Source organism: Micromonospora xinjiangensis (assembly GCF_056150165.1).
This window is the reverse complement of record NZ_JAXCFO010000004.1, coordinates 1-57,671: the sequence shown is the minus strand read 5'-3', so window position 1 is coordinate 57,671 and position 57,671 is coordinate 1. Positions and strand designations below refer to the sequence as shown.

The following is a 57,671-nucleotide window of genomic DNA, read 5'->3' as shown; positions in this document are numbered from 1 at the left end:
GCCGTGGCGCCACGGTGGCGTACCGGAAGATGTGGCTCGGTGGCGACGAGGGCCGCCGGTTCACCGCGGGCGACCGGCCGGCCGTGCTGGACGTCGACGGCTGGCGGCTCGGCCTCGCGGTGTGCCGGGACACGGGTGTGCCGGAGCACGCCGCCCGGACGGTGGCGTTGGGCGTGGACGCCTACCTGGCGGGGATGGTGGAGGCCGCGTCGGACGCGGAGGTGCCCGCGCAGCGGGCGCGGCGCATCGCCACGACGCACCGCGTCTGGGTGGCGGTGGCGAGCTTCGCCGGGTCGACCGGCGGGGGCTACGCCCGGGCGGCGGGCGGCTCCGGGATCTGGGCGCCGGGCGGTACGCCGGCCGTCCGGGCGGGCGCGGGGGTCGGCGAGATCGTCCGGGCGGTCCTGACCGACGAAAGGGACTGATCACGTCTCGGCGACGTGAGCCGCTGGCGGCGGGTGGTGGGTGGGTCAGGTCGGGTTGCTCTTCGCCTTCTGCCGGGCGTAGTAGGCGCGGGCGCGGTTGCGGTCGCCGCAGTCCTTCGTGTTGCACCAGCGGCGGTTGCGTCGCGGTGACGTGTCGAGGTAGACCCAGCCGCACCTGGCGTCCTCGCACTGGTGGAGCCGGTCGAGGTCGTCGCGCTGGGCGAGGGCCACGAGCCCGCGGACGATGCGGTTTCGGGGCAGGGCGAGGTCCGTCTCCCGGTCTCGCCACTGCCAGCGGTCGCCGGTGCGGACGAGGTCGGCCGCGGCGATCGCCGCCCGGTACATGGCGGCGAGGTCCGCGGCGGCGTGGCGGTCGTGCTCGAAGAGCGCCGCGTAGGCCCTCTCGCGCGCCTCGACGACCTGGTGCCGCTCCCGCTCCGCCCGGGCGCCGTCGCGGTCGGCGAGCGCGCGCAGGGCCAGCGCCTCGTCCGCGCTGATCAGGTCGGACTCCAGGCACCAGTGGACGACGTCGGTGAAGGTCCTGAGGTGCTCCGTGCGTTCGCTTCCGCCGAGGCGCCAGGCAACGGTGTTCACCAGGTCGAGCATGCGGTCGCCCGCGATGTGGCCGAACCTCACCGCCCCTCCTCTCATGGGTGAACGCATTGTTGCATGTGAGACGACCCGCTGGCATGCTCATGCCCGATCGACCAATGACCCATGAGAAAACCGCCGGGAGACTGATCGTGCCTGCCGCCACCCCACGGAGGTCGTTCGCCGCGCTGTGGGCGTCCCAGGCGTCCTCGAATCTGGCCGACGGGCTGCTGCAGGCCGCGGCGCCGCTGCTCGTCGCCACGCTGACCCGTGACCCGCTCGTGGTGGCGGGCATGACGGTGGTGCAGTTCCTGCCCTGGCTGGTCGCCACCCTCCCCGCCGGCGCGATGGCCGACCGGGTCGACAGGCGCCGGATCCTCACCGCCGGCAACTGGCTGCGCGCGGCCGCGTTCGCGCTGCTCGCCGTGGCCCTGTCGAGCGGATGGCACCACGTCGCGCTCCTCTACGCCGCGGTGTTCCTGGCCGGTTGCGCCGAGACGATGGTCGACAACGCCGCCCTGGCGATCCCGCCCCGGCTCCTCCCCCGCGAGCGGCTCGAACGGGCGAACGGCCGGCTGTTCGCGACCCAGTCCGTCATCAACACCTTCGTGGGGCCGCCCGCCGGGGCGGCGTTGTTCGCGCTGGCCGCGTCCGCGGCCTTCTACACGGGCGCGGCCGCGTTCGCCCTCGCCGGCCTGGCCGCGCTGCTGCTGCCCGCCCTGCGCCCCACCGGCGGCGAGCAGGAGCACCGCCGTACGACCCCGACCACCCTCACCCAGGACATCCGCTCGGGGTGGGCGCACTTCTGGCGCCACGACCTGTTGCGCCGGGTCGCGTTCATCTCGGCGGCGATCAACTTCTTCGGCGCGGCCACCGGCGGGGTGCTGGTTCTCCTGGTCACCGGTCCGTACCACGTGCCCCTGTCCCTCTACGGCCTGTTCGTCGCCGTTCCCGCCGCCGGTGCCATCGCCGGCTCACTGCTCGCCGAACACGTCGTGCCCCGCATCGGCGGCGGCCCCACCACCTGGCTCGCCGCTCTCACGCCGGCCGCCAGCTACGCCGTCCTCGGCCTCGGTGACCACACGCCCCTCGCCCTGGCGAGCATGTTCTGCGCCGCCGTCGCCACCGCGCTCAACCAGATCGTCGTCAGCACCCTGCGCCAGGCCGCGGTCCCCGACGACCTCCTCGGCCGGGTCACCGCCGCCTACCGTCTGGTGGTCCTGGGTGTCATCCCCCTCGGAGCCCTCGCCGGCGGCCTGCTCGCCCGCGGCCTGGGGATCCGCGCTCCCTTCATCGCCGCGGCCCTCGGCCTCGTGCTCGCCGCGCTCCCACTCGCCTCCCGGGTCACCACCCGGGCCCTGCGTGACGCCGAGACCGGCCATCATCCCTGACGGCCGCCACGCCCGACCCCGCCGCCCGGTGCGAGCCGCACGCCCACCGTCGCGGCACTCGCCGCCGCGTTCCCCGACCACCGCTTCGGACGGCGCCGCTAGGGTGTGGGCGTGTCGACGGACGGTACGAGCGGCCGGGTCTCGCAGCTCTGGCGCTACCCGGTGAAGTCGATGCTCGGCGAAGAGCTCACGACGGGGCTGGTCGGTCCGGCGGGTGTCGCGGGTGACCGGGCGCTCGCCCTGCTGCACCGCGAGACCGGCCGGGTGGTCAGCGCGAAGGACCCGCGGCGGTGGCGGAACACGCTCACCCTCGGCGCGGCCGGCGGTGCCCCGGAGCCGATCCGGATCACCCTGCCGGACGGACGGGTGGTGTCCACCGAGGACGCCGAGGTGGACGCCCTGCTCTCCACGCTCCTCGGCGCCCCGGTGACGCTCGTGGACACCCCGCCCGACGGCGCCACGCTCGACCGAGCCGTTCCCGAGGCCGTCCTCGCCGCCGGTGTCACCGCGACCGTGCCGGTGGACGCGAGTCCGCTCGCCGCCGCCGCGCCCGGCACCTTCTTCGACTTCGCGCCGATCCACCTGGTGACCACGGCCACGCTCGACCGGCTCCGCGCGGAGCTGCCGGACGTCGTGGTGCGAGCCGAGCGCTACCGGCCCAACCTGGTCGTCGCGATGCCCGGTTCCGGCTTCGTGGAGAACGGGTGGGTGGGTCGCCACCTGCGGGTCGGCGCCGAGCTGGTGCTGCGGGTGCTCGCGCCGACGCCCCGCTGCGCGGTGCCGACCCTGGCGCACGGGCGGCTGCCCCGGCAGCCCGACGCGCTGCGGGTGCCGGCCCGGCTGAACCGGGTCGAGCCGCTGCCCGGCCTCGGCCCGCAGCCGTGCGTCGGCGCGTACGCGCAGGTCGTGACGCCGGGGCGGGTCAGCGTCGGCGACCCGGTAGAGCTGGACTGACCGGCGGTCAGCTGTCGTCGCCCCGGCCGACCCGCACGTCGACCCGGTCGAGCAGGTCATCGAGCCGGTCCCCGACGCTGGCCGGGAGCCGTTCGTCCGCCACCGCCTCGCTGATCCGCTCGTGCAACCGTTCGACCCGCTTGGCGCGGTCCTTCGGCTTGCTCCGGATCAGGTCGGTCAGGTCGTCACGCAGGTCCTCGGCGGTCCGCCGGTCGATCTGGTCCAGGGCCTGGGCCTGGACGAGCAGCGCGGCGAACTCGGTGGCGAGCTGCCGCAGGTCGAGCTGGGGTGGCGCCTCGGTGCTCGGCGCCGGCGCGGTCGTCGGCGGCGGGGGCTCCGGCGTGGGCGAGGCCGACGGTGAGCCGGGTGTGGTGTTCGCCGGCCCGGCCACCGACGGGGTCCCCCGGTCGTCGTCCAGGGCGAGCAGCGCCCCCATAGCGAACACGAGGACGAGGCCGGCCGCCAGGATCGCGGCGAGCGGGCTGCGAGACCGCCGACGCGGCACGGGAGCGGGCGGTCGCGACGGGAGGGGTCGGTGCTCGACCAGGGTCGGGGCCTGCGCGGAGGCGACGCTGGCCCGCCCGGCGGGACGGGGGCGCAGGTGGGCGGCGCCCGGGTCGGCCGACCGGGACGGGAGGACCTCGGTGGGCGGATCGGCCGGTACGGCATTGAACCGGGTGGCGAGCTGCGCGGCGGTCGGCCGCCGGGCCGGGTCGGCGGCGAGGCACGCGAGGACGAGGGCGGCGATGTCGCCGGGCAGGCCCGGGACCTCCGGCGGCGGCACGGGACTGTGCCGCCGGTGCACCTCGACCGCGTCCTCCCAGGTCTGCACGGGCAGCGGCGCACGCCCGGTGAGGGTGCGGTAGAGCAGCGCGCCGAGGGCGTACACGTCGCTGGCCGGGTCGGGCGGGCCCGGGGCGAGCCGCTCCGGGGCGAAGTAGGCCGGGGTGCCCATGAGCACCTCGCCGGTCTGGGCGGCGAGCGGATGGTGCGGGCCGGCGAGCGCCGCGATGCCGAAGTCGAGCACCTTGGCGCCGGTCTCGGTGAGCATCACGTTGCCCGGCTTGACGTCGCGGTGCACGACGCCGATCCGGTGGGCGGCGGCGAGTGCGCCCGCGACCTGCCCGGCCATCCGGACGGCGTCACGCCACGGCATCGGGCCGCCGGCGAGCCGGTCGGCCAGGTTGCGGCCGTCGACCAGCTCCATGACGAGGTACGGAACGACCTCACCGTCGGGCAGGGTCGCCTCGCCGTAGTCGTACACCTGGGTCACGGCCGGGTGGGTCAGCCGGGCGGCCGCCCGGGCCTCGCGCCGGATGACGGCGCGCAGCTGCGGGTCGGCGGCGAGCTCCGCGGCGAGCGCCTTCACGGCGACGGAACGGCCGAGGATCTCGTCGTCGGCACGCCACACCTCGGACATCCCGCCGAGGCCGATGCGCTCGCGCAGGACGTACCGATCGTGCAGGCGGAGTGTGGGCGTGAACGGCGACATGGGCGTCCAGTGTGCCTGGGCCGCGCCGCCGCCCACCACTTCCCACGCCCGATTCCGCACCGGGCGGCGCGAGCGTGCCCGGATGGCCGGTTGCGGAAGGCTCCCGATGCGAGCGGGCGGGAGAAACGCCCGGTGGGTACGACTCAGGAGCAGCGGGGCGCGGACGGCACGGGCGTGGGCTGGATCCGGTCGGCGAGCCGGCGCAGCGCCGCGGCGGTCGCCAGCCGGGTGGGCGTGAGGCGGGGCGTCCGGTGGCGGTCCGGCCGGACGGGGGCGTCGGGGCGGGCCGAGTTGACGTGACGGGTCACGGCGCCGACGGCGGTGACGAAGCCGGTGGGCTGTTCCATGGTCAGCTCCTCGGGACGGGTCCGGTGGAGGTCCGGACGACGAGCGTGGTGGGTAGCAGCACCCGCCCGGCGGCCGGGTCGGCGGGCGGGTCGAGCAGGAGTTCGGCGGCGATGCGGCCCTTCTCCTCGGCGGGTTGCCGCACGGTGGTGAGGCCGACGGCGGCGGCCTCGGCGATGTCGTCGAAGCCGGTCACCGAGACCAGGCCGGCCTCCGGCCGCCCGGCCAGAGCGTCGAGCACGCCGAGGGCGAGCACGTCGGAGCAGGCCAGCACGGCGGTCGGCCGGTCGGGCCGGTCGAAGAGGCCGGCGACCGCCGCGGCGGCCGCCGCCCGGTTGTTGCCCCTTGCGGTGAGCAGGGTCAGGTCGGGCCAGGGGACACCGACCTCGGCGAACGCGTCGGCGAAGCCGCGGAGACGACCGCGGGTGGCGTCCTGCGGCACCTCGTCCACGGTGGACAGGCGGAGCGGGCCGGTCGGCGCGTCCGGCAACACGGTGTCGCCGAGCAGGGCCACCCGCCGGTGACCGAGGCTCGCGACGTGTGCCGCGACGGCTCGGGCCGCGGCCCGCTCGTCGATGCCCACGAAGCGGTCGGTGGGGCCGGCGTCGTCGCGCGGAGCGGTCGTGACGAAGGGCAGCCCCCGGTCACGGATCGCCTCCAGCGCCCAGGTCTCGTTGCCCACGCAGTAGACGCAGAAACCGTCGACCGCCGCGTTCTCGATCGCCCGGCGGGCGTCGGCGGCCACGGCCGGCATCGGCACGAGCAGCAGGCTGGTGCCGTGCCGCTCGGCCGCCGCGCCGACCCCGGCGAGGAAGCGCACCGCGAAGGGGTCGGTGAAGGCGTACGACAGCTGCGAGGTGAAGAGCACCCCGATCGCGCCGACGTAGCCCCGCCGCAGCGAGCGCGCCGTCGGGTCGGGGCCGGGGTACCCCATCTCCTTCGCGGTCTCCAGGATCCGCTGCCGCAGCGCGGCGGAGAGCTGGTCGGGCCGGGCGTAGGCGTTGGACACCGTGCTGCGGGAGACGCCGACCGCCTCGGCCACGGCCTGGAGGGTGGGCTTCACGGGTCCCCCTCTGGATCGATTTAGTAGCTGGATCGATTCAGAGGCTAGCCGAGACCTCGACGCCGGTCAACATGAAGGGCGGAAGCCGCGCTCCCGTCGGGCGACGGGCGCCGCGGGTCAGCGCGGGTAGAGCTCGTCGCGCAGCCGCGTGAGCAGCTCCGGAGTGCGCTCCGGCGGCTCCGCCTCGATACAGAGCCGCTCCATGGCCAGCGCGTAGTGGTCCAGGTCGTCCCGCTTGTCGAGATATATCGCGCTGGTCAGCTGTTCGATGTAGACGATGTCGGGCAGGTCCTGGTCGCCGAAGCGCAGGATGCTGAACGCGCCGCCCGCGGCCGCGTGCCCGCCAGCGGTGAACGGAATGATCTGCAGCCGGATGTGCGGCGAGCGGGTCGCCTCGATGAGCGCGGTCACCTGGTCACGCATCACGTCCGCGCCACCGATCGGGCGGCGCAGCACCGCCTCGTCCACCACGGCCCACAGCTGCGGCGGGTCGGCCCGGCGGAGCAGCTCCTGCCGCCGCATCCGCAGCCCCACCCGCCGGTCGATCTCGTCGGGCGCGGCCGCGCCGTGCCCGAGCAGCACCACCGCCCGGGCGTACGCGGGAGTCTGCAGCAGCCCGGGGACGAACTGCACCTCGTAGGTGCGGATCAGCGCGGCCGCGGCTTCCAGGCCCAGATAGGACTGGAACCAGCTGGGCAGCACGTCGCCGTAGCGGTGCCACCACCCGGGGCTGTTCGCGTCCCGGGCCAGTTTGAGCAGCGTCTCCCGCTCCTCGGCGTCGGTAACGCCGTAGAGGGTGAGCAGATCGGCGACGTCGCGTTCCTTGAAGCCGACGCGACCCAGCTCCATCCGACTGATCTTCGACTCGGAGGCCCGGATCTCCCACCCGGCGCCCTCGCGGGTGACGCCGCTGGACTCCCGCAGCCGGCGCAGCTGGGCACCGAGCAGCATGCGCAGCACGGTCGGCCCCGTTGTCGGGCCACCGTCGGCGGGAACCATCGTCACGTGCCGACCTCCACGTACCACGCACGGCCGGGCACCGGCCCGACCGACGAGTAAGCATGCCACGGACCCGTGCGCGAGCGCACTCCTGCGACCACCCAGCGTGTTCCGCCGCGCGGCGGCGGCGCCCCGACTCAGGCGATGAGATGGTCGAAGTCGCCGTCCCGCGCGCCGAGCACGAAGGCGGCGATCTCGTCGACGGTGTAGATCAGAGCGGGCCCGTCCGGGAAGCGGGAGTTGCGCACGGCGATGCCGGCCCCACCGGGCAGCTCGGCCAGCTCGACGCAGTTGCCGCTCGGGTTGCTCCGACGGCTCTTCTGCCAGGTCAGCGAGGGAAGCTGGTGGACGGGAACACCGTTCGTCGGCTGCTGCATGAGGGGTCTTTCTGCTCAGGAACCGGCCGATGCCGTGGGGAGGAGCGGTGGCGGCGCGGGGACAGGTGTCGACATCGGACGCTGCTGCACGTGCATCTGCTATTGCATCTGCATCGGACGGCGAGCATGATAACGCACGTGAACGGTACTTATCTGTTCACGTTGAGTTACCTAATCTCGGCCGTAACCAGGGACAACAGGGGGCCGTCCGGGCATCTCGCCCGCGCCGGCGCCCGCGATGTGGCGTGACGGGAGGGCTCGCGTGCCGGATCCGATGAGTGTGGCCTCCGGCATCTGCGCCGCCGGCGCGCTCCTCTCCTCCTGGCAGCTGCGACGCCGGGCCCTGCGAGCCGAGGCCGAGATCGAGCACCTCCAGGCGGAACTCGCCGCCGAGCGGCACGCCGCCAGCCACGACCCGCTGACCGGGTTGCCCAACCGACGCGCCTTCTACCGCCTCGCGGCCACGCTGCTCACCGACGCCGCCGGCCGCCCGCTGATCGCCGTCATCCTCGACCTGGACGACTTCAAGCAGGTCAACGACCGCTACGGGCACGCCGCCGGCGATCAGGTGCTGGTCAGCGTGGCCGAGCGGCTGTCCGCCTTCGCCGGCGACAACCTGGTCGCCCGGCTGGGCGGCGACGAGTTCGCCGGACTGCTGGTGACCCCCACGGTGGACCGGCGGTGGATCGACCACGCCACCCGACGGCTCTGCGAGATGCTCGCCGCACCCATCCCGCTGGGCGGGCTGAGCCTGCAGGTGACCGCCTCGGTGGGGCTCGCGCCGGTCACCGGCCCGGCCCAGCTCACCGAGGCGCTGCGGCAGGCGGACGCCGCCATGTACCGGGCGAAGAGCCTCGGCGCCGGCCGGCAGGCCCGTCAACTCGTCGACACCGCCCACCTGGCCGACTGACCCCCACGGCCCGCCTGCCGCCCGGCACGCTCAGGTGAGCGTGGCCAGGTGCCGCTCGAGAGCGGCGTACGACTCGGCCGCGCCCTGCGTCATGCCGGTGTCGAGCATCCCGTCCCGCTCCTGCTTCGAGGAGAACCGGCTGGTGCCGGTGACGACGGTCCGGCCGCCCTGCTCGGTGAAGACGAGCGTCTCCTCCACCACGTGCCCGGGCATGCCCTCGAACTCGAAGGTCTGCACGATGCGCTCCGGGGGCACGATCTCCCGGAACTCGCCCCGGAACGCGTAGGCGTTGCCGTCCTGGGCGTGCTCGACGAACCGGTACCGGCCGCCCACCCGGAAATCGATCTGGACGTCGAGCGGGTTGCCCCGGCCCCACCAGCTCCGCAGGTGCTCCTCCCGCGCGTGCGCGGCGAAGACCAGGTCGCGCGGCGCGTCGAAGGCGCGGGTGAGGGTGATCTCCTGGTCCGACGGCAGGTCGATCGCGATGTCACTGCGCTGGCTCATCGCCGGTCTCCTTCAGCTCGCGTGCTAACCGTTCCCGTGTCGTAACGGTCGTGCGGGAGGTTTCGGTACTGGTCGGCCACCTCCCACTCCCCCGCCCGCACCCCAAACCGGGCACGCTGCCGACCGGGCGGGGACGGTTGGCAGGTGTTCCGGGCGGCCGGGCGGGTAACCCCCGAACGGACACGGCACCGGCGGAGAGGAACGACCGTGGCGAAACTCCGAGCCCTGGTCCTCAACTGCACCCTGAAGCGGTCACCGGCCCGGTCGAGTTCCGAGGCGCTCGGACGCGAGGTGCTCGACGCGCTCGCCGAGCAGGGCGTCGACGGCGAGCTGATCCGGGTCGTCGACCACGACGTACGTTTCGGCGTCTCCGTGGACGAGGGCGACGGCGACGGCTGGCCGGCGATCCGGGCGAAGCTCCTCGACGCGCAGATCCTCATCATCGCCACGCCGATCTGGCTCGGCCAGCCCGCGTCGGTGACGAAGATGGTGCTGGAGCGCCTCGACGCGGAGCTCTCCGAGACCGACGCGGAGGGTCGCCTGCTCACCTACGGGAAGGTGGGCGGGGTGGCGGTCGTCGGAAACGAGGACGGTGCCCACCACACCATCGCCGAGGTGCAGCAGGCGCTGAACGAGGTCGGCTTCACCTGCCCGGCGGCCGGCGCCACCTACTGGGTGGGCGAGGCCCTGCACAAGGTCGACTACGTCGACGCCGGCCCGAAACCGGACACCACCGGGCGGACCACCAAGGCCCTGGCGCTCAACAGCGCCCACCTGGCCCGGCTGCTGGCCGAGCAGCCCTACCCGCCCCCGGACGCCCGGGCCGCCGGGGTCGGTCCGAGCCGCGAGCCCGCCTGACCGGGGCCGCCACCGGCCGGCGGGCAACGCCCGCTCGACCGGCGGGCACCGCCGGCCGAGGTCCGACGAGCGCCGGTCAGCGCCAGCCGTAGCCCGCGCGCAGCGCGCGGCCGACCCGGTCGAAACGGGCGCGGTCCAGGATCGCGCCCTCCCGGCGGATGCTGTCCTCCCGCATCGTCAGCACCCGGTCGAGACGGATCCAGCTCGGCCGGTTGTCCCGGTCCCAGCTGCCGGGGCCGAGGGCGAGCCAGTGCCGCTGCCCGTCCCGCTCGCTCTGGCTGGAGAGCATCAACCCGAACAGCGTGCGGCTGCGCCGGCCGACCACCAGCACCGGACGGTCCTTGCCCTGCCGGGGGTCGTCCTCGTACGGCACCCACGTCCACACGATCTCGCCCGGGTCGGCCTGCCCGTCGAGCTCCGGGGCGTACATCAGCTCCCGGCGCTGCAGCGCGGCGACCTGGCGCCGCCGGGCGACCTGCGCCGCCGTGGGGGCGGCGCCGCGCGGACGGGGAACGACCGCCCCGCCGACGCGGCCGATACGAGCCGCCACGTTCCTCAACAGACCTGCCACGGCGGGCAGACTATCCCCGCCGGGTGCGCGCGCCACGCGCGGCCCGGGGTGTCGGGAAGGTGGCTACGGACGACCCGCTCCGCGTGCTTCACTGGGCGCGTCCGCGCCAGCACCGCCGAAGGGGGCAACGGATGACCATCGAGGTACGCACCCGGACCGTCGCCGGGCAGGCGGCGGCCATCGGGTCGGCCGGGCCGTACACCCTGGTCGTCGACCGCCCCGCCGACGCGGGCGGCGACGGGTTGGGGTTCAACGGCGGCCAGCTGCTCTACCTGGCGGTGGCCGGCTGCGTCTCCAACGACCTGTTCCGGGAGGCCGCGGCGCTCGGCATCGACCTGCAACGGGTCGAGGGACCGTGCGCGGCGACTTCACCGGCGACCCCGCCGTGTCCAGCGAGGTCGTCTACGACGTGCGCGTCGAGGGTGACGCGCCGACGGACGACCTCCGCGAGCTCGTCGACCGGGTGGACGCCATCGCCGAGATCCCCAACTCGCTGCGCGCGGGCACACCGGTGCGGCTGCGGCGGGCGGAGGTGACCGGCACCGACCGGGCCGGCCCCGGAGTCTGAACCACCGCCGCCGGGCGGCACGGCGGAATCCGGTGGACCGCGTCGGCGACGACCCGCAGGATCGAGGCATGTCCGTCCCCGCCCGCCAGATCCGCGCTCACTACGACGCCGACACCGTCACCGTGTACCAGGCGTACCCGCCGCAGATCGCGGAGCCGGCGCTGGCCGCGGGACGGTTCGTCCCACCATTCCGGCGCGAACGCATGACGTGGATCAAGCCGTCGTTCCTCTGGATGATGTACCGCTGCGGCTGGGCGTCGAAGCCCGGCCAGGAGCGGGTCCTGGCCGTTCGGATCAGCCGGCGTGGGTTCGAGTGGGCACTCGCCCAGGCGTGCCCGACCAGCTTCGAGCGCGATCGCTACGCCGACCGGCAGGCCTGGTCACTTCACCTGCGCTCCAGCCCGGTACGGGTGCAGTGGGACCCGGAGCGGTCGCTGCGGCTCGCTCCCCTGCCGTACCGGTCCCTGCAGGTCGGGCTCTCCGGCGAAGCTGTCCGGCGGTACGTCGACGAGTGGCTGGTCTCCCTCACCGACGCGACGCCCACCGCCCGGGCCGTCCGGGAACGCCTCGACGCACGCGATGACGCCGCCGCGGCGGCACTGCTGCCGGTGGAACGCCCGTACCCGCTGTCCGCCGAGGTGGCCGGGGCCATCGACGCGCACACGGTATGACGGCCGGCCCGGACGCGGGGCGGGGCTGACGCCGGCGCGGTCAGCGGGCACAGTGGAGCGGTGACTGCTCTGACCGGGCCGGTGGCCCGATACGCGGAACGTTTGCACTCCCTCGTGGGCGACGGGCACCACGTCGCGTCCCCGCTGGGCGCGTGGCTGCTGCTCGCGCTGATCGGCCCGGCCACGACCGGCGCGACGCGTACCGACCTGGCGGAGGTGCTCGGCTGCGACGTGGACCGGGCCGCCGCGACGGCCCGCGCCCTGCTGGACGCGCCGCACCCGCTGGTGGCCTCGGCGAGCGGCCTGTGGGAGCGGGTGGCCTCCGACGCCCTGGCCGGGTGGCGGGGCACCCTGCCGGCGAGCACGCAGACCGGGCCGCTGCCCGACCAGGCCGCACTCGACGCGTGGGCGCGCGAGCGCACCCTGGGGCTGATCGAGAGGTTCCCGCTCACCCTCTCCCCGGACACGTTCCTGGTCATGGCCACCGCGCTGGCCACCCGGATCTCCTGGGCCGACCCGTTCCAGGTGTCGTCCGCGGACGCGCTGGGCGCGGGCAGCGTCTGGGCCGGGCGGCTGCGGCGGGTGCTGCGTACGCCGTGGCACGGCCACCACTGCTGGATCACCGGCACCGCACGGGCCGGCGAGGTGGCCGTGCACGCGGCCCCGGCCCGACCGGAGGGCACCGGCGACCGCGCCGCCGGCCTCCTGGTCGTCTCGGTCGCCGCCGCGCCGGACGTCCCGGCGGTCGACGTGCTCGCCGCCGCCCACGAGGTGGCGACGAACGCCGTCCGGGTCGGTGCCGGCACCGGCCGGCGCTCCCTCTACGACCTGCCGCTGGGCGACACGCCCCTGTGGACGCTGCGGGAGGAGCAGACCCGGGCGTACGGCCGGGAGGAGCGGGTCAGCGCGGTGCTCCCCTGCTGGTCGGCGGAGAGCCGGCACGACCTGACGGCGGCCGGGCTCGGCTTCGACACCGCGGCACGCGCCCTCGGCGCGCTGACGGGCGACGCGGACCTGCGCTACGACGCCGCGCAGGCCGCCATGGCCCGGTACGGGCGGTACGGCTTCGAGGCGGCCGCGGTGACCGCGTTCGCCATGGCGACCGGGCTGCCGCCGGAGAACGTCGTGCGCGTCGCCGAGCTGCGGTTCGGTCACCCGTACGCCGTCGTGGCGGTCGCCACCGACACGCACGGCGGCCAGGCGGCCGGGCCGTGGCACGGCCTGCCGGTGTTCTCGGCCTGGGTGGCGCAGCCGGCGGAGGTGCCGGAGGCGGACCTCGGCGAGCAGCCCCCGACGCCGTGACGGGCGGGGCCTCCGGTCGTCCCGGAGGCCCCGATCCGGTCACACCCCGACCGGCACCTTCTCCGTTTCCCGCTCGGCCGCCCGGGCGGCGAGGCGCCGCTCCCGCTCCTGCGCGCCGATCAGGTCGTCCGGCAGCGAGTCCGCCACCTCGATGTCGAAGCGGCGCAGCAACCGGATGGCGAATCCGCCGAGCGTGATCAGGACCAACGCCAGGCCGAAGCAGACGTACGCGAACCCGATCCCACGGCCCGGCCCGGTGCCGATCACCGCGCCCACCGAGCCGGCGAGCGCCCCACCGGGGGCGAACATCGGCTCGAACAGGCCGGTGGCGGCCGGGGCGAGCAGCGCGAACCCGATCGGCAGGGTCGACCAGGAGATGGTCTGGTTGAGGCTGAACACCCGGCCGTGGAAGCGCTGCGGCACCTTGACCTGCACGATGGTGGCGTAGATGGACTGGGCCGTGGTCATCGCCATGGCCAGCCAGAACACCCCGACGCAGATCATCGCCACCGAGGCGTCCAGGCCGATGAGCATGCATCCGATCGCGGTGCCGAGGTTGCCGACCAGCACGCCGATCATCCGCCGGTGCCGGGGGCCACCCCAGATTGACATCAGCACGCCGCCGGCCACCGCGCCGAGCGCCTCGGCGAGCGCCACCTGGGCGACCTGGGTCGCGGTGCCGAACGACAGCACCAGCGGCGTGATGAGCACCAGGGCGGGGGCGAGGAAGATGTTGCCCAGGGCGAAGTAGCCGAGCATCAACCGGAACCCGCGGTGCTGCCACGAGTAGCGCAGCCCGTTGGCGATCGCCACCAGCAGCCGCTCCCTCGGCCGCCACCCCAGCGCGTTCGGGAAGCGGACCACGGCCAGGGTGAGCACCGCCACGACGTAGCTCGCCACGTCGATCAGCACGATGCCCTTCAGCTCGATGGCGGCCAGCAGGCCGGCGGCGAACACCGGCATGAGCAGCATGGCGAAGCCGTTGGAGAGCTGGGTGATGCCCATCGCGTGCCCGAGGTAGCGCTTCGGCACGAGTTGCGGCACGGCCGACTGGAACGCGATCCGCTGGAACGACCCGGCCACCTGGCTCAACGCCACGAGGCCGTAGATGTGCCACAGTGCCAGGTTGTCCGTCCAGAGCAGCGCGGCGAGCACCACCTGGACCGAGCCGGCGCTGCTGCTGGCGATCATCATGATCTTCCGCCGGCTCACCCGGTCGGTGATCGCCCCGGCGATCGGCAGCATCAGCACGCCGCAGATCAGGGCCAGCGCCCACAGCAGGCCCAGGTTGGTCACCGACCCGGTCCGGTTGAACAGCCAGATCGGCAGCGCGAACGCGGTCAGCGCCGACCCGGTGGTGGAGACGAGCTGCCCGGCGGTGACCGCGACGAAGCGGGTCATGCTCGGCTTGACGCTCTCGCGCCGCGGCCCGTCGTCGACGCCGACGCGCAGGGTGTCGTGCACCGCCCACGCGGCGTCCTCCCCGCGCGCCTCCCGGGTGAGGTCGGTGACGTCCTCGGCGGCGACGGCCGGGTGCGTGCGGGTGACGATCTCGGCCAGCTCGTCGGCCCGGTACTTGAGGAAGAAGTGCCCGGCCTGGTCGAGCACCACGAGCGCCAGCCGGTCGCTGAGGAACTGCCACTCGGCGTACCGCTCGGTGTAGTAGTCGGTGACAGGGTCCTCGGAGCCGACCACGGAGATGATCGGGGCGCGCAGCTTCGCCGCCCGCCGGTCGAGCAGGCCGGTGAAGTACTCCTCCGAGGCGCGGGAGTCGGCCCGCATGTTGCTGATGATCCGGTCGGCCTGCTCCGGGTCCAGCTCGTCGGTGTCCACGCCCATCGACTTGAGCCAGCTCGCGTAGTGCCGGTTGGAGCGCAGCGCCTCCAGCCGGGTGCGCACCGCCGCGAACAGTCCCTTGGGGCGGGCGAACGGGAACATCGCGCCGATGTAGAGCGCCTCCAGCTCGCGGCCGGCGGCCTCCACCTTGCGCGCCACCTCGGTGACGATCGCGCTGCCGACGCCGCAGTGGCCGTAGAGCACGAGCGGGCCCTCGACGCGCTCCAGGATCTCCTCGGCGACCCGGGTGGTCAGCTCGTCGAAGGGCAGCGCGTCCTCGGTGAGCCCGACGTCGTGACCAGGAATGGCCAGCGACCAGAGCGTGTGCCCGGCCGGCAGCACATCCGCGAGGGGCTGGTAGACGATGGCGCTGCCGCCGCCGTACGGCACGCAGACGTACGAGACGACCCGCTGCGCCGCCGGGACCGGCCTGGTCAGCTCGTAGAGCAGCCGTCGCGGCCCCTCCTCACCGGCCGCGCCGGACATGAACGCCGCGAGCTCCCGGATCGTGCGCTGCTGGAACAGGTCCATGACGCCGACCGGGCGGCCGCCGTGCTCGGCCTTGCGGATCTTCGCCACGACCTGGGTGGCGAGCATCGAGTGGCCGCCGAGGTCGAAGAAGTCGTCGTCGATGCCGAGCGTCGGTACGCCCAACACCTGCGACCAGATCCCGGCCAGCAGCCGCTCGGTGTCGTCGCGCGGCTCGACGAGCGCCACCGACGCCTCGCGGGTGACCACGGGCGCGGGCAGGGCCTTGCGGTCCAGCTTGCCGTTCGGGCTCAGCGGCAGCGCGTCGAGGGTGACGAAGGCGGCCGGCACCATGTACTCCGGCAGCGTCTCCTTCAGCGCCGCCTTCGCCTCGGCGTGCTCGGCCGCCCCCACCAGGTACGCGGTCAGCCGCTTGTCGCCGGGGGTGTCCTCCCGGACGATCACCGCGGCCTCGGTCACCCCGGGCTGCTCACGCAGCGCGCTCTCGATCTCGCCCAGCTCGATGCGCAGGCCGCGGAGCTTGACCTGGTGGTCGATGCGACCGAGGAACTCGATGACCCCGCCCGGGCGGCCGGCCCCGGTGGCGTCGTCGTCGCCGGGGGCGGTCCGCCAGCGCGCCAGGTCGCCCGTGCGGTAGAGCCGGGCGCCCGGCTCGCCGGAGAACGGGTCCGGCACGAACCGCTCGGCGGTCAGCGCCGGGCGGCGGTGGTAGCCCCGGGCCAGCCCCACCCCGCCGATGTGCAGCTCACCGGCGACGCCGACGGGGCACTCGTTGCCGGCCGCGTCGAGCACGTGCAGCCGCAGGTTGGCGATGGGCGCGCCGATCGGCACGCTGGTCAGCCCGGCCAGCAGCGCCGGGTCGCAGTGCCACGAGCTGACGTCGATGGCCGCCTCGGTCGGGCCGTACAGGTTGTGCAGCCCGCACCACGGCAGTCGGGCGGTGAACTCCGTGGCGGTCGCCAGGGGCAGCTCCTCGCCGGAGCAGACCACCCGGCGCAGCGCGGTGGCCGCCTCGATCCCGTCCTCGGCGAGGAAGACGGTCAGCATCGACGGGACGAAGTGGGCGGTGGTCACCGCCTCGGCGACCAGCAGGTCCCGCAGGTAGCCGGCGTCCTTGTGCCCGCCGGGCTTCGCCAGCACCAACCGGGCGCCCTCGCGCAGCGGCCAGAAGAACTCCCACACCGACACGTCGAAGCTCGCGGGCGTCTTCTGGAGCACCGCGTCGTCGGGGCCGATCCGGTAGGTCTTCTGCATCCAGTCGAGCCGGTTGACGATGCCCCGGTGGGTGTTCGGCACCCCCTTCGGGCGGCCGGTGGAGCCGGAGGTGTAGATGACGTACGCGAGGTGTTCGGGGCCGGCCGTCGGCGTGGGGTCGCTCGTCGGCTGGTCGGCCCAGACCCGTTCGTCGTCGAGGGCCAGCACGGTGGCGCCGGTCTCCGGCAGCACGTCGCGCAGGTGCTCCTGCACCAGCACCACCGGCGCGGCCGCGTCGGTGACCATGAACGCGAGCCGGTCGGCGGGGTACTCCGGGTCCAGCGGCAGGTAGGCCCCGCCGGCCTTCACCACGCCGAGCAGGCCGGCGACCAACTCGACGGAGCGCTCCGCGCAGACCCCGACCAGGGTCTCCGGGCCGACGCCGGCCGCGCGCAGCCGGTGCGCGACGCGGTTCGCGGCGGCGTTCAGCTCGGCGTACGTCACCGAGCGCCCCTCGAAGCGCAGCGCGACCGCGTCCGGGGTGCGGGCGGCCCGCTCCTCGATCGGGGCGTGCAGGGTCTGCGTACGGGGGAAGTCGGCGGCCGTGTCGTTCCAGGCCCCCAGCAGGTCCCGCTCGGCCGGGGCGAGCAGGTCCAGCGCCGAGACCGGCGTCTCCGGGGCGGCCACCACGGCCCGCAGCAGGGCGCCGAGCCGGTCGGCCATCCGCGCGACGGTGCTCCGGGTGAACAGGTCCGTGTTGAAGACCAGCTTGCCCCAGAGCCCGTCGACGGTCTCCACGGCGTGCAGCTCGAAGTCGAACCGGGTGGCCCGCAGCTCCATCGGCGTCCAGTCGAACGCCACGTCGCTGTCGCCGGGGACCTCGGCGTACCGGCCCATGTCGTAGTTCTGCAGCACGAACATGGCCTGGAACACCGGGGACCGGCTGACGTCGCGGGGCAACCCCAGCTCGTGCACCACCTTCGCGAACGGCACCTCGCCGTGCTCCAGCGCGTCGAGCACACTGCGCCGGGTGCGCTCCAGCAGCTCGGCGAAGGTGGGGTCGCCGGCGAGTTCGGCGCGCAGCGGCAGCATGTTGATGAACATGCCGACCACGTTCTCCAGCTCGGGCGCCGAGCGGCCGGCGACCGAGGCGCCCACCGCGAAGTCGTCCTGACCGGCGTGCCGGGCGAGGAAGACCTGGTACGCGGCGAGCAGTGTCATGAACAGCGTCCCGCCGTAGGAGCGGGTGAGGGCGTTCAGCCCGTCCGTGGTCGCCTTGTCGAGGGTGAACTCGACGAAGTCGCCCCGGTAGGTCTGGGTGGCCGGGCGGGGCAGGTCCAGCGGCAGCTCCAGCGGGGTGATCCCGGCGAGGCGCTGCTTCCACCACTCCAGGTGCCCCTGGGCGGCCGGACCGGCCAGCTCCCGCGCCTCCCAGACGGCGAAGTCGCCGTACTGGACGGGCAGCGCGGGTGGCTCGCCGCCGCGGTAGAGCGTGATGAGGTCGCGCAGCAGCAGGTCCACCGACCAGCCGTCACCGACGATGTGGTGCTTGCCGAGGAAGAGCACGTGCTCCTCCGGCGCCAGCCGGATCAGCAGGGCGCGCAGCAGCGGCCCGTGCGCCAGGTCGAACGGCTCGGCCGCCGCCGCCTCGACCAGCGCCTGCGCGGCCGCCTCGTCGGCGGCGTCCACGATGGTCAGCGGCACCTCGACGGTCTCCTCGACGACCACGGTCGGCCGGCCGTCGGCGTCCGCCGGGAAGCGGGTGCGCAGCGACTCGTGCCGCCGGGTCAGGCCGCCGAGCGCCGCACGCAGCGTCGGCACGTCCAACGGGCCGCGTACCCGCATGGGCACCGCGATGTGGTACGCCGCCTCGCCCGGGGCGAGCTGGTCCATGAACCAGACCCGCTCCTGGGCGTACGAGAGCGGCACCTCGGCGTCGGGCGGACGCGCGGTGATCCGCGCCGCGGGGGCGGCGGCCTGCCGCCGCCGCAGCCGCTGCGCGATGAGCGCCTGCCGGGCGGCCTCCCGCGCCGGGTCCTTCAGGTCGGTCATGAGGGCTTGTCCTTCTCCGCCGCGAGCAGCGCGGCGACCTCGGTCTCGGAGAGCCCGTCGAGCTCGGCGGCGATCCGCTGCTCGATCTGGGCGGCCAGGTCGGCCACCACCGGGCTGGTGAACAGGGCTCGCATGGGCAGCTCCACCTCCACCTCGGCGCGGATGCGGGCCATCGCCCGCATGCCGCGCAGGGAGTTGCCGCCGAGGGCGAAGAAGTCGTCCAGCGCGCCGACCTTCTCCACCTGGAGGATCTCGGCGTAGACCTCGGCGACCAGCGCCTCGGCCTCGGTGCGCGGGGCGACGAAGTCGTCGGCCGTGGCGGTGGCCTCCGGTGCGGGCAGCGCCGCGACGTCGAGCTTGCCGTTGGGGGTGAGCGGCAGCGCGTCCACCCCGACGAAGGCGGCCGGCACCAGGTGCGCGGGCAGCTCCCGGGCCAGGTCGGTGGCGAGGGTCGCCGGGTCGGCGGTGCCGACCAGGTAGGCCACCAGCGCGGGTTCGCCGGAGTCGACACGCACCACCACCGCCGCCTCCCGCACGTCCGGGCGGGCGAGCAGCGTCGCCTCGATCTCGCCCAGCTCGACGCGCATGCCCCGGATCTTCACCTGGTTGTCGCGGCGGCCGAGGTACTCCAGCGTCCCGTCCGGACGCCAGCGGGCCAGGTCCCCGGTGCGGTACATCCGCTGCCCCGGCGCCCCGTACGGGCAGGGCAGGAAGCGCTCCGCGGTGAGACCCGGGCGGCGCAGGTAGCCGCGGGCCAGCTGGTCACCGGCGACGTAGAGCTCGCCCACGACACCCGGCGGCACCGGGTTGAGCGCCGCGTCCAGCAGGTACGCGCGGGTGTTCCAGGTGGGACGGCCGATCGGCACCGGGCCGGTGGGCACCGGCTCCCCCGGCGCGATCCGGGCCGCCACGCAGCCGACGGTCGCCTCGGTCGGGCCGTACTCGTTGACCACCGCGACATCCTCGTGGCCGGCCCGCCAGGCGGCCAGCTGCTCGCCGGTGAGCGCCTCGCCGCCGATGACCAGGTCGGTGCTGGGCGACAGCTCCGGCTCCAGCAGCGGCAGATGGCTCGGGGTGACCTTGAGGAACGTCGGGCGGCCACCCGCCCGGGCGGCGGCGTCGTCGAACGCGGCCAGCCGCACCGTGCCGCCGGCGGTGAGGGTGCCGAGCAGACCCGTGACGGTCAGGTCGAAGGAGACCGGCGAGTGCAGCAGTGCGGTGCCGGCCAGCCCCGGGTAGGTGGCCCGGGCCCAGGCCAGGTAGGCGGCGACCGCGCGGTGCTCGACCACCACGCCCTTCGGTCGTCCGGTCGACCCGGAGGTGTAGAGCACGTAGGCCGGGTGCCCGGGGCGCAGCGGGGCGCGCCGGTCGGCGTCGGTGAGGTCCCCGTCGGCCAGGCCGGCACCGGTGCCGGCGTCGAGGACCAGCGCCCCGGCCGGCACGAGGCCCGCGGTGTCCGCGGTGGCCAGCACCAGGGCCGGCTCGGCGTCCTCGAGGAGGTACGCGATCCGGCCGGCCGGGTAGGCGGTGTCCACCGGCACGTAGGCGGCGCCGGACTTGAGCACCGCGAGGATCGCCACCACCAGCTCCGGCGAGCGGGGAAGGGCGAGCGCCACCCGGGTCTCCGGGCCGGCGCCACGGCTCACCAGCAGCCGGGCGAGCCGGTTGGCCCGGGTGTTCAGCTCGGTGTACGACAGCGCCACGCCCTCGTGGACGAGGGCCGTGGCGTCCGGGGTGGCCGCCGCCCACCGCTGCACCTCGTCGACCACCGTGGTCGCCGCCGCCTCGTGCGCGGTGTCGTTCCAGGTGCTCAGCACCGCCTCCCGCTCGGCGTCGTCGAGCAGCGGCAGCGCGGAGACCCGCTGAGCCGGGTCGGCCACGGCGGCGTCGAGCAGCCGGACGTAGCGGGCGGTCAGCGACTCCGCGGTGGCCCGGTCGAACAGCGCCGTACGGTAGACCAGCCGGCTGGTCGTGGTGGTGATGTCGAAGGCCAGGTCGTCCTTCGTGGTGCCCAGCGCCACGGGGTCGAGACCGGAGTCGGGGATGTAGTTCAGCGCGGTCTGGAAGATCGGCTGCACCGACGGGTCCCGCTGCGGCGCGACCGCCTCGACGAGCCGCTGGAACGGGGTCTGCCCGTGCTCCATGGCGTCGACGAGACCGCCGCGCACCCGGGCGAGCAGGTCGCTGAAGGTGGGGTCGCCGGCCAGGTCGCAGCGCAGCGCCACCGGGTTGACGAACATGCCGATCAGCGGGGCCAGCTCCGGGTTGTCCCGGCCCGCGGTGGAGACGCCGACCACCACGTCCTCGTCGCCGGAGATCCGGGACAGCAGCGCGGCGAACGCGGCCAGCAGCACCATGTACGGGGTGGCCGCCGCGCCGGCGGCGAGCGCGGTCACCCGGTCGAGCAGCCCGTCGGGCAGCTCGAAGTGGACCTCGTCGCCGGCGAAGCCGAGCTGAGCCGGGCGGGGGCGGTCCAGCGGTAACGCGGTCGCGGCGGGTGCTCCGGCCAGGCGTTCCCGCCAGAAGGTGAGCTGCCGCTCCAGCTCCGCACCGGCGAGCTGCTCGCGCTGCCAGACGGCGAAGTCGGCGTACTGGACGGGCAGCTCGGGCACGTCGGCGGGCGCGCCGGTGAGCGCGGCCCGGCTGAACGCGGCCAGCTCGGCGGCGAGGAGCACCGCCGAGTGGCTGTCGAACACCGCGTGGTGCACCACGAACAGCAGGCCCACCTGGTCGTCGGCGAGGCGCAGCAGCCGGGCCCGCCACAGCGGCGGCGCGTCCAACGGGATCGGCGTGCGGCCGAGTTCGGTCAGTTCGGCGTCGTAGCGCCGCGCCTGCTCGGCGCCGCCGAGGCCGCGCAGGTCGACCTGGGGCAGCTCGACGCGCTCCGCGGCGCGGACCACCTGCACCAGCGCGCCGTCGTCGACCCGCAGGTAGGTGCGCAGCGCCTCGTGCCGGGCCACGACCTGGTTGACCACGTCGTTGGCCTGCTCCGGGGTGACGCCGACGGGGAACCGCCACGGGTTGGAGACGTTGTAGACCGGCGAGGTCGCGTCGAGCTGGTTGGCGATCCAGATGCGCTCCTGCGCGAACGACGCGGGGAAGGTCCACTCCCGGGTCATGACACGGCCTCCCGTACGCTGCGCGGGCGCATGTCGGTCCACACGCTGTCGATGTGTGCCAGGCACTCCTCGCGGGTGCCGGTGAACCCGGCCTCGTGCCAGCCCGCGGGCAGTTCCCGGTCCGTCGACCAGATCGAGTACTGCTCCTCGTCGTTGCGGACGACCAGGAATCGGGGTTCGGCCATCAGTTCGCTCCGTTGCTCTCGGGGGTGTGCGGCTCGGCCATCGCGACGGCGATCTTGCGTGGCCCGGTGAACGGCTCGCGACCGTGCGCGGCGGTCATGTTGTCCACCACCAGCACGTCGTCGCGCTGGTAGTCGAAGCGGACGCTCGCGGCCCGGTACGCGGCCCGCAGGTGGTCCATGACGTCGGCGGGGATCTCACCGCCGTCGCCGTAGTAGGTGTTCGACGGCAGGTCGTCGGCGCCGAACATGGCGAGCAGCCCCTCCTGGTAGTCCTTGGGGAGGGTGCTGACGTGGAAGAACGTCGCGTGGTTGAACCAGCGCGGGGTGTCCGAGCCGGGGCGCAGGTGCACCACGTCGCGTACGGCCCGGGTCCGCAACCCGTCCGTGCCGCGCCACTCCAGCTCGATCCCGTTGGCCGCCGCGTACGCCTCCACCTCGGCCCGGTCGTCGGTGTTGAACACGTGCTGCCACGGGGTGCCGAAGTCGGGGTGGAAGTTGCGCACGAGCATCCACCGGCGTCGGATGAACTCCTCCCGCACCTGCGGGTCGATCTCCCGGTACACCCGCCGCACGTCGGCAAGCGGCGTCGCGCCCTGGGTCTCGGGAGCGGTGATGCAGTAGAAGAAGAGCGTCAACGGCCACCGGGCCTGGTACGAGTTCTCGTTGTGCAGGAAGATCTCCTCGTCCGGCGGGTAGTCGGTCGAGGTGTAGACCCGGCCCTTGATGGCGTGCCGGGGCGACGAGCGTTCGGTGTAGGTCAGCGGCTCGCCGGACAGCGCCCGGACCACCCGGTCGAAGCCGTCCACCCCGCCCACCTCGAAGCCGCGGAACAGCAGCCCGCCGTGCTCGACCAGGGCGGCGCGCAGCTCCACCCGCCGGTCGGCGATGAGGTCGGTGAGGGCGCGGCCGTCGTTCTCGACGACCACCGGCAGTGTGGCGATCGTGTCGCTCATGGGGTTCTCCAAACTCCTGTTCTCGGTCTCAGGCGCGCGGCAGTCGGGGGATGGCGGGCACGGCGGCGGGAGCCTGCGGTTCGTCGGTGGCGGGGGCGGTGGCCCGCAGCTCCTCGATCCGGGCGGCGAGCCCGGCCACGGTCGGCGTCTCGAAGAGGCTGCGCATCGGCAGCCGGACACCGGTGGCCTTGCGCATCGCCGCGATGAGCTGCACCGCCACCAGCGAGTTGCCGCCGAGGGAGAAGAAGTCGTCGTCGACCCCCACCTCGGCCACGCCGAGGGCGTCCCGCCACACCTGGGCGATGGCGATCTCCAGCTCGGTGCTCGGCGCGGCGGAGCCGCCACCGTACGTCGCCGGCGCGGCCGCGGTCTCCGGCTCGCTCTCGAGACTCTCCGTGGTGACCCGGCCGGCGCGGTCGCGGATGTCGGCCACCGTCCGGGTGGCGATGACGACCTGCGCCCCGAGCCCGGCGGTGAGGCTGCGGCGGAAGGCCTCCGCGCCGTCCACCGGCCGGATGTCCTCGCTCGGGCCGGCCGGCGTCTGCTCGGCGGGGACGGTCGCGGCCAGGCCGCCGGTCACGGCGCCCTGGTCGACCCGGCGCAGCACGAAGTCGCTGATCGCGACCAGCTCGTGGCCCGCCTCGTCGCGCAGGGTCAGGTCGGCGGCGACCACCTCGTCGGTGGCGCTTGGCCGGTGCCGCAGGTGGCTGGTGAAGCGCGCCGGCAGCGGCCCGCGCACCACGATCCGGCCGTAGGACAGCGGCAGGTAGGTGCCGGAGCCCTGGCCACGGCCGAACGCCGTGGCCACGTCGAGCAGGGCCGGGTGCAGGCCCCACGAGGGCAGGTCGCCGGCCGCCTCGGCGGGTGCCTCGACGCGCGCCAGCTCCTCCCCGTCGCCGAGGTGGTGCTCCCGCAGCGCGTTCCACCGTGGACCGAAGGCCAGCATGCTGGTGCGGCCGCGGCCGAAGGACGCGTCGTCGTCGACGCGGCGACCCGTGACGGTCACCGGCCCGGCGGGCGGGGCCGGCTCGGTCGTCCAGCCGGCGGAACCGCGCACGTGCGTGCGCAGGACGCCGCCGGCCAGGCTGCGCACCGTGAAGTCCACGCTGTCGTCGGCGGGGGCCAGCTCGACCCGGTACTGGGCGATCGTGCCGTCCGGCACCGCGAACGGCTCCAGGAAGGCCACGTCGCGCAGCTCCACCACCGCGTCGGCGGCGGGGGCGGGCACGGCCGCGGCCACCGCCGCGCGCACCGACTCCAGGTGTGCGGTGCCCGGCACCACCGGCGCGCCGCCGATGCGGTGCTCGTCGAGCAGCCAGTGGGTGGTGGCGGAGACCAGCCCGTGCAGCACGGTGCCCTCCGGCCCGCTCACGAGCGTGGTGAGCACCGGGTGGTCGACCGCGCTGGTGACCGTGTCCCGCCCGGCGGCCCGGAAGCCCGCCGGGACGTCGGTCTCCACGGCCATGCCGACCTCGGCCCAGCCGCCCCAGTTCTGCGACAGCACCGGGGCCTGCCAGCCGCGCCCGGCGCGGGCGTGCGCGTCGAGGAAGGCGTTGGCGGCGCAGTAGTCGACCTGCCCGAACCCGCCGATCACCGCGGTGATCGACGAGCAGAGCACCACGAAGTCGAGCGGGAGGTCGCCGAAGACCTGCGCGAGCGCGAGGGTGCCGGCGAGCTTCGGCGCGAGCACCCGCTGCGCCTCGTCCCGCTCCTTGACCTCGGCCATGCCGCCGCCGGGCAGGCCGGCCGCGTGCACGATGCCGTCGATCCCGCCGTACGCCTGCTCGGCGGCGGCCCGGACGTCGCGCAGGGCGGCCGGGTCGGTGACGTCGGCGGCGAGCACCAGCACCTGGGCGCCGGCCGTCTCCATCCGGCGGATCGCGGCGATCGCCCGGCCGGTCCGGTCGGCGCTGCCGTGCACGGCGAGGTGGGCGTCCCACTGCGCGCGCGGGGGCAGCCCGGAGCGGGCGAGCAGCACGAGCCGCGCCCGCGCCCGGCGGGCGAAGTCCTCGGCCAGGGTGATGCCGATGCCGCCCAGACCGCCGGTGATCAGGTACCGGCCGCCGTCGCGCAGCGCACCCGGCTCGCCCTCGGCGTCGAGGGTGACCTGCTCGTGGTCGGCCACCCAGCGGCGACCGCCGCGCAGCGCCAGCTCGCCGCGGGCCGAGTCGCGGGGGCGGCGCAGCTCGGCCACCAGGGGGCGGGCGTCGCCGTCGGTCGGGTCGGCGTCGATCAGGCGGACGGCGAGCCCGGGCAGCTCGGCGGGGAGCACCCGGGCCAGCCCCGCGAGGGTGGCGTGCTCGGGGCGGACCAGGTCGTCGCCGCGTACGTCGCCGACACCGGCGGTGACGAGGTCGAGCGTGCGGGTGTCCTCGGTGGCGGTCAGGCCGGCGCCGGCGAGCGCCTGCACGAGGTGCAGCGCGCTGAAGAAGCCCCGCTCCTGCGCCGCCCAGGTCGCGGTGATGTCCGTGCCGGTCGGCTCGCCGTCCAGCGTGAACGCGTGCACGATCCGGGCCGGCACGCCGTCGGCGGCGAGTGCGGCGACCAGCGCGTCGTGGTCCTCGCGGGCGCCGGGGCGCAGCCGGTAACCGGTCGGCGTCGCGGCGAAGGAGTCGCCGGCGCGTACCTCGACGGGTTCGGCTCCGGCGGCCCGCAGTCCGGCCAGCAGCGCCTCGCCGCGCGGGCCGTCGACGAGGACGAGGCAGCGGCCCAGCGGCTCGGTACCCGGCTGCGGGGCGGCCTGCCGCCAGACCGGTACGGCGAACCACTGCGCGAGTGGCCGTGGCCCGGTCTCCACCGGCGCGGCCACCTGCTGCTCCGGGTCCGGGTCGACCCAGTGGCGACGCCGCTCGAACGGGTAGGTGGGCAGGGGCACGCGCCGCGCGTGCGGGTCGGCGCCCAGCCGCACCGGGGCGCCGGCGCACCAGAGCACGGCGGCGGCGCCGAGGAGGGTGGCCACGTCGCCGGTGGACTCGCCGGGGCCGGGGAGGCTGCCCAGCGGGGTGAGTCTGCGCTGCTCGGACGACGCCTTGGCGACCTGCATGCGGGCCAGGTTCGCCAGTTGCCTGCCGGGGCCGCACTCGACGAGCTGCCAGGTGCCCTCGCGCAGCAGGGTGGCCACGCAGTCGCCGAAGCGCACCGGCCGGCGCAGGTGCGACGCCCAGTACGCCGGGTCGGTGGCCTGCTCGTCGGTGATCCACGTGCCGGTGACGTTGGACAGGAACGGGACCGTGGGCGGGCGCAGGGTCACCGACGCCATCAGCGCGGTGAACTCGCCGAGGATCGGCTCCATCATCGGGGAGTGGAAGGCGTGCGAGGTGCGCAGCATCTTGCTCTTGCCCTTGAGCATCTCGGCGAAGGCGGTGACCGCCTCGGTCTCGCCGGCCACCACGCAGGTGCCGGGACCGTTGACCGTGGCGACGGCCAACCCCTCGGGCAGGCGCTCGGCGATCGCCGACTCGTCGAGCGAGACGGCGAGCATCGAGCCGGCCGGGAGGGACTGCATGAGCCGGCCGCGGGCGGCCACGACCCGGAGCGCGTCGGGGAGGCTGAGCACCCCGGCCACGGTGGCGGCCACGTACTCGCCGATGGAGTGCCCGATCATCGCGGCGGGCTTCGCCCCGGCCTCCTGCCAGAGCCGGGCCAGGGCGTACTCGATCACGAAGAGGGCGGGTTGGGTGTAGCGGGTCTGGGTCAGCTTCTCGCCGGCCTCCGGCTCGCGGCCCAGGATCAGGTCGCGGATGTCCAGCCCCAGCTCGGGGTGCAGCAGCTCGGCGCACTCGTTCACGGTCGCCGCGAAGCCGGGCTCCTCGGCGTAGAGCTGCGCGCCCATGCCGGCGTACTGGGAGCCCTGGCCGGAGAAGAGGAACGCGAGGCGGGGCGTGGGCCCCTCGGCCACGCCGCGCTGCACGCGCCGGGGGTTGCCGAGAGCGGCGATCGCGTCGGGCAGGTCCGTGGCGACCACGGCCGCCCGGTGCGGGTACTCCCGCCGGCCCACCCGCAGCGTGTGCGCCACGTCCGCGAGGTACTCCGGCCCGGCGTCGGCCGCCTCGCCCAGGTGCGCGGCGAGGCGCTGCACCGCGCTGTCCAGGGCCGTGGCGGTCTGCGCCGAGACGTGCAGCAGCTGCGCGGGGCGCACCCGCCGGGCGCTGCGGTACGCCGCGGGCGCCTGCTCCAGCACCACGTGGGCGTTCGTGCCGCCGATGCCGAAGGAGCTGACGCCGGCCCGGCGCGGGCCGGCGTCGGCGTCCCACTTGGTGAGGGTGTTGGCCACGTAGAAGGGCGTGTCGGCGAACTCGATGGCCGGGTTCGGGGTCTCGTAGTTGATCGTGGGCGGGATCAGGCCGTGCTCCATGGCGAGCACCGTCTTGATGACGCTGACGATCCCGGAGGGCTGGCTGAGGTGGCCGATGTTGGACTTCACCGACCCGATGCCGCACCAGCCGCGGTCGTCGGTCTCCCGGCCGTACACCGCGGCGAGCGCCGCGACCTCGATGGGGTCGCCCATGGCGGTGCCGGTGCCGTGCGCCTCGACGTAGCTGATGGTGCGCGGGTCGACGCCGGCCATGGCCACGGCCTGGGCGATCGCCTCCGTCTGCCCGTCGATGCTCGGCGCGGTGAAGCCGACCTTGCCGGCGCCGTCGTTGTTGATCGCGTTGCCGAGCACGACCGCCCGGATCGGGTCGCCGTCGGCGATCGCGTCGGAGAGGCGCTTGAGCAGGGTGACGCCGACGCCGCTGCCCCACACGGTGCCGTTCGCGCCCGCGTCGAACGGGCGGCAGCGGCCGTCGGGTGAGGTGAAGCCGTCCATGCCGAGGTATCCGACGTGCGGCAGCTCCACGTTCACGCCGCCGGCGAGGGCCATGTCGCACTCGCCGTTGCGCAGCGCCTCGCAGGCCAGGTGGAACGCGACCAGCGAGGTCGAGCAGGCGGTGTGGACGGTGAGGCTCGGCCCGCGCAGGTCCAGCCGGTACGACACGTTGGTCGCCACGTAGTTGGGTGAGTTGCCGGTGGCGATGGACACGGCGCTGTGCGGGCTGCCGCCGACGCGCTTGTTGCGCAGCACGTTGCGGTGCAGGTAGGTGTTGCCGCCGGTGCCGGCGTACACGCCGACCGCGCCGTCGTAGCGGGACGGGTCGTAGCCGGCGTCCTCCAGCGCGGCGTGGCAGGACTCCAGGAACAGCCGGTGCTGCGGGTCGGTCATCGCCGCTTCCCGGTCGGTCATCCCGAACAGGCCGGCGTCGAACTCGTCGTACCCGTCGATCAGCGGGGCGCGGTTGACCCAGCCGGGGTCGTCCACCTCCTCCACGGTGGCGCCCCGGGCCAGCTGCTCCTCGCGGGTCAGCTCGGTGACCGACTCGACACCGTCGACCAGGTTGCGCCAGAACTCGTTCACGTCCGCCGCGCCGGGCAGGCGGGCGGCCATTCCGACGATCGCGATCGGCTCGATGCCGTCGCCGTCGCCGGACAGGTCGGTTGCGGTCGGAACGTCCATCACGGTGTCCTTCAGTGCGTGGTGCCGCCGGGGCGGCGGGGTGGATTACGACGGGTACGGCTACGCCGAGCGGCGGCCCGCAGGGCAGCGCGGGCCAGCTCCGGCCGGTCGGCGGCGCCGTCGAGGCTGGCGGCGAGCGCGCGGATCGTGGGGTGGCGGAAGAGGTCGAGCATCTTGATCGAGCGACCGGTGGCGGCGGTGAGCCGGGCGTGCACCTCGGCCAGGGCGAGCGAGTGGCCGCCGATGTCGAAGAAGTTGTCGGTGACGCCCACCCGGTCGCGCTCCAGCACCTCCCGCCAGATGGCGGCGACCAGCTCCTCGGTCTCGGTGAGCCCGTCCGGACCGGTCGGCAGGACGGCCCGCGGTGGCTCGGTGGCGGCCACGGTCATCGCGCCGAGCTGGGCCACCCGGACGGTCGGGCGGGGCAGCTCGGCGGCGACCTCGCGGGCCGGCGCGTCGGGGTCGGCCGCGAGCGCGCCGACCAGCGCCGCCAGGTCGGCCAGCAACGCGTCGATCCGCTCGCCGTCGAAGAGGTCCGGGTTGTGCACCACCTCGACGCCGACCCGGCCGGCGCGCTCCACCACGTACACGGTGATGTCGAACGGCGAGCCGGGCTTCGGCACCGGGACCGGCTCGCCGGCGAGGCCGGTCAGCGCGAGCCGGGGCGGGACGAAGTTGAGCACGTTGAACAGCACCTGCACCAGCGGGGCGCGGGACGTGTCGCGGCCGACCCCGAGCGCCTCGACGATCCGCTCCAGGGGCGCGCCCGGGTGGGTGGTCACCTCGTGCAGCTCGGCGGCGCACCGGTCGACGAGGTCGGCGAAGCTTGCCCCGCCGGTGCGTACCCGGACGGGCACGGTGTCGATGAAGAAGCCGACCACGTCGTCGAACGCGGCCAGCCGCCGGTCGGCGACGATCGCGCCGAGCACGTGGTCGTCGCCGCCGGTGAGCCGGGCGAGCAGCTCGCCGAAGGCGGCCAGCAGCACCGCGGCGACGGTCGTGCCCCGCCGTTCGGCCAGGGCGCGCACCGCCCGATCGGTCGCCTCAGGCAACCGTACGGCCGACTCGGCCCCGGCGTAGGTCTGCACGGCGGGGCGGGGGCGGTCCCGCGGCAGGTCGAGCACGGCCGGCGCGTCGCGCAGGTGCGCCGTCCACCAGGCCAGGTCCGCCTCGCCCCGACGGCGGTCGCGCTCCGCCCGCCACACCGCGTAGTCGGCGTAGGTGGCCGCCAGCGCGGGCAGCCGGGGCGTGCGCCCGGCCACCGCCTGGGCGTAGGCGGCGGCGAGGTCGTCGTAGAGGACCGCCTCCGACCAGCCGTCGAACACCGCGTGGTGCAGGGTGATCGCCAGCACGTGCTCGGCCGGGCCGAGCCGGTAGACGGTCACCTGCCACGGTGGCCCGGTGGCCAGGTCGAACGCGTGCCCGGCGCCCGCGGCGAGCATGTCGGCCAGCTCCCGCTCCCGGTCGGCGCCGCCGGTCAGGTCGACCACCGGCACGGCCACGTCGGTGGGCTCCTCGCGCACCGCGTAGGGCACACCGCCGGTCTGCGGGATCCGCCAGCGCAGCACGTCGTGCCGCTCGACGACGGCCCGCAGCGCCGCACCGAGCGCGGCGACGTCGAGCGGACCGTGCAGGCGGTGGGCCACCGCGATGTTGTAGGGCGCGCTGGACGGCGCGAGCTGGTCGACGAACCACAGTCGGCGCTGCGGCGGGGACAGCGTCGGCGGGTTGCCGGTGGTGAGCCCGTCCCCGTCGGTCGCCGCCGCGGCGGCGACCCGCTCGACGAGGCCGGCGAAGGTGCGGCCGGTGAGGACGTCGCGGGTGTCGACGTGCCGACCCAGCTCGGCCCGCACGGCGGCGACCAGCCGCATCGCCGCGATGGAGTTGCCCCCGGCGGCGAGGAAGTCGGTGTCCCCGGCGGGGGCGGCGCCGAGCAGCCGGGTCCAGATGCGCCGTACGCCCGCGTCGAGCGGTTCGTCCGGGTCGACCGGCCGCGCCGCCGGGTCGTCGTCGCGGCCGGCGGCGGCCAGGGCGCGCAGCGCCGGCCGGTCCAGCTTGCCGGTGGTCGGGCTGACGGGCAGGTCGTCGAGGCGCAGCACCCGCGCCGGCAGCATCGCGGTGGTCAGCCGGGGGCCGGCGTACGCGCGCAGCCGCTCGTCGTCGGGGGCGTCCGCCGGGGTGAGGAAGGCGACGAGTTCCGTGCCGGCCGGGCCGGGCAGGGCCTCGACGACCACCCGGTCCACGCCGGGCAGGTCGGCGAGCACCGCCTCCACCTCGCCCAGCTCGATGCGCTGGCCACGGATCTTCACCTGACGGTCGGCCCGGCCGAGGTAGACGATCCGGCCGTCGGGCGTCTGCCGGACGAGGTCGCCGGTGCGGTACAGCCGCTCGCCGGGCAGGTCGGAGAACGGGTCGGGGACGAACCGCTCGGCGGTCAGCCCCGGCCGGTTGAGGTAGCCGTCCGCCAGGCCCGGGCCGCCAATCAGCAGCTCGCCGGTCTCCCCCGCCGGTACCGGGCGCAGCTCGGCGTCGACCACGTACGCGCGGTGGTTGGGCAGCGGCCGGCCGATCGGCACCGGGTCGGTCTCGTCCGCGCTCAGCGGGCCGCTCACCGCCAGCACGGTCGTCTCGGTCGGCCCGTAGCCGTTGAGGAACGTGCGTCCCGGCGCCCACCGGGCGGCCAGCTCGGCGGGGACCGCCTCGCCGCCGCAGAGCACCACCCGCCAGCCGGGCACCTCGGCCGGGTCCAGCATGGACAGCACGGTGGGGGTGATGAAACCCCAGTTGACCTCGTGCGCGGCGATGAACCGGGCGAGGCGCACCGGGTCGGCCCGGTCGTCCGCGCCGAGCAGTTGCACCGAGCCGCCGAGCAGCAGCGGGACGAAGAGGTCCATGGTGGCCGCGTCGAAGCCCAGCGAGGCGATGCCGAGGCTGCGCACGCCGGCGTCCGCGCCGCTGAGCGCCACCACTCCGTGGACGAACTCGACCGCGTTGCGGTGGGTGGTGAGCACCCCCTTCGGGCGGCCGGTCGACCCGGAGGTGAACAGCACGTACGCCGGGTCACCGGGCCGGGCGGGGCACGGCGCGAGCGGCGCCGGGCCGGGCAGCCCGAGCGCCTCGATGCCGGGCACACCCGCGAACTCGCTCTCGGCGGCGTCGCCGACGACAACGGTGACGCCCGCGTCCGCGGCGATCTCCCGCAGCCGCCGCCGTGGTCCGCCGGGCTCCAGGGGCACGTAGCAGGCCCCGGCAAGCAGCACGCCGAGCACGGTCGCGACCAGGTCCGGCCGGCGCCGGCCGCAGACCCCGACACGGCTCTGCCGGCCGACGCCGCGTGACCGCAGCGCCGCGGCCACCCCCGCCGCCCGGTCCAGCAGGTCCCGGTAGCTGAGCCGGTCGTCCCACTGGCGCACGGCCACCGCGTCGGGGGTACGGGCGGCCTGTGCGACGACCAGCTCGGCCAGCGTGGCGTCCGGCCAGGGCAGCGGCTCGCCCTGCGCCGCGCTCATGGACAGGATGTCGGTCACCCGTTCTCTCCCCGGTAGCTCATCGGATCGGTGATCTGCAGGCGCAGTTCGCTGACGTGACCGCGCCCCCGCGCGTCGGTCACCCACGTGTCGGAGAGCGCCGGCAGCAGCTCGCTCACCACCACGGACACGTCGGGGCCGGTGCGGGCCGCGGCGTCGACCATGGCGCAGAGCGACTGGGCGTGCAGCGGCCCGGTGAAGTCGACGTAGCAGGGCTTGACCTCGGTGCCGATCTTCAGGAAGACCCGCTCCGGCAGGCCGAGCCGCCGCCGGAAGCGGCGTACGGCGAGGAACCGCTCCTCGTCGCCGGTGATCCCGGCGAGGCCGCTCTCCCCGACCGTGGTCCGCCAGGTGCGCCGGGCCACGACGAGCCGGTCGATGGTGATCCGGGGCGTGTGCGGGGCCGGCGCGACCAGCTTGAAGCTGTCCAGCAGCAGCGCGCCGAGCAGGTGCCCGAAGATCTCCACCAGGGGCCAGCGGCTGCCGTCCGGCCCCACGGCGACCAGGTCCCCTCCGTCGGGTTCGACCCGCACCTCGGTGGCGGGCACGAGCCGCCGCACGTCCGCGCCGCGGGCGGTGTCGATGCCGAGCTGCCGGTCGGCCGGCCCCACCGTGGCGTACGTGGTGCGGGTGGTGACGCGGGGGAAGCCCTCGGGGTAGAGCACCCGGATCCGGGCGGGGCCGAGGTCGGCGTCGAACCCGGCGCGCAGCGCCGACGGGTCGGGGTGGAACGGGGTGAACACCGCGCTGTCGAACGGCGTGTACGCGGGGTGCAGCTCGCCGAGCACCAGCAGGAAGTCGCCCCGGTTGACGGCGGCCACGTCGGTGGCGGCGATCGTCACGTCCGGGCTGTGGATCCGGGCCGACGGCCAGCCCGGGCCGGACGCCGCGAAGATCCGGGCCGCGCGCTCCGCCAGGTCCACGCTGCGCAGCCGCACCTCCGGCTGCGCGGCGGCGTCCGCGTCGAGACCGAACAGCTCCGCCCAGCGGGCGGTGAACCGCGCGCCGGCGCCGGCGAGCGGGCCGTCCGGGGCGAGCAGCAGTCCCTGCGCCAACGACCAGACGTCGGCCAGCCGCACCGGGCCCTCGCCGCGCAGCTCCTCGTACAGCTCGTGGAGCAGCCGGCGCAGCGCGGCGCCGACCTCGGCGGTGAGCCAGCGCGCGGCGGCCAGCACGATCGCCAGCGGCGCGGCGAGCGCGTCCAGCACCGCCGAGCCGACGACGACGTCGAGGTCCCGGGCCGTCTCCTCGTAGAGCACGGTGCGGCCGGCGTACATCTGCCCGCCGTGGCGGACGGCCGGCCGGCCGGTGACGGCGGTGAACTCGGCGTTGAGCGCGGCGAGCGCGGCGCGGAGCCGGTCCGGGTCCCCGGCCGCGCCGGCGACCGCGTCGCGGGCCGCGCAGAGCCGGTCGAATCCCGCCGTCACCTCGGCGCGGACCGCCGGATCGCCGATCGCGGCGAGCCGGTCGCGCAGCACCTGCTCGGCGCGCGGGCTGATCGGCAGCCCCGCGTCCCAGGTCAGCAGGGACCGCTGCACCAGCCGGTCGAGCAGCAGGAAACCGTCGGCCTCCGAGCGCAGCGGGCCGTCGGCGTCGCGCAGGCAGCGCCGCACCACCGTCGCGGCCGGGGTGCGCCCGTCGCAGTGCGCCAGCAGCAGCGCCTCGGCGGCGCTGAGGTCCACCGGCGGGTGCAGCGGCCGGCGCAGCCGCCGCCCGGACACGCTCAGGTGCGGCGGCAGCGCCGGGGCCCACCACCGTCGCACCGCCGGGTCGTCGGCGAGCCGGTCGGCGTACGCGATGAGCGCCCACGCCTCGAAGTGCACCTCCCGGCGGGCGAGTGTGCCGGCGCCGGGACGCAGCCGGGTCGACGGGTCGTCCGGGTCGAGGCTGCCCCAACAGACCGGGCCGAAGAACCCGATGGTCTCCGCCTTGCCGCAGTAGCGCTGCCAGTACCGCAGCAGCGCGGTCTCACGTCGCCGTCGGCGCCAGTTGCGGGCCGCGGGGTCGGTGCGCAGCAGCCCGTCGAGCGCGACGAGCATCTCGGGGTTCTGCCAGGTGACCGCCTCGCGCAGCAGCGGGTCGGCGGCGATGGCGTCGGCCCGCGTGGAGGCGTCGAGCTGGGCCGCGTGGAACTCCTTGTCGAACAGCTCGCGGGTGCCCGTCCCGGCCAGCAGCGCGTCGGCGGCGGCCGCGGCCCCGGGCGCGGCGAACGCGTCGAGCCCGGCGGCCGGGAAGCCGGCGGTCCGCAGCACGACGTCGCGCCACACCCACCACCCGGTGTCGCCCAGCGGGATCCGGTGGCTCACCGGGTCACCTCCGCGGCGTCGTCCACGATGTGCAGTCGCAGCTCGCTGAAGTAGCGCCGGCCCTGCGCGTCGGGCACCCAGGCGTCGCCGGGGGTCGGCAGCATCTCGCTGACCACCAGGGACACGTCGTCGCCACCGTCGCCGCGGGCGGCCCGCACCATGGCGCAGAACATGTTGGTGAACGCCGGGCTGCTCAGGTCCACGAAGCAGGGCTTGGTCTCGGTGCCGAGCTTGACGTACACCTGCTCGGGCAGCCCGAGCCGACGCCGCCAGGCGCGGACGGCGAGGAAGCGTTCCCGTTCGCCCGTCACGGTGCCCAGGCCGCTCTCCCCGACGGTGGTGCGCCAGGTCTGCCGGGCCACCACGAGCCGGTCGAGCGTGATCCGCGGCGTGTAGGGCGCGGCGGCCACGAGCTTGAACCCGTCGACGGCGTGCGCGGCGAGCAGGCCCGCGAAGATCTCGGTGAGCGGCCAGCGCTGCCCGTCCGGCGCGGTCGCGACGAGCCGGCCCGCCTCGTCGTCGACGGTCAGCGCGACCGTCGGCAGCACCCGCTCCGGTTCCGCGCCGGGCGCCGGCAGGAAGGCCAGCTGCCGGTCGGTCGGGCCGATCAGCGCCTCGGCGACCCGGCTCGTGCGCCGGGGCCAGTCGGTGGGGAAGAGCAGCCGGATCCGCCGCTCGCCCAGGTCCTCGGCGAGGGCGGCGCGCAGCCGCTCCACGTCGGGGTGGGACGGGGTGAACACCTGGCAGTCGAACGACGGCCAGGCGGCGTGCAGCTCGCCGAGGACCACCGTGCATTCGCCCCGGGCGAGTGCCTCCGCGTCGGCCGCGCAGATCTGCAGGTCCGGGCTGTGCAGGCGGGCGTTGCTCCACTCGGGTCGGACGGTCGGGAACACCTCGGCGACCCGCGCCGCGAGGTCGGCCACCCGGAGCCGGACGTCGGTGGTGCCCGGCGGGAGGGCGTCCAGCCCGAACAGACCGGCCCACCGGCCGGCGAAGTCGGCGGCGACGGCGTCGACGGGACGCTCGCCGTCGCCCCAGAACAGCCCCTGGACCAGGAACCACAGGTCGGACAGGGCCACCGGGGCGCCGCCGGCCTCCGCGCGCAGCTCCTCGTGCAGGTCGCGGAACACCGCTCCGTACGCCTCCTCGAGCGCGCCGGCCAGCCAGCGGGCGGCGTGCAGCAGCACACCGAGCGGCTCGGAGATCACGTCCAGCAGCGGTGCGCCGAACACCACGTCGAGGTCGCGGCTCGTGTCCTCGTAGCAGAGCGTCCGACCGGCGTACATCTGGCCGTCCCGGCGCCGCGGCGGCAGGCCGGTGAGCGCGGTGAACGTCTCGTCGAGCGCGTCGAGCGCCGCGCGGAGCCGGTCCGGGTCGCCGGCCGCCGCGGCGACGGCGTCCCGGGCCGCGCGGAGCCGGTCGAGGCCGGCCCGGGCGGCCTCCCGCGCCCCGCTGTCGCCGATCGCGTCGATCCGCTCGCACAGCACGTTCTCGGCGTCCGGGCTGACCGGCAGCCCGGCGTCCCAGGTGATCAGTTCCCGCTCCACGAGGCGGTCGAGCAGCGCGTAGCCGTCCTCGGGGCGGCGCAGCCCGATCGTGGCGTCGGCGACCAGGTCCCGCGCCGGGCGGCGGCCGTCGGCGGCGGCGAGCAGCGCCGCCTCCACCGGGGAGACCGGCACGGGCGGCCGGCCGGGCCGCTGCACCGCGCGGTCGACCAGGCGCAGGTGCGGGGCGAGGCGCGGGGGCCACCACGCGCGCACCGCGAGATCCTGACCGATCCGGTCGGCGTACGCGGTCAGCGCCCACGACTCGAACCACACCCAGCGGCGGCGGGTCAGCGTCGGGCCGGGCCGGACCTCGGCGGTCGCCTCCCGGGCCGGGTCGAGGGTGGCCCAGCAGCTCGGGCCGAAGAAGCCCACGGTCTCGTTCTTGCCGCAGTAGCGTTGCCAGTACTTGAGCAGGGCTCGTTCCCGGTCCCGCCGGCGGACGTTGCGGGGCGCGTCCGGGCCGCCGCGGCGCAGCCCGTCGAGGGCGAGCAGGGCGTTGCGGTTCTGCCAGGTGACCGCCTCGCGCAGCAGTGGGTCGCCGGCCAGCTCGGTGAGCTTGCGGGACGCGGCGGCCACCGCCTCGGCGAACTCCTTGTCGAACTGTTCGGCGCCGGAGCCGGTGGCCAGCAGCTCGTCCGCGGCGGCCGCGGCGTGCGGGGCGGAGAGCATGGTGAGCCCGTCGGCGGGGAAGCCGGTGGTGCGCAGGATGGCGTCCCGCCACACCGACCAGCCGGTGTCGCCGAGCGGCACCCGGTGCCCGCCGAGCCTGCGGGTCGTCGCGGCCGTCGCCGTGGCCCCGCCGGTGGCCGTGCCCGGCCGGGCGGTGGCGGCGGTGGCGGCCGTCACGGTCGGCGCGGCGGTGCGCGCGGGCGGCACGGCGGTGCTCGCGGGCGTCGCGGCGAGCGCGGCGGCCAGGTCGGTGCGGATCGTGGCGAGCAGGTCGTCGAGGGCGTCGTGCAGGAAGAAGTGCCCGCCGTCGATCTCGTGCAGGGTGAAGCCGGCAGCGGTGTGCCGGGCCCAGGCCTCGCTGTGCTCGCGGGTCACCGCCCGGTCGCGCCGGCCGCTGAACGCCACGATCGGCACCGGCAGCGGCTCGCCGGGCGTGTAGCGGTAGCCGTCCACCCGGCCGAAGTCGGCGCGCAGCAGCGGGAGCAGCAGCTCCACCAGCTCGGGGTGGTCGAGCACCTCGGCGGGGAGGCCACCGCCGTCGCCGAGGCGGCGCAGCAGCTCGTCGTCGTCCACGGTGGAGAGCCCGTCGAAGAGGCTGGGCGCGGTGACGTGCGGGGCGCGGGCGCCGCCGACGTAGAGCCGCAGGGGCAGCGGTCGCCCCTCCCGGCGCAGCTCGCGGACCACCTCGAAGCCGAGCCGACCGCCCATGGAGTGGCCGTACACGGCGTACGGGCCGGTGGCGCGCTCGGCGACGGCCCGGGCGACGTCGGCCACGGTGAACCGGGGGTCCTCGGTGATCCGGTTCTCCCGGCCCGGCAGCTGCACGGGCAGCACCTCGACGCCCGGGCCGAGGCCGGCCTGCCAGCGCCGGAACGCGCTGGCCCCGGCCCCGGCGTAGGGCAGGCAGAAGAGCTGCACCGGTGCCACGTCACGGCCACCGGCGGAGACGAACCAGTTCACCGCGTGCCTTTCTGAGGGGGATCGATCCAGTACCGCTGCCGCTGGAAGGGGTAGGTGGGCAGGCCCGTGCGGCGGATGCCGCCCTCGGGGTGCAGCGCCGCCCAGTCCACGCTCTGCCCGGCCACCCAGGCGGTGGCCAGCTCGCGCAGCTCGCCGGGCTCGCCGGCGACCCGCGCGCCGGTCTCCAGCAGCTCGTCGAGGGCGGCGAGGGCTCCCGCGAGGTCGGTGACGACCACCGCGGCCCGGCACGCGAACGCGCGCCGGCCCAGCGCGAGCGTGGCGGCCACCTCGGCCAGCGCCGGCGCGGCGCCGGAGAGGTGCCGTCGCAGCCGGGTCAACGCGTCCCGCAGCGCGGCCGGCGTACGCGCCGAGACCGGCAGCAGGTGCGCCGCGGGCGACGGGTCGTCGACCGGTTCGACCGGCGGGGGCTGCTCGACGACCACGTGGGCGTTGGTCCCGCCCAGCCCGAACGAGCTGACCCCGGCGACCCGGCGCGGGGCCTCCGGCCAGTCCCGCACCTTGGTGGGTACGTAGAACGGGCCGGCGGCCAGGTCGATCTCCGGGTGTGGGCGCGTGTAGTGCAGGTTGGGCGGGATGGTGCCGTGCTGGACGGCGAGCACCGCCTTGATGAGGCCGGCGATGCCGGCCCCGGCGTCGAGGTGCCCGATGTTGGTCTTCACGGAGCCGAGCGCGCAGCTCTCGGCGGGCCCGCCCGCGTACACCTCGTGCAGCGCGGCCACCTCGATGGCGTCGCCGAGCGGGGTGCCGCTGCCGTGCGCCTCGATGAAGCGGACCTCGCCGGGCGCCACCTCGGCGGCGGCGAGCGCGTTCGCCACCGCGGCGGCCTGTCCGGCGGGGCCGGGCACGGCGTAGCCGGCGCGGTCCGGGCCGTCGTTGGTGACCGCCCAGCCGGGCAGGATCGCGTAGACGCGATCGCCGTCGGCCTGCGCGTCGGCGAGCCGGCGCAACGCGACCACGCCGACGCCCGATCCGAAGCCGGAGCCGCTGGCCGCCTCGTCGAACGCGCGGCACCGCCCGTCGGGCGAGGCGAGCCCGCCGGGCGTGTGGCGGTAGCGGGGCCAGGTGACGTTGACCCCGCCGGCGAGCGCGATGTCGCACTGGTAGTCCGCGAGGCTCTGCGCGGCGAGGCAGACCGCGACCAGCGAGCTGGAACAGGCGCTCTGCACGGCGACCGCCGGGCCGGTGAGCCCCAGCCGGTACGCCACCTGCCCGGGCAGGTGGTCGGTGAACTGCCGCCCGATCAGCCGGGCCTCCCAGTCGTCCGGGTCCACGTCGCCGACCACGGCCGGGTTGTCCATGAGATGGAACAGGAAGTAGCGGTTCGCGGAGGTGGCCGAGAAGACGCCGACCAGCCCGGGGAAGCGGGTCGGGTCGTGCCCGGCGTCCTCGAGCGCCTCCCAGGCGGTCTCCAGGAACAGCCGGTGCTGCGGGTCGGTGCGGGCCGCCTCCTGCTCGGCGAAGGAGAAGAACTCGGCGTCGAAGTCGGCGACGCCGTCGAGCCGGCCGGCGGCCCGGACGTGCCGGGGGTCGGCGCGCAGCGTCGGCCCGATGCCGAGCGCGGCCAGTTCGGCGTCGCTGTGGTCGTGGATGGAGTCCACACCGGCGCAGAGGTTCCACCAGAAGGTGGCCACGTCGGGGGCGCCGGGGAAGCGGCCGGCGAGGCCCACCACGGCGATCTCGTCGCCGGTGTAGTCGCGGGCGGCCGTCGACGGCGCGGGCGGCGTGGCGAGGGCCGGGGCCGGCGCCCGGTCGGCGGGCGGGTCGTCGATCAGCCGGGCCTGCGCGGCGATGGTGGGGTGCGCGAAGAGCCGCAGCATCGGCAGCCGCACCCCGAACCGTTCGGCGAGGCGCTGCTGCACCTGCCCGAGGAGCAGGGACTGGCCGCCGACGTCGAAGAACCCGTCCGTGCGGCCGACCGCGTCGCGGCCCAGCACCGCGCACCAGATGTCGTGCACGGCACGCTCGGTGGGGGTGGCCGGTGCCGCGCCGGCCGGCACCGGGTGGCTCGGGTCCGGCAGCGCCCGCTCGTCGATCTTGCCGGTGACGGTGAGCGGGAACTCGTCGACCGGCACCACCGCGCGGGGCAGCGCGTACTCGGGCAGCCGGCGGGCGAGCGCGGCGCGCAGGGCGGCGGGGTCGAGCGGGCCCGCGGCCGGGCGGACGTACGCCAGCAGCTCGCCGTCGCGCGCGATGGCCCGCACGCCGGCGACGCCCGGTTCGGCGGCGAGCAGCGCCTCGATCTCGGTCAGCTCGACCCGGAAGCCACGCACCTTGACCTGCCGGTCCAGCCGGCCGAGGCAGCGCAGCTCACCGCCGGGCAGCCGCTCGCCCAGGTCCCCCGTGCGGTAGGCGGGCACGCCGTCGCGGTCGGTGAAGAACCGGTCGCTGTCCCGGTCGAGATAGCCGGGGGCGAGGTGCGGGCCGCGCACCACGATCTCGCCGTCCTCGCTGAGGCGCAGCTGGTAGCCGGGCAGCGCGGTGCCGATCGGCAGCGGCCCGGTCGCGGCCGGGTCGGCCTCGGCCAGCGGCAGCGCGTACCGGGCGGCGAAGGTCATCTCGGTGGCGCCGTAGCCGTTGACCAGCACGCAGCCAGGGGCGAACCGCCCCCGGCCGCGGGCGGCGTCGGCGTGGGTGGCCTGTTCCCCGCCGAGCAGCACGACCCGCACCTGGTCGAGGCGCTCGACGCCGGGTGTGTCGAGCAGGAACCGGTAGACAGTGGGGGTCGAGTGGTAGATGGTGACGCGGTGCCGGGCGAGCTGTTCGACCGCGTGGGCCAACCCGTGGCGGCGCAGGTCGACGGGGACGACCGCGGCGCCGGTGAGCAGCGCCGGGTAGAGGTCGGGGATGGCGGCGTCGAAGCTGAACGAGGCGAGCAGGCTGAGCCGGTCGGTCGGCCCGATGTGGAGGGTGTCGATCTGGTTGCGCACCACGTGCAGCAGGTTGCGGTGGGTCTGCCCGACCGCCTTGGGCACGCCGGTCGAGCCGGAGGTGAACAGCACGTACGCCAGCGCGCCGGGGTCGACCTCCCGGGGGCGCAGCGGGGCCGGGCGGGGGTCGTCGACGACGATGACGCGGGTGCCCGGCCGGTCGGCGGCGAGCTGGCGGGCGAGGGGCTCGTGCTCGGCGGCGCAGACGACGGTCGTCACGCCGGCGCCGGTGAGCATCTGCCGCAGCCGGTGGTGCGGAAAGCCCGGGTCGAGCGGCACGTACGCGCAGCCGGCGGCGAGGGTGCCGAGGATGGCGGCGATGGTGCGGGCCCCGTGCGCGGTCAGCAGCGCGACGCGGTCGCCGGGCCGGGCTCCGGCCGCGGCCAGCGTCTCGGCGTACCCACCGGCGAGGCCGGCGAGCTCGGCGTAGGTGAGCTGCCGGGTCTCGGCGAGGACGGCGGGGTGGTCGGGACAGGCGGCGGCGACATCGCCGAAGCGATGGATCAGGGTCTGGTTCGCCATGTCAGGATGCGCACGTCTCTCCACAGAGGACGGACGCGCAGCGTTCGACGAGCGTGATCATGATCCCCCCCAGGACTTCACAATGGAAGCAGCATAAGTCTCAATACCTGGGAGAAAAGATCGTCAATGAGAGTCCGCCCGAATAGCCGATCCGGGCCTCGGACGAGGGACGACGCAAATAGACCGATCATCCCCCTAGCGCATAGAGGAGTTACCGCGTAAGGGAGAGTGGACAGTCAATCTTCCGGCAGATGCCGCTCTTTGGCCGGAAAGTTTCCGGAACTTCGGCGGATGTCGGACCTCAGACAGGATGGCGTGAGTGGTCCGCCTCAGCCATCGTACGGCGCGGGTGGGGCCGGTTCCATTCCGCCGCGACCGTCCTGCGGCAACCGCGCCACCATTGCCCGGAATTCGGCGACCGTGACCGTGTTCCGGAGCGTGGCGAAGACGGCCGCGGTGCCCAACCGGGCGGTCTCCTCGTCCACCCCGGCCCGCTCCCCCACCCGGCGCAGGAACTCCGCCGGCCCGGAAGCCGCGGCACCGGCAGCGGGCGCGCTCCCACCCCCCGCTCCGCCCGCCGTGGGCCCCGGCAGGTAGCCGTCGAGGTCGTCCGGCAGGTGCCCGGCCAGGTCGTCCGCCGGCGTGCCGGTGATCCGCTCGGCCATGGTCTGGAGGACGGCGCGAGCGACCGTGGAGGCCTGTTCGGGCGCGAGCCCGGAGCGCCTCGACACCGCGTCGATGAAGCGGGGAAACCGCACGCCGCCCCTCCTTCGCCACCGGCCGGGCGCTTACCCCGCCCCCGTGCCGACAAACCCGGCGCGGATCAGCGCAGCAGCTCCGCGGCGTGCAGGTGGTCGAAAATGATCTGATCCACCGGGGAGACCCGCGCCCGGTCGGCGTACCCGAGCCAGGCCGCCTCGGCAATCTCGCGCGACGGCCGCAACGCGCCCCGGTAGTCGGCGGTGTAGCAGGTCATCCGCACGTCGACGCCCGCGGCGTGGCCGTGCGCCTGCGCCGTGAACGTCCCGACGTGCGCCGCGCTGGCGGTGTCCACCTCGACACTCAGCTCCTCGGCGATCTCGCGCCGCAGAGTGTCCCGGTCGCTCTCCCCGGGCTCCCGCTTCCCGCCGGGCAGGTACCAGACGTCGCGCCCGTGCGAGCGCGTGCTCAGGATCCGCCCGTCCGCCAACAGGATCCAGGCAACCTTGTCGATCTCCGCCACGACACCCCCTCGCCCCGGGGCACATCGTAGGCGCCGTCCGGCCGGATCCCCGTCGGGGGCGCCGGTGGCGGAAGTGCGACACGGCGCAAGTTCGCCGCCGTCGATGGCCCACCCGGGCCCGCCGGATGATCGATGCTTCTGCTGCCCCCTCGATGGGTACCACCGGGTGGGCGCGGCCGCTGGGGGCCCGCGCCCACCCGGTGCACCGCGCCGGGGATCAGCCGCGCGCCCTGATCACCTCGTAGAGCGCCGTCCAGTTCCTGGTGCCGTGCCCGGCGGCGATCGCCCGGTCGTAGTGGGACTTGACCGCCTCCGGCAGCCGGAGGTCCACATTCGCCTCCGCGCTGGTGCGGACGATGTGGTCCGCGGTGGCTCCCATCATGAGGGCGGTGCTGAGGTGGCCGGGATGGTCGCCGGTCTCCAACTGGCGCGCCAGCTCCGGCCCGGTAGTCGGTGAGGCTGAGGATGGTCAGGCCGCCGGCGGCGAGGGCGTCGGCGGGGGTCGCCGCCGGCGTGGCCCCGGCGGCGACGAGTTCCTCCGCGCGACCGGGCGTCCGGTTCCACACGGTCACCGGGTGCCCGGCCCCGATCAGGGCGTTGGCCATGGCCCGACCCATCGGGCCCAGGCCGATCACGGTGACGGGCGGCTTCATCGGGTGCTCCTGATCTCCTCGAAGATGCGGGCGGTGCCGTGCTCGCCGTGCCCGGCGGCGATCTGGCGTACGACGAGGTCGTGCAACGGCGCGAGCACCGCCGGGTCGACGCCCTGCTCGGCGGTGGCCCGCAGCAGCGTGGCCAGGGCGGTCTCGGTGAACCGCAGACTCTGCTGGCCCTCGCCGGTGTAGTCCTCGGCGTCGACCGTCGCGGCGAAGCCGGCCAGCTGACCGGTCATCGCGGCGAGGAACGGCGCCTGCCGCGTCACGAACTCGGTCGCCGGCACGCCCGCCGCGCGGACCATCGCCGCGCCGTGCAGGAAGCCGGCGAACATGGTGTACATGCCGGCGAGCATCGCCATGTCCTGCAGGGACGCCAGGCCCGCGTCCGCCCCGACGAAGCTGCTGTCACCCCACAGGTCACGCAGCGCCCGGTGCTCGTCGAAGGCCGCGGCCGATCCGCTGTAGAGGATCGCGGCGCCCGGAGCGCCGATCATCTCCGGGACGGCCATGATCGCGCCGTCGAGGTAGGCGACGCCGTGCGCGGCCGCCCAGGCGGCGAGCGCCCGCGACTCGGCGGGCGTCGTGGTGGTCAGGTTGATCACGGTACGCCCGGACAGCTCGGCGGCGACCGGGTCGAGCACGCCGTGCACCGACTCGTGGTCGAAGAGGCAGACGACGATCACCGGGGCCGCGGTGACCGCGTCCGCCACGGTCGGGGCGACGGTGGCCCCGCGCGCGGCGAGCGCCTGTGCCCGGTGCGGGGTGCGGTTCCAGACGACGGCCGGTCGGCCGGCGTCGAGGGCCGCCGTGGCGAGCGCGCTGCCCATCGCGCCGAGTCCCAGGAAGGTGGTGCTGGTGGTCATCCGATTGGTTCCTCGCTCTGCTGGTGATGTGACGGGCGCGCCACCCACCATGGTTCGCGGGTACAGTCCTTCGGACAAGTACTCACTAAATTGTTCAATACTTACCTTTTGGTAAGCGAGGTAGGACGACGGAGGGTGTGGTGTCGACCCGGAGCAGACGCGGCCCCTACATCTGCGGCATCGACGCCGCGATGGACGTGGTGTCCGGAAAGTGGAAGTCGCTGATCCTGTGGGAGCTGGACGCCCACGGCACCCGCCGGTTCGGGGAGCTGCGACGCGCCCTCACCGGCGTCAGCGAGAAGATGCTCATCCAGCATCTGCGCGAGATGGAGGAGGACGGGCTGATCCACCGGGAGGTGCACCGCGAGGTCCCGCCCAGGGTGGATTACTCGCTGACCGAGCACGGTCGGTCCCTCAACGAGGCCCTCCGCCCGCTCGGCGAGTGGGGGCAGCGGCGCCGCGAACGCCTCGGCGTCGAGGACGCCCTCGCGTCCGCCTGACGCCGCCGCGGCGCGGCGGCGCTCACCCCGTGGGCGCCGGGGCTCGTTCGTCGGCCAGCAGGTCGAGCAGGAGCGCGGCGGTCCAGCCGAACGCGGGTGACCCGAGCCCGGCCCCGGTGTCCGGGTGGAAGTACTCGTGGCAGCCGGCGGTGGCCACCAGCTCCACCATCGACCGGCCCAGCCCCGCCGCGAGGTCTGCCCGGCCGTGTGTGAGCAGGCCCCGGCGCACCAGCCAGTTGACGTTCATCCAGCTGGGGCCGCGCCAGTAGCGCAGTGGCTCGAAGTCCGGCGCGGTGCGGTCGTAGCTGGGCAGCGGCCGCGGCATCCGCGGCGCGACGCCGAACCGGGGCGAGCAGGCCTCGGCGACGACCGCCGCGACCTGTGGCGCCGGCAGGTCGGGCAGGATCAGCGGGGTCAGGCCGAGCACCGTCCGTGACGGCAGGAGCCGCCCGGTGCGCAGGTCGCGGGGCTGGAACGTCGCGGTAGCCGGGTCGAACAGGCGGCGCACGAGGGCCTCGGTGATCCGGGCCGCGCGTTCCCGGTGCGGCCCGGGGTCGGCGCCGACCAGTGGGGCGATCCGGGCCAGCGCGTGCTCGGCGGCGCCCGCCGCCGCGTTGAACAGCGGGCACTCGACCAGGAACGGGTGCCCCCCGGCCAGGGACTCGTCGCGGTAACCGCCGTCGCGGTAGGAGGCGACGATCGCCACGTACCGCGCGTAGTCCAGGTCGGTGGGGCGGTGCGCGGCGGGCGCGTGCGCGGTGTCGTGCCGGCGGTACGCGCGCATCACCGCCGCGTCGGCCGGCACCGCCGCCATGGGGGCGTCCCAGGCGGGGCTGTTGTCCAGCCCGGACTCCCAGGGGTGCACGACGCAGGCCAGTCCGCCGCCGCCCACGTCCCGTCGGCCGGCGAGGTAGTGCTGCTGGGCCACGAGCCGGGGGTAGAGCCGGCGCAGCGCCACCTGGGCGGCGTCCGAGGGCGCCCGGCGGTACGCGAGCCAGGCCGCGAGCGCGTGCACCGGTGGTTGGACGAGCCCGGACGTGGCGGCGGCGGGTGCGCCCTGCGCCCCCGCCGACGCCCAGAACTCCGGCCCGGGGAAGTACGCGCCGACCGGGAGCCGGGGGTTGAACACGATGTGCGGCACCCGCCCGTCGGCCCACTGGGCCCGGAACAGGCTCGCCAGCTCCCGCCAGGCGCGCGCGGGCCGGACGTGGGCCAGGCCGACGGCGATGAACGCGGAGTCCCAGCTCCACTGGTGCGGGTAGAGGGTCCGCGACGGCACCGTGTGGTCGTGCTCCCAGTTGGCGTCCAGGGTGGCCAGGGCGACCCGGCGGAGCCGCTCGGCGTCACCGCCCGGCCCGGCCTCCGCCGCGCTCACGCCGCCGCCTGCCGCGGCTGCGCGTGCCGCAGCACCGTGGCGGCCTGCTGCAACGCGCGAACCGGGTCACCGCGCAGCCGGCACTCCAGGGCCAACCATCCGTGGTAGCCGATCTCCAGCAGGGTGCGGACCAGCGCCGGCCAGTCGAGGTGCCCCGCGCCCGGCTGGTACCGGTTGGAGTCGCTCACCTGGACGTGCCCGAGGTAGGGGGCGGCGGCGCGCAGTGCGCGGTGCACGTCGTCCTCCTCGATGTTCATGTGGAAGGTGTCGGCGACGACCCGCAGCGAGGGCAGGCCGACCGCCGCGCACAGCGTCACCGCCTCGTCGAGCCGGTTGACCATGTGGTCCTCGTACCGGTTCAGCGGCTCCAGGTAGAGGGTGACCCCTTCGGCGCGCGCGTGCTCGCCCAGCGCCCCGAGGGCGTCCACGAGCACCTGCCGGTCGCCGGCCGGTGACCGGGGCGGCTCGAACGGCGGCAGCCGCCGGGAGAACATCCCCCAGGCGGCGGGGGTCACCACGCCCGTGCCGCCCAGCTCGGCGATGACCGTGAGCTGGGAGCGCAGGTTGCGGACGGCGTCGGCGGAGCGTACGGGGTCGAAGTCGCCGATGAAGTGGGCCATCTCGACGCAGACGGTGGGCATCACGACGCCGGCGGCACGCGCCCGGCGCAGCTCGGGCAGCCGGCGGGCGAACGCCAGGTCGCCGCGCCCGCGCAGCTCGATCCCGTCGTAGCCGAGGGAGACGGCCAGCGCGTACTTCTGGATCAGGTCGGTGCCCGGCAGGAGCTGCTCCTGGCAGGCGAGGGGAATGGTCATGGGAACCTCAGCACCACTTGGAGGACGTCACCGTCACCTCGGTCGAGCAACGCCAGCGCATCGGCCACCGCGCGGGCGTCGACGACGTGACTCACCAGTGGCAGCGGGTCCACGCTCCCCTCGGCGACCAGGTCCATGAAGGTCTGGGCGACCCGGGCACCGGTCCACCGGCCGGCCATGCCGGGCGCCGGAGTGGGCCCGGAGACCTGGGCCGCCACCAGCTGGATCCGGTTGTGGTGGAACTCCTCGCCGAGGCCGAGGCCGTCGGCCTGCCCCTGGTAGAAGCCGGCGGCCACGACGCGGCCGGCGTGGGTGGTGGACCGGATGGCCTCGTGCAGAGCCGGGTACGCCCCGGACAGCTCGAGGCAGACGTCGGCGCCGCGGCCACCGGTGGCGGCGCGCAGCACGCCCGCCGCCGACTCGGCGCCCGCGTCGACGGTCATCCGGGCGCCGTAGCGGGTGGCGTGGGCGAGCCGGCCGGGCACCCGGTCGACCGCCACCACGCGGGCGCCGGAGAGCACGGCGAGCCGGGTGGCGAGCAGTCCGATCACGCCCTGCCCGAAGATGCCGACCCAGTCGCCGAGGTGCAGGTCACCGGCGAGCACCGCGGTGAGCGCGATCGCGCCGGGGCGGGCGAACACGGCCGCGAGCGGGTCGAGGCCGGGTGGCAGGGGCTGGACCGCGTCGGCGGCCACGACGGCCTCGGCCCGGTGCCCCCAGATGCCCCAGACGAGCTGCCCCGGATGCCGGTCGGTGACCTCGGGCGCCACCTCGACGATCTCGCCGACCTCCTCGTAGCCGAAGCCGACCAGCGGGTAGGGCACCGGGGTCTGGCGTGGCACGAACATGCGGGCGACGTCGTCCCAGTCCTTGCTGAGCCGCGGGTTGCTGCCCCGGTAGAGGGTGAGCTCGGTGCCGGCGGAGATGCCGGAGTAGCAGGTGCGGACGCGGACCTGGCCGGGACCGAGCGGGTCCGCGGGGCAGGGCTCCAGGCTGATCAGTCGGGGCCCGGCGAGAGAGACAACCCAGTTGACCATGAGTCACATCCCGGTAGCGCCGGGTTCCATCCTAGAACAAAAAATCGGCATATGTCTTGTAATTGATCAATCGATGGCGTTGAATCCGCGATGTACTCTTCGAGAGGAGTGCCGCCGATGTCATTCACTCCGATGCGGACGCTCGCCGCCACCCTGATCCTGGCACTGGCCGGGTCCACGCTGGTGGCCTGCGGCGCCGACGACCCCGACAGCGACAGCAACCGGATCACGGTGTGGAGCCTGGAGGACGTGGCCGACCGGGTCACGGCCACCCGGGCGATCATCGCCGACTTCACCGCGCGGACCGGCATCCAGGTCGAGCTGGTCACCGTCAACGAGGACCAGTTCCCCTCACTCATCGCGTCCAGCGCCGCCGCCGGCGACCTGCCCGACGTCGTCGGCGCCGTGCCCCTGGCCGGCGTCCGCACGCTCGCCGGCAACGAGCTGCTGCACCCCGACGCCAACGGCGAGATCGTCGAGTCGCTCGGGCGGCAGACGTTCTCCCCCCGGGCCCTGGAGCTGACCGCCGAGGAGGGCCGGCAGCTCGCCGTGCCCAGCGACGGCTGGGGGCAGCTGCTCGTCTACCGCAAGGACCTCTTCGACGCGGCCGGCCTGCCGGCGCCCGACACCTACGAACGGATCGCCGCCGCGGCGGCGCGGCTGCACACCGGCGACGTCGCCGGGATCACCGCCGCGACCGCGCCGGGCGACGTCTTCACCCAGCAGACGTTCGAGCACCTCGCCCTCGCCAACGGGTGCCAGCTCACCGACGACGCCGGTGCGGTGACCCTCGACTCGCCGCCCTGCGTGGCGGCGTTCCGGTTCTACGGCGACCTGATGAGGAACCACTCGGTGAAGGGCGCCCAGGACGTCGACACCACCCGGGCCACCTACTTCGCCGGCAAGGCCGCGATGCTGATCTGGTCGCCGTTCATCCTCGACGAGCTGGCCGGGCTGCGCGCCGACGCCAAGCCGACCTGCCCGCAGTGCGCCGCCGACCCCGGCTTCCTCGCGAGGAACAGCGGCTTCGTCACCGCGATCAAGGGCCCGAACGGCGTCGAACCGGCCCAGTACGGCGAGATCAGCTCGTGGGCGGTGCTCGACGGCGCCGCCGCCGACCCGGCGAGGACCTTCGTCGCGCACATGCTCGGCGAGGGCTACCCGCGCTGGTTCGGCATGTCCCCCGAGGGCCGGTTCCCCGTCCGCAAGGGCACCGCCGAGGAGCCGGAGAAGTTCCTCACCGCCTGGAACACCAGCCCGGCCGGGGTGGACACCAAGAAGCCCCTCGCCGAGGTGTACGGCGAACCGGTGCTCGACGGCCTGCGTACCAGCCCGGACACGTTCCAACGGTGGGGCCTGACCCAGGGGCAGGGGAAGCTCGTCGGCGCGATCCTCGGCGAGCTGCCCGTGCCCAAGGCGCTGGCCGACACGATCGGCGGGAAGTCCGACGCCGCCGCGGCCGCCGCCCGGGCGAAGCGTGACGTGGAGGCGATCAAGGCGGGCGTCAATTGACCACGACCGCCCCGGACGCCGGCCGCTCCCCCGTGCGGGAGCGGCCGGCGCCGCCCGGCCGCCGCCGACCCCTGACCCTGCGCCGCCGCGAGAACCGGGCCGGGCTCGTGCTGGTCGCGCCGACGCTGGTCGTCGTGCTCGCCGTGATCGGCATCCCGATCGTCTGGACGGTGGTGCTCGCCTTCCAGCGGGTCCGGCTCGCCACACTGCGCCGCACCGGGCTGTTCGGCGAGTTCACGCTGGACAACATCGACCGGGTGCTGCACACACCCGGCTTCGCCGACTCCCTGGTCACCACGGTGCTCTACAGCCTCGGGAGCACGATCGGCTCGATCGGGCTCGGCCTGGTGGCGGCGCTGGTCGTCCGCCGCCCGTTCCGCGGGCGCACCCTGGTGCGGGCCTCGATGCTGCTGCCGTACGTGGCGCCGGTCGTCGCCATGACCTTCGTGTGGCAGGTGATGCTCGACCCGCAGCTCGGCATCGTCAACCACTGGGGCCAGCGCCTGCTCGGCTGGGACGCCCCGATCCCGTTCCTGTCGCAGGACTCCACGGCCCTGGCCACGGTGGTCGCCTTCGAGTCGTGGCGCTACTTCCCGTTCGCCTTCCTGTTCCTGCTCGCCCGCCTCCAGGCGGTGCCCGCCGACCTGGAGGAGGCCGCGCGGGTCGACGGCGCGACGCCCACCCAACGGTTCCGGCACATCCTGCTCCCGCAACTGATGCCGGTGATCGCGCTGCTCGCCGTCCTGCGGTTCATCATGACCTTCAACAAGTTCGACGACGTCTACCTGCTCACCGGGGGCGCGGCCGGCACCGAGGTCGTCAGCGTCCGGGTCTACGAGTTCCTCACCGCGCGCACCGACATCGGCGCGGCCGCGGCGCAGGCGGTCGTGCTGTCCGTGGTGCTCATCGTGTTCGTCCTGATCTACCTGCGCTTCTTCGCCCGGAGGGTGGACTGATGGACCGCGACCGGATCGAGACGGTGGGCCTGCGCTGGCTGCGACGGCTGCTGATCGCCGCGTTCCTGCTCGTCACCGTCCTGCCCTTCTACTACATGCTGGTGCTCTCGGTGCGCCCCATCGAGCGGCTGCTGCTCGACCCCGGCGCGCTCGTCGTCGGCCTCGGCGAGCTGACCGTCGCCACGTACGCCGAGGTGCTCAAGGCCACCGAGGACGGCGGCCAGGGCTTCCTCGCCTTCATCCGCAACAGCGGGCTGGTGGCGCTCGCCGCGACGCTGCTCACCCTGGTCGTGGCGATCCCCGGCGCGTACGCGGTGTCCCGGCTGCGGTTCTTCGGCCGCCGCCAGGTCGACTTCCTCTTCCTGGCGGTCTACCTCTTCCCGTCGATCGTGATCGCGATCCCGCTCTTCGTGGTCTTCACGCGGGCGGGTCTGCGCGGGTCGCTGGCCGGCCTCGTGCTCGTCTACATCTCGCAGACCCTGCCCGTCTCGGTCTACATGCTCAGGAACTACCTCGAGACGATCCCGCTCAGCCTGGAGGAGTCGGCCGCGATCGACGGCGCGGGCCGCCTCGGTGTGATCCGCCGGATCAGCCTGCCCCTCGCCGCACCGTCGATCATGGCGGTCGCGCTCTACGACTTCATGATCGCCTGGAACGAGTTCCTCTTCGCGCTGCTCTTCCTGGTGGACAAGCCGCACCGGTGGACGGTGTCGCTGGGGCTGGCGCAGCTCGCCGACGGGGTGGAGGTGCCCAAGACCGTGCTGATGGCCGGCTCGGTGGTCCTCACCCTGCCCATCGTGCTGCTCTTCTTCGCCAGCGAGCGGCTGCTCACCGAGGGCCTGACCAGCGGCGCCGAGAAGGGGTGACGCCGGGGGTCGGGTCAGCCGGGTGCCGCGACGGCCCGCGCCGCCCGCGGGTCGAGCGCGGGTCCCGCGGGCACCAGGCTGACCAGACCGGCCGGCAGCCGGGCCGGGCGCACGTCGCGGTAGCCGAGCATGGCAAGCACGTCCCGGTCGGCCAGGACGTGCCGGCGGCCGAGGTCGGTGACCACGGAGACGGCGCCGCCGCCGGCGCCCGGGGCCGCGACCGCCTCGACGACCGCACCCCGTCCCGGCTCCACCACGACCCGGTCGACGCGGACCCCGCCGGCCGGCCCGGTCCCGGTGTGGGCCGCGGCGGCCAGGTCCGGCAGGTGTACCCCCACCCGGATCTCCGCCGCGCCGGCGTCGTCCCCCACCCCGGCGCACAGCCCGCCCCCGTCGGTGGCGGCGAGACGCGGCGGTGCCGGCGGCGGCGCGGTCGGCCCGGTGGGTGCCAGGTCCGGCACCTCGGGCAGCGCGGCGAACCGGCCGAGGCTGATCGGCGCCGGCTCACGCTGGCCGGTGCGCGCCAGCAGCAGGCCCGCCTGCAACTCGGTGATCCCGGCGAGCCCGTCCCGGGTGACGGCCGCGTACTGCCGCCCGCCGCCGGAGTTGCGCACCAGGTAGACGTCGCCGATGTCGGCGCCCGGGACCCGGGTGGAGCGGCGGCCCAGGCCGGGCAGCTCGGGTGGGGCGAGGTCCACGCCCGCCGGGAGCGTGTTCAGCAGCGCCGGCGCCGCCGGCACGGCCCGGGCGCGCGTGGTCGCGAGCGCGGCGAGCACCCGGGTGGGGTCGCGGAGCAGGTAGCGGCGCTGGTGCCAGACGAGGTGCAGCCCGCCGTCGGGGTGGCGCAGCAGCAGCGCCTCGTCACCGAGCAGCCGGCCCCCGGTCGGTGTCTTGCCGATCAGCAGCGCCGAGCGGGGTGCCGAGCGGTCGGCGTCGGCCGCCGCGACCGAGCAGACCGTCCAGGGCGTGGTGGACAGCCGCGACGGCGCGGGCAGCGAGTCGGGCGCGTCGGCGATGCCCAGCGGCAGGCCGCGCGGCACACCGTCAATCGACCGGCGCGACACGAGCACGGTGCGGGCCTGTTCGGCGCCGACGATCAGCAGCGCGGAGGCGTAGTTGAGCACCGGGTGCAGCTTCTGCTCGCGGTAGACGTACCGGGCGCCGGACTCCTTCTCGACGATCACCGCTCCCGGGTCGCGCCAACCGCCGCCCCCGCCGGCGAAGAGCCCGTAGAGCGCGAACCCGCCCAGGCCGATCGCGGCGACCAGCACACTCGCCAGGGCGGCGCCGGCGAGCCGCCGGAACGGGGACTGCGCCGGGTCGGTCTCCCGCATGACGAGCGCGGCGACCGCCCGCTGGACGGTGAACTGGTACGAGTGCAACTGGTCCTGCCGCGACGGCATGCCATCCCCTCCGACGCCCGATCGCGGCACAGGATATGCGGTCCGTGGATCCTTCGTGGACCCTCCGTGGTCGCGGCCGGTCAGGGCCGCAGGATGAGCCGGATCGGTTGGTCCGCCACTGGGCGGTCCCCCGCGTCCGCGACCCTCGACGGGCCCGCTCACCCGCCGGCGCGGGACGGATGCCTCTCGCGCGCCGGGTCGGCGGCGGGCCGGCGCGCAGGTAGCATCCCGGAATTGGCGAAGAGAGGACGGCGGTGGGCGTGCGGTTCGAGGAACTGGCCTGGCGGGAGACCCCCCTCGGCCTGATCAGCCTGCGCCGGCGCCGCGACCCCGCGCTCGACGCCGAGGTGTACGAGGTCAAGCTCGACGACGAGTTCCTCATGTCCAGCCTCTTTCCGGTCGCGGAGATCGAGCTGGCCCGGCTCGGGCTCGCACCGTTGGCGGGCGCCGACCTGGACGTGGTGGTTGGCGGGCTCGGTCTCGGCTACACGGCCCGCACCGCGCTCGCCGACGAGCGGGTGCGGTCGTTGCTGGTGGTGGAGGCCGTCGAGGACGTGATCGACTGGCACCGGCGGGGCCTGTTGCCGTTCGCCGCCGGGCTGGCCGACGATCCCCGGACCCGGCTGGTGCGGGCCGACTTCTTCGCCGCCGCGGCGGGCGACGGGTTCGACCCCGAGCGGCCGGGGCGCCGCTTCCACGCCGTGCTGCTCGACGTCGACCACTCCCCGCGCCACCTGCTGCACCCGCGGCACGCGCCGTTCTACACCGCCGACGGGCTGCGCCGTCTCGGCGACCACCTGCACCCGGGCGGGGTCTTCGCGCTCTGGTCGGACGACCCACCCGACCCCGACTTCGAGCGGACCCTGGACGAGGTCTTCGCCACCGCCCGGACGCACGTCGTGCCGTTCCCGAACCCGCTGACCGGCGGCGAGTCGGCCAACACGGTCTACGTGGCCCGGCTCGCCGGCTGACCCGCGACCGACCCGCCGCGTGGGCGGCCCCGCGCCCGCTCAGAACCAGGCGTCGCGCATCTCCAGGGTGGTGCGGTCCAGGCTGGCCAGCAGGTCGAGCTGCGGCTCGGTGCGCGGCAGTTCGTACCGGAAGAACCAGCGGGCGGCCTGGCGCTTGCCGGCGCACAGGTCCGCGTCGGCCTCCGTGGCGCCGGCGTCCACCACGAGGAGCTGCTCCAGCCACATCCAGGCGATCACCACGTGGCCGACCGCCTCCAGGTAGACGCTGGCGTTGGCGAGGGCGAGCTGCGGGTCGCCGGTGCCCCAGAGCCGGCGCGTGACGTCGGTGACGCGCCGCACGGAGGCGGCGAGGCGCCCGGCCAGCTCGGCGGGCTCACCACCGGTGCGGATGGCCCGGTCGACCGTCGCGCCGATCGTCTCCGCCAGCGCCGCGAGCCCCGCGCCGTCGCGCCTGACGACCTTGCGGCCGAGCAGGTCCAGCGCCTGGATGCCGTGCGTGCCCTCGTGGATCGGGTTGAGGCGGTTGTCCCGCCAGTGCTGCTCGACGTCGTGGTCGCGGGTGTAGCCGGCGCCGCCGTGCACCTGGATCGCCAGGTCGTTGGCGACCAGGCACCACTGCGCCGGCCAGCTCTTCACGATCGGGGTGAGCACGTCCAGCAGCAGGTGCGCGCGGTCCCGGTCGGCCCGCTCCGGCGCGGTCTTCTGCTCGTCGAGTAGCCGCCCGCAGTAGAGCACCAGCGCGAGCGCTCCCTCCACGTAGCTCTTCTGCGCCAGCAGCATCCGCTTCACGTCGGGGTGGGCGACGATCGGCACCTGCGGCGCGGCCGGGTCCTTGGCGGCGAGCGGCCGCCCCTGCGGGCGCTGCCGGGCGTACTCGACGGCCTTCAGGTAACCGGTGTAGCCGAGCGCGGTGGCCCCCGCGCCCACCCCGACGCGTGCCTCGTTCATCATGTGGAACATCTGGGCCAGCCCCTGGTGGGGTTCGCCCACCAGGTGGCCGACCGCGCCCGGCCGCCCGTACGGCCGGTGCGCGCCGTCGCCGAAGCTCAGCAGCGTGTTCGTGGTGCCCCGGTAGCCCATCTTGTGGTTCAGGCCGACCAGCGCGACGTCGTTGCGTGCGCCGAGCGCGCCGTCGCCGTCGACGAGCACCTTCGGCACGATGAACAGGGAGATCCCCTTCACCCCGGGCGGCGCGTCGGGAAGGCGGGCCAGCACCAGGTGGACGATGTTCTCGGCCAGGTCGTGCTCACCACCGGAGATCCACATCTTGGTGCCGTGCAGCCGGTAGGTGCCGTCGTCCTGCGGCTCCGCCCGGGTGGTGATGTCCGCCAGGGAACTGCCGGCATGCGGCTCGGAGAGGCACATGGTGCCGAAGAACCGCCCCTGGAGCATCGGCCGCACCCAGGTGTCGACCTGCTCCGGGCTGCCGTGGGCGAGCAGCAGGTTGGCGTTGCCGAGGGTGAGCATCGGGTACGCCGAGGTGGCCACGTTCGCGGCCTGGAACCAGGCGAAGCAGGCCGAGGCCACCACGTGCGGCAGCTGCATGCCGCCCACCGACTCGTCGAGGGTGGACGCCAGCAGGCCGGTTTCGGCGAAGACGTCCAGGGCCGCCTTCACCTCGGGGATGGTGTGAACCCGCTGGCCGTCGAAGCGGGGCTCGGCGAGGTCGGCCGCCCGGTTGTGCGGCGCGAAGTGCTCGGTGGCCACCCGCTCGGCGAGGTCCAGCACCGCGTCGAACGTTTCCCGCGAGTGCTCGGCGTAGCGGGGCCGCTCGGTCAGTCGGGCCACGTCCAACCAGTCGTGGAGCAGGAACCGCAGGTCGCGTCGGGAGAGCAGGGTGGACGACACGGAACTCCTCTCACCGGCCCCGCCCCGGCCCGGGCCGGGGCGGGGCCGGGTCAGCGGCCGAAGGTGCGGTCGAGCAGGTCGAACAGGGCCACCCAGTGCCGCTCGGTGGCCGCCGCGTCGTAGGCGGCCGTGTCGGCCATGGTGAACCCGTGCGACGCGCCCTCGTACACCTCGGAGCGGTACCGGACGCCGGCGGCGTCCAGCGTCCGCTCCAGCGTGGCGATCTGCTCGGCGGTCATCGACCCGTCCTGGTCGGCGTGGGCGAAGTACAGCTCGCCGGTGACCGCGCCGACCCCGAGGTGCGGGCTGTCCGGCGCGTCGGTGACGACCCGGCCGGCGTGGAAGCTCGCCAGCGCGACGATCCGGTCCGGGTGCGCCTCGACGGCCCGCAGCGCGTTCATGCCGCCCATGCAGTAGCCGACGGCGGCGACCGGGCCGGGCGCGACGTCGTCGCGCGCCGCCAGGTAGTCCAGGTATGCCGCGGAGTCCCGGGCGACCATCTCTGGGGTCAGCGCGGCGATGTGCGGCCCGACCCGGGCGAGGATGGCGCCCCGCTGCTGCGGGTCGCCGAGCAGGGAGAGGTCGAACAGCGGCGACCGGCCGGCCCGGTGGAACAGGTTCGGCGCCAGCACCACGTAACCCCGCGCCGCGATGCGCTCGGCCATCTCCGCGATGCGGGGCCGCAGCCCGAACGCGTCCATGAAGAGGAGCACGGCCGGGAAGGGCCCGTCGCCGTCCGGTTCGACGAGGTACGCGTCCGCGACCCCGTCGCCCGTCCTGACGTCCACCGTCGTCGTCGGCACCGCAACCTCCTCGCGCGTGTGGCTCCGCCGGATGACGCTACTCCCGTGATCGCCCGAGGGTGCGCGGCCCCTGACCGGGCGCGGCGACCTCGCCGGCGTGGCCCGCAGGGCCGGGCCACGCCGCTGCTCCCGTCAGCCGTGCCGCTCGGCGGCGTCGACGGTCTGCGACAGCAGCACGGCGATGGTCATGGGGCCGACCCCGCCCGGCACGGGAGTGATGAGGCTCGCCCGCTCGGCGGCGGCCGCGAACTCCACGTCGCCCACGTTGCCCGGGTTGTAGCCGGCGTCGATCACCACCGCCCCCGGCTTGATCCACTCACCGCGGACCAGCTCCGGCCTGCCGACGGCGGCCACCACCACGTCGGCCTCGGCGACGTGCGCCGCCAGGTCGACGGTGCGGGAGTGGCAGTAGGTGACCGTGGCGTCGCGCGTCAGCAGCAGCATCCCCGCCGGCTTGCCGAGGATGGCGCTGCGTCCCACCACCACGGCCCGCCGCCCCCGCAACGGCACCTCGTAGGCGTCGAGCAGGCGCATGATCCCGCCCGGCGTGCAGGAGGCGAACCCGGGCTCACCGAAGGCCATCGCGGCGAACGACGCGCCGGTCACGCCGTCGACGTCCTTGTCCGCGGCGATCGCCTCGAACGCGGCACGCTCGTCGACGTGCGCCGGCACCGGGTGCTGCAGCAGGATGCCGTCGACGGTCGCGTCCGTGGAGAGGTCCCGCAGCACCCGGACCAGTTCCTCGGTGGTGGTCGAGGCCGGCAGGTCCACCCGGCGCGACTCGATCCCCACGGCCGCGCACCTGTTGACCTTCATCCGCACGTACGTGTGCGAGGCCGGGTCGTCGCCGACCAGGACCGTGGCAAGGCACGGCCGGCGCCCGTGGGTGCGCGCGAAGGTCGCGGCACGCTCCGCCGTGGCATCGAGCAGCTGACGGGACACGGTCTGCCCGTCCATCAACGTCGCGGTCATGTGCGGCTCCTCACCTCGTGGTGAGGAGCACCCAGGCGGACGATGCTCCCAGCTGACAGCGCTCCCCGGTGGTACGCCACCCTCGCCAGTCGCGCAGGTGCAGGCTATCAACGCGCCGGGGCGGCCGGCCAGCCGCGCCCGGTCGGGCGGGGCGAGTCACGGCCCGGCGGCGCGGGGCGGCCCGGCGCTCAGCCGGCGGAGCCGGTCGCCGCGTCGAGGTCCGCGCGGGTGAGCAGCGGGCGCAGGGCGATGCCCTCCGCCGCCAGTGCCTCGACCCCGCCCTCCTGGCGGTCGATGACGCAGACCGCGGCGTCGACCCGCGCGCCGAGCTGCCGCAGCTCGTGCGTCGAGAGGACGACCTGCCCGCCGGAGGTGACCACGTCCTCGACGACGAGCACGCGTCGCCCGGCCACCTCCGCCCCCTCGGCGAGCCGGGCCGTGCCGTACGGCTTCGCCGCCTTGCGGACGAACGCGCACGGCAGCCCGGTGTGCCGGCCGAGGGCCGTCACCACGGCGATACCGCCCATCTCCAGGCCGGCCAGCACCTGCGTGCCCTCGGGCACCAGGGCGACCATCCGCGCGGCCAGGGCGTCCAGCAGGACCGGGTCCGCCTCGAAGCGGTACTTGTCGAAGTACTCGGAGGCCACCCGCCCGGAGCGGAGGACGAACTCGCCGGTGAGGCGGGACACGGCAGCGACCTGGCGGGCGAGATCATCGAGCGTCACGGGGTGATCCTGGCACGGGGCGTGCGGCCGGGGACAGCGGGCCGGCAGCGGCGCCCGCCCTCGGGCGGTGAGCGGTGTGGGCCCGCACCGCTCACCGCCCCGGCTCAGGACGAGCAGGGGTTGAGCATGCTCTGCAGCGCCGACTTCTCGGCGCTCTGCAGCTTCAGGCTCCAGGTGTACTTGGTGCGGATCCACATCTTGGCGGACGTGCAGTGGTAGGCGGTGCGGGACGGCTTCCAGCTCGATGGGTCCTGGTCGCCCTTGGCCTGGTTGACATTGTCGGTCACCGCGATCAGCTGCGGGCCGCTCAGGTCGTTGGCGAACG

The 57,671-nt window shown here is 74.9% G+C and carries 42 protein-coding genes, 2 pseudogenes and 1 riboswitch (1 of these 45 running past the window's edge); of the genes and pseudogenes, 13 read left to right on the top strand and 31 right to left on the bottom strand.

Annotated elements, in window-relative coordinates; all coding sequences use genetic code 11:
• A protein-coding gene (locus SM573_RS15785; protein WP_474616393.1) for a carbon-nitrogen hydrolase family protein crosses the window boundary here: on the top strand, nt 1-425 show its 3' portion. 256 nt of this gene lie to the left of the window's left edge; 425 of the gene's 681 nt are visible here — the last part of the coding sequence; the start codon falls outside the window, past its left edge; it ends in the stop codon at nt 423-425.
• 45 nt (nt 426-470) lie between these two features.
• On the opposite strand, the gene SM573_RS15780 is transcribed toward SM573_RS15785, so the two are convergent.
• Nucleotides 471-1,061, bottom strand: a complete 591-nt coding sequence (locus tag SM573_RS15780) for a CGNR zinc finger domain-containing protein (RefSeq protein WP_474616392.1) — start codon at nt 1,059-1,061, stop codon at nt 471-473.
• A gap of 107 nt (nt 1,062-1,168) precedes the next feature.
• Here SM573_RS15780 and SM573_RS15775 point away from each other — a divergent pair, with 107 nt between their 5' ends.
• Together SM573_RS15775 and SM573_RS15770 are read left to right on the top strand one after the other, a co-directional pair.
• On the top strand, nt 1,169-2,407 hold the full coding sequence (locus SM573_RS15775; protein ID WP_474616391.1) for an MFS transporter: 1,239 nt from the start codon (nt 1,169-1,171) through the stop codon (nt 2,405-2,407).
• A 111-nt stretch (nt 2,408-2,518) separates the two neighbouring features.
• Nucleotides 2,519-3,361, top strand: a complete 843-nt coding sequence (locus SM573_RS15770) for an MOSC domain-containing protein (protein ID WP_474616390.1) — start codon at nt 2,519-2,521, stop codon at nt 3,359-3,361.
• Nucleotides 3,362-3,368: 7 nt separating this feature from the next.
• On the opposite strand, the gene SM573_RS15765 is transcribed toward SM573_RS15770, so the two are convergent.
• The 5 genes from SM573_RS15765 to SM573_RS15745 form a co-directional block, all read right to left on the bottom strand.
• Complete coding sequence (locus tag SM573_RS15765) at nt 3,369-4,853, bottom strand: serine/threonine-protein kinase (protein WP_474614201.1); 1,485 nt, start codon at nt 4,851-4,853, stop codon at nt 3,369-3,371.
• Between the two features lie 143 nt (nt 4,854-4,996).
• Entirely contained in the window at nt 4,997-5,200 is a 204-nt protein-coding gene (locus SM573_RS15760; RefSeq protein ID WP_474614200.1) for a hypothetical protein, read from the bottom strand.
• 2 nt (nt 5,201-5,202) lie between these two features.
• Complete coding sequence (locus SM573_RS15755) at nt 5,203-6,261, bottom strand: LacI family DNA-binding transcriptional regulator (protein ID WP_474614199.1); 1,059 nt, start codon at nt 6,259-6,261, stop codon at nt 5,203-5,205.
• A 117-nt stretch (nt 6,262-6,378) separates the two neighbouring features.
• Complete coding sequence (locus SM573_RS15750; RefSeq protein WP_474614217.1) at nt 6,379-7,260, bottom strand: helix-turn-helix domain-containing protein; 882 nt, start codon at nt 7,258-7,260, stop codon at nt 6,379-6,381.
• Nucleotides 7,261-7,397: 137 nt separating this feature from the next.
• Nucleotides 7,398-7,637 (bottom strand): DUF397 domain-containing protein, encoded by a 240-nt coding sequence (locus SM573_RS15745; protein WP_474616389.1) that lies wholly within the window; start codon nt 7,635-7,637, stop codon nt 7,398-7,400.
• 262 nt (nt 7,638-7,899) lie between these two features.
• Here SM573_RS15745 and SM573_RS15740 point away from each other — a divergent pair, with 262 nt between their 5' ends.
• Nucleotides 7,900-8,547 carry a GGDEF domain-containing protein gene (locus SM573_RS15740; protein WP_474614197.1) on the top strand — a complete coding sequence of 216 codons (648 nt, stop codon included), beginning with the start codon at nt 7,900-7,902 and terminating at the stop codon, nt 8,545-8,547.
• Between the two features lie 30 nt (nt 8,548-8,577).
• Here SM573_RS15740 and SM573_RS15735 read toward each other — a convergent pair whose 3' ends face one another.
• Nucleotides 8,578-9,051 (bottom strand): SRPBCC family protein, encoded by a 474-nt coding sequence (locus SM573_RS15735; RefSeq protein ID WP_474614196.1) that lies wholly within the window; start codon nt 9,049-9,051, stop codon nt 8,578-8,580.
• 207 nt (nt 9,052-9,258) lie between these two features.
• Between SM573_RS15735 and SM573_RS15730 the strand changes: the two genes are divergently transcribed.
• Nucleotides 9,259-9,909 carry a flavodoxin family protein gene (locus tag SM573_RS15730; protein ID WP_474614195.1) on the top strand — a complete coding sequence of 217 codons (651 nt, stop codon included), beginning with the start codon at nt 9,259-9,261 and terminating at the stop codon, nt 9,907-9,909.
• A gap of 76 nt (nt 9,910-9,985) precedes the next feature.
• On the opposite strand, the gene SM573_RS15725 is transcribed toward SM573_RS15730, so the two are convergent.
• A complete protein-coding gene (locus SM573_RS15725) occupies nt 9,986-10,480 on the bottom strand; it encodes a type II toxin-antitoxin system PemK/MazF family toxin (protein WP_474616388.1) in 495 nt (164 codons plus the stop codon).
• A gap of 355 nt (nt 10,481-10,835) precedes the next feature.
• On the opposite strand from SM573_RS15725, the gene SM573_RS15720 reads away from it, so the two are divergent.
• The 3 genes from SM573_RS15720 to SM573_RS15710 all read left to right on the top strand — a co-directional run bounded on the left by SM573_RS15720 (nt 10,836) and on the right by SM573_RS15710 (nt 13,021).
• Nucleotides 10,836-11,048 (top strand): hypothetical protein, encoded by a 213-nt coding sequence (locus SM573_RS15720; protein WP_474616387.1) that lies wholly within the window; start codon nt 10,836-10,838, stop codon nt 11,046-11,048.
• A gap of 68 nt (nt 11,049-11,116) precedes the next feature.
• Entirely contained in the window at nt 11,117-11,719 is a 603-nt protein-coding gene (locus SM573_RS15715; RefSeq protein ID WP_474616386.1) for a DUF4291 domain-containing protein, read from the top strand.
• 60 nt (nt 11,720-11,779) lie between these two features.
• Nucleotides 11,780-13,021 carry a hypothetical protein gene (locus SM573_RS15710; RefSeq protein WP_474616385.1) on the top strand — a complete coding sequence of 414 codons (1,242 nt, stop codon included), beginning with the start codon at nt 11,780-11,782 and terminating at the stop codon, nt 13,019-13,021.
• 39 nt (nt 13,022-13,060) lie between these two features.
• On the opposite strand, the gene SM573_RS15705 is transcribed toward SM573_RS15710, so the two are convergent.
• The 14 genes and pseudogenes from SM573_RS15705 to SM573_RS15640 form a co-directional block, all read right to left on the bottom strand.
• Entirely contained in the window at nt 13,061-18,592 is a 5,532-nt protein-coding gene (locus SM573_RS15705) for a non-ribosomal peptide synthetase/MFS transporter (RefSeq protein WP_474614191.1), read from the bottom strand.
• Nucleotides 18,589-21,711 (bottom strand): non-ribosomal peptide synthetase, encoded by a 3,123-nt coding sequence (locus tag SM573_RS15700; protein WP_474614190.1) that lies wholly within the window; start codon nt 21,709-21,711, stop codon nt 18,589-18,591. The genes SM573_RS15705 and SM573_RS15700 overlap by 4 nt, the downstream gene beginning before the upstream one ends.
• Nucleotides 21,708-21,896 carry an MbtH family protein gene (locus SM573_RS15695; protein WP_474614189.1) on the bottom strand — a complete coding sequence of 63 codons (189 nt, stop codon included), beginning with the start codon at nt 21,894-21,896 and terminating at the stop codon, nt 21,708-21,710. Before SM573_RS15695 ends, SM573_RS15700 begins: the two co-directional genes overlap by 4 nt.
• Nucleotides 21,896-22,849: a TauD/TfdA family dioxygenase gene (locus SM573_RS15690; RefSeq protein WP_474614188.1), complete on the bottom strand. Its 954-nt coding sequence runs from the start codon at nt 22,847-22,849 to the stop codon at nt 21,896-21,898. Before SM573_RS15690 ends, SM573_RS15695 begins: the two co-directional genes overlap by 1 nt.
• Nucleotides 22,850-22,877: 28 nt before the next feature.
• On the bottom strand, nt 22,878-28,343 hold the full coding sequence (locus tag SM573_RS15685; RefSeq protein ID WP_474616384.1) for a type I polyketide synthase: 5,466 nt from the start codon (nt 28,341-28,343) through the stop codon (nt 22,878-22,880).
• A gap of 11 nt (nt 28,344-28,354) precedes the next feature.
• The gene (locus SM573_RS15680) at nt 28,355-31,870 is read right to left on the bottom strand and encodes an amino acid adenylation domain-containing protein (protein WP_474616383.1); all 3,516 of its coding nucleotides are present in this window, start codon (nt 31,868-31,870) and stop codon (nt 28,355-28,357) included.
• On the bottom strand, nt 31,867-34,176 hold the full coding sequence (locus tag SM573_RS15675; RefSeq protein ID WP_474616382.1) for a lantibiotic dehydratase: 2,310 nt from the start codon (nt 34,174-34,176) through the stop codon (nt 31,867-31,869). The genes SM573_RS15680 and SM573_RS15675 overlap by 4 nt, the downstream gene beginning before the upstream one ends.
• Nucleotides 34,173-37,352: a thioesterase domain-containing protein gene (locus SM573_RS15670; protein ID WP_474616381.1), complete on the bottom strand. Its 3,180-nt coding sequence runs from the start codon at nt 37,350-37,352 to the stop codon at nt 34,173-34,175. The genes SM573_RS15675 and SM573_RS15670 overlap by 4 nt, the downstream gene beginning before the upstream one ends.
• Complete coding sequence (locus tag SM573_RS15665; protein ID WP_474616380.1) at nt 37,349-40,822, bottom strand: AMP-binding protein; 3,474 nt, start codon at nt 40,820-40,822, stop codon at nt 37,349-37,351. The genes SM573_RS15670 and SM573_RS15665 overlap by 4 nt, the downstream gene beginning before the upstream one ends.
• 329 nt (nt 40,823-41,151) lie before the next feature.
• The gene (locus tag SM573_RS15660) at nt 41,152-41,580 is read right to left on the bottom strand and encodes a DUF2267 domain-containing protein (RefSeq protein ID WP_474616379.1); all 429 of its coding nucleotides are present in this window, start codon (nt 41,578-41,580) and stop codon (nt 41,152-41,154) included.
• 65 nt (nt 41,581-41,645) lie between these two features.
• Nucleotides 41,646-42,044, bottom strand: a complete 399-nt coding sequence (locus SM573_RS15655) for an NUDIX hydrolase (RefSeq protein WP_474614181.1) — start codon at nt 42,042-42,044, stop codon at nt 41,646-41,648.
• 217 nt (nt 42,045-42,261) lie between these two features.
• Nucleotides 42,262-42,468: an imine reductase family protein gene (locus SM573_RS15650; protein WP_474616378.1), complete on the bottom strand. Its 207-nt coding sequence runs from the start codon at nt 42,466-42,468 to the stop codon at nt 42,262-42,264.
• 85 nt (nt 42,469-42,553) lie between these two features.
• A pseudogene (locus SM573_RS15645) lies at nt 42,554-42,649 on the bottom strand (NAD(P)-binding domain-containing protein); the annotation flags it as partial.
• 44 nt (nt 42,650-42,693) lie between these two features.
• The gene (locus SM573_RS15640) at nt 42,694-43,563 is read right to left on the bottom strand and encodes an NAD(P)-dependent oxidoreductase (protein ID WP_474616377.1); all 870 of its coding nucleotides are present in this window, start codon (nt 43,561-43,563) and stop codon (nt 42,694-42,696) included.
• A gap of 140 nt (nt 43,564-43,703) precedes the next feature.
• Here SM573_RS15640 and SM573_RS15635 point away from each other — a divergent pair, with 140 nt between their 5' ends.
• Complete coding sequence (locus SM573_RS15635; protein WP_474614178.1) at nt 43,704-44,063, top strand: winged helix-turn-helix transcriptional regulator; 360 nt, start codon at nt 43,704-43,706, stop codon at nt 44,061-44,063.
• A gap of 22 nt (nt 44,064-44,085) precedes the next feature.
• Here the strand turns inward: SM573_RS15635 and SM573_RS15630 are convergent, their stop codons facing one another.
• From SM573_RS15630 to SM573_RS15620, 3 genes are read right to left on the bottom strand one after another with little or no spacing between them, the layout of a single operon-like run.
• Nucleotides 44,086-45,438, bottom strand: a complete 1,353-nt coding sequence (locus SM573_RS15630) for an MGH1-like glycoside hydrolase domain-containing protein (RefSeq protein ID WP_474614177.1) — start codon at nt 45,436-45,438, stop codon at nt 44,086-44,088.
• Nucleotides 45,435-46,253: a sugar phosphate isomerase/epimerase family protein gene (locus SM573_RS15625; protein ID WP_474616376.1), complete on the bottom strand. Its 819-nt coding sequence runs from the start codon at nt 46,251-46,253 to the stop codon at nt 45,435-45,437. The genes SM573_RS15630 and SM573_RS15625 overlap by 4 nt, the downstream gene beginning before the upstream one ends.
• Nucleotides 46,250-47,290, bottom strand: a complete 1,041-nt coding sequence (locus tag SM573_RS15620; RefSeq protein WP_474616375.1) for a zinc-dependent alcohol dehydrogenase — start codon at nt 47,288-47,290, stop codon at nt 46,250-46,252. The genes SM573_RS15625 and SM573_RS15620 overlap by 4 nt, the downstream gene beginning before the upstream one ends.
• Before the next feature lie 117 nt (nt 47,291-47,407).
• Here SM573_RS15620 and SM573_RS15615 point away from each other — a divergent pair, with 117 nt between their 5' ends.
• From SM573_RS15615 to SM573_RS15605, 3 genes are read left to right on the top strand one after another with little or no spacing between them, the layout of a single operon-like run.
• Nucleotides 47,408-48,802: an ABC transporter substrate-binding protein gene (locus tag SM573_RS15615; protein WP_474614174.1), complete on the top strand. Its 1,395-nt coding sequence runs from the start codon at nt 47,408-47,410 to the stop codon at nt 48,800-48,802.
• Complete coding sequence (locus tag SM573_RS15610; RefSeq protein ID WP_474616374.1) at nt 48,799-49,758, top strand: carbohydrate ABC transporter permease; 960 nt, start codon at nt 48,799-48,801, stop codon at nt 49,756-49,758. The genes SM573_RS15615 and SM573_RS15610 overlap by 4 nt, the downstream gene beginning before the upstream one ends.
• Nucleotides 49,758-50,624, top strand: a complete 867-nt coding sequence (locus tag SM573_RS15605; RefSeq protein WP_474616373.1) for a carbohydrate ABC transporter permease — start codon at nt 49,758-49,760, stop codon at nt 50,622-50,624. Before SM573_RS15610 ends, SM573_RS15605 begins: the two co-directional genes overlap by 1 nt.
• Nucleotides 50,625-50,638: 14 nt before the next feature.
• Here SM573_RS15605 and eccB read toward each other — a convergent pair whose 3' ends face one another.
• Nucleotides 50,639-52,027, bottom strand: coding sequence for a type VII secretion protein EccB (eccB, locus tag SM573_RS15600; RefSeq protein ID WP_474616372.1), 1,389 nt, complete (start codon nt 52,025-52,027; stop codon nt 50,639-50,641).
• Between the two features lie 260 nt (nt 52,028-52,287).
• Here eccB and SM573_RS15595 point away from each other — a divergent pair, with 260 nt between their 5' ends.
• Nucleotides 52,288-52,998, top strand: coding sequence for a polyamine aminopropyltransferase (locus SM573_RS15595; protein WP_474614170.1), 711 nt, complete (start codon nt 52,288-52,290; stop codon nt 52,996-52,998).
• Between the two features lie 39 nt (nt 52,999-53,037).
• Here SM573_RS15595 and SM573_RS15590 read toward each other — a convergent pair whose 3' ends face one another.
• The 5 genes and pseudogenes from SM573_RS15590 to SM573_RS15570 all read right to left on the bottom strand — a co-directional run.
• Nucleotides 53,038-54,846, bottom strand: coding sequence for an acyl-CoA dehydrogenase (locus SM573_RS15590; protein WP_474616371.1), 1,809 nt, complete (start codon nt 54,844-54,846; stop codon nt 53,038-53,040).
• 50 nt (nt 54,847-54,896) lie between these two features.
• Nucleotides 54,897-55,649 (bottom strand): dienelactone hydrolase family protein, encoded by a 753-nt coding sequence (locus tag SM573_RS15585; protein WP_474616370.1) that lies wholly within the window; start codon nt 55,647-55,649, stop codon nt 54,897-54,899.
• 132 nt (nt 55,650-55,781) lie between these two features.
• Entirely contained in the window at nt 55,782-56,621 is an 840-nt protein-coding gene (locus SM573_RS15580; RefSeq protein WP_474616369.1) for a bifunctional 5,10-methylenetetrahydrofolate dehydrogenase/5,10-methenyltetrahydrofolate cyclohydrolase, read from the bottom strand.
• 22 nt (nt 56,622-56,643) lie between these two features.
• Nucleotides 56,644-56,724: riboswitch (ZMP/ZTP riboswitch) on the bottom strand.
• Between the two features lie 85 nt (nt 56,725-56,809).
• Nucleotides 56,810-57,346 (bottom strand): orotate phosphoribosyltransferase, encoded by a 537-nt coding sequence (locus tag SM573_RS15575; RefSeq protein ID WP_474616368.1) that lies wholly within the window; start codon nt 57,344-57,346, stop codon nt 56,810-56,812.
• A gap of 104 nt (nt 57,347-57,450) precedes the next feature.
• A pseudogene (locus SM573_RS15570) lies at nt 57,451-57,671 on the bottom strand (hypothetical protein); the annotation flags it as partial.

Coding starts and splice junctions, on each gene's coding strand:
- SM573_RS15765 (WP_474614201.1), bottom strand. CDS start 4,853: ATGTCGCCGTTCACGCCCACACTCCGCCTGCACGATCGGTACGTCCTG.
- SM573_RS15760 (WP_474614200.1), bottom strand. CDS start 5,200: ATGGAACAGCCCACCGGCTTCGTCACCGCCGTCGGCGCCGTGACCCGT.
- SM573_RS15750 (WP_474614217.1), bottom strand. CDS start 7,260: ATGGTTCCCGCCGACGGTGGCCCGACAACGGGGCCGACCGTGCTGCGC.
- SM573_RS15745 (WP_474616389.1), bottom strand. CDS start 7,637: ATGCAGCAGCCGACGAACGGTGTTCCCGTCCACCAGCTTCCCTCGCTG.
- SM573_RS15735 (WP_474614196.1), bottom strand. CDS start 9,051: ATGAGCCAGCGCAGTGACATCGCGATCGACCTGCCGTCGGACCAGGAG.
- SM573_RS15715 (WP_474616386.1), top strand. CDS start 11,117: ATGTCCGTCCCCGCCCGCCAGATCCGCGCTCACTACGACGCCGACACC.
- SM573_RS15705 (WP_474614191.1), bottom strand. CDS start 18,592: ATGACCGACCTGAAGGACCCGGCGCGGGAGGCCGCCCGGCAGGCGCTC.
- SM573_RS15700 (WP_474614190.1), bottom strand. CDS start 21,711: ATGACCCGGGAGTGGACCTTCCCCGCGTCGTTCGCGCAGGAGCGCATC.
- SM573_RS15695 (WP_474614189.1), bottom strand. CDS start 21,896: ATGGCCGAACCCCGATTCCTGGTCGTCCGCAACGACGAGGAGCAGTAC.
- SM573_RS15690 (WP_474614188.1), bottom strand. CDS start 22,849: ATGAGCGACACGATCGCCACACTGCCGGTGGTCGTCGAGAACGACGGC.
- SM573_RS15685 (WP_474616384.1), bottom strand. CDS start 28,343: ATGGACGTTCCGACCGCAACCGACCTGTCCGGCGACGGCGACGGCATC.
- SM573_RS15665 (WP_474616380.1), bottom strand. CDS start 40,822: ATGGCGAACCAGACCCTGATCCATCGCTTCGGCGATGTCGCCGCCGCC.
- SM573_RS15640 (WP_474616377.1), bottom strand. CDS start 43,563: ATGACCACCAGCACCACCTTCCTGGGACTCGGCGCGATGGGCAGCGCG.
- SM573_RS15625 (WP_474616376.1), bottom strand. CDS start 46,253: ATGACCATTCCCCTCGCCTGCCAGGAGCAGCTCCTGCCGGGCACCGAC.
- SM573_RS15620 (WP_474616375.1), bottom strand. CDS start 47,290: ATGGTCAACTGGGTTGTCTCTCTCGCCGGGCCCCGACTGATCAGCCTG.
- SM573_RS15615 (WP_474614174.1), top strand. CDS start 47,408: ATGTCATTCACTCCGATGCGGACGCTCGCCGCCACCCTGATCCTGGCA.
- SM573_RS15605 (WP_474616373.1), top strand. CDS start 49,758: ATGGACCGCGACCGGATCGAGACGGTGGGCCTGCGCTGGCTGCGACGG.
- eccB (WP_474616372.1), bottom strand. CDS start 52,027: ATGCCGTCGCGGCAGGACCAGTTGCACTCGTACCAGTTCACCGTCCAG.
- SM573_RS15580 (WP_474616369.1), bottom strand. CDS start 56,621: ATGACCGCGACGTTGATGGACGGGCAGACCGTGTCCCGTCAGCTGCTC.